Here is a 56,401-nt window from a genome sequence, read left to right as displayed (position 1 = left end):
CAAGATTAGCCGTATTGAGCATGTGCCGCAGGCTGGCGAGGCCGATGTGCAGGTCTTCGGCGTCCGTATCGGCCCGCGCGGCGGGCGCCGCGCCATGGGGAAGCCGTTCCGCCTCTTCCTGGGCGGCGGCTTCCGCCCGCTGCGCGGCCTGGCGCAGCGGCTCCGGATTGTCGGGCCAGCGCTGTTCCGGGGCGCGCATGGTTTTTTCCTCCGCCGCGGCCAGCGCCGCCAATTCTTCGGCGCCGACGGTGGCGGCCAGGCCCTTCAGGGTGTGCAAGGCCTGGACGGCCTTGTCCCGGCGCTGGCTGGCGCGGGCATCCTCCAGGTCGCGCAGCAGCGAATGGATTTCATCGCAGAAACTGAGCAGGGTATGGCGGTAGATCTGCAGATTGCCGCCGAAGCGCGGGATGGCGGACTGGCTGTTCAGCGTTTGCTTGCCGTCCGCGGGCCGCGGTTGCGGGGGAGGGGCCGGCGGCGGCGCGGCGGGCCTGCCGGTATGGCGCTGGATCACTTCCACCAGCTGCGCCAGATCGAAGGGCTTGCCGACGTGGTCGTTCATTCCGGCCTCTAGCGCGGCCTCGCGGTCGGCCGGCATCACATTGGCGGTCATGGCGATGATGGGCAGTTGGTCGGCGGGATGGTCGGCGCGTATGCGCCGGGTGACGGTGTAGCCGTCCATGTCCGGCATCTGGATGTCCATCAGCACCAGATCGTATAGCGGCGCGGCGTCATGCACTGCCTGCAGCGCCGCCTGGCCGCAATCTGCCACCGCCACTTCCGCGCCTTCGTGGCCCAGTAGTTCGCGGGCGACCTGCTGGTTGGTCGGGTTGTCCTCCACCAGCAGCAGGCGCAGCCCGCTCAGCCGGGGGGCTAGGTTCGCCGGGCGGATCGGCGTCGGCGCGGGCTCGCCATGGCTGGCCTGGGCGTCGGCGACGGCGTCGAACAGCATCGAGGCAGTGACCGGTTTCACCAGCATGCTGTCGAACAGGTCGGGATCGCGCTGTTGCCGCTGGGCGAACAGTTCGCGTCCGTAGGCGGTCACCATCATGATGACAGGGGTGTGCCGGCCGCTTTGCATCGCGCGCAGCCGGCTGCAGGTTTCCCAGCCATCCATGCCGGGCATCTTCCAGTCTATCAGGACGATGTTGTAGTCCCGCCCTTCGGCCACCATGGCCAGCGCTTCCTCGCCGCTGCCGGCGACATCCACCTGCCAGCCGAAGGAGCGCAGGATGGCGCTTTGCGTTTGCCTGGCGGTGTCGTTGTCCTCTATCACCAGGCAGCTCAGATTATGCAGCGAGACGATGCCGGCGGGCGGAGCCAGCGGGGGGGGCTGCGCCGTCTCGCATTCGATGGTGAAGCTGAAGGTGCTGCCCTGGCCTTGCTCGCTTGCCACGCTCAGCTGGCCGCCCATCAGGCTGACCAGGCGCTGGCTGATCGCCAGGCCCAGGCCGGAGCCGCCGTAGCGGCGGGCGGTGGAGGTTTCGGCTTGCGAAAAGCCTTCGAAGATGCGCTGGCATTGTTCGGCAGAAATCCCGATGCCGGTGTCGCGGATGGCGAAGGCGATGGTCAGCCGGTTCTCGTCCTGTTGTTGCAGCCGGGCCGACAGCACCACTTCCCCGCGCTCGGTGAACTTGATGGCGTTGCCGGACAGGTTGATCAGGATCTGTTGCAGACGCAGGGCGTCGGCGACGATTTCGTCCGGCAGCGCCGGATCGATGTCGAACAGGATCTCGACATCCTTGTCGCCGACATTGGCGGACAGGATCACGCCGATGTCGCGCAGCAGCTTGTCGATGCTGAAGGGGTGAGGGTCCAGCGTGAGCTTGCCGGCCTCGACCCGCGAGAAGTCCAGGATGTCGTTGAGGATGGCCAGCAAGGTGCGCGCCGCCGTGGCGGCCTTGTCGGTGTAGTCCGCCTGGCGGTTGTCCAGCCCGGTCTGCTGCAGCAGCTGCAGCATGCCGAGAATGGCGTTCATCGGCGTGCGGATTTCATGGCTCATATTGGCCAGGAATTCCGATTTGGCGCGGTTGGCGCTGTCGGCGGCGGCCTTGGCCTCCAGCAGCCAGTCCTCCTGCTCCCGCTGGCTGGTGATGTCGCGGTTGATGCCCAGCACGCGGCCGGGCTTGCCGTCGGCTTCGTATTCGATCAGCGCCGCGGCCTGCAGGTAGCGGATTTCGCCGTCCTGGCGGACGATGCGGAAGGTGGGGTTGTAGACGTCGCTGCCTTCCAGCGCGCCCTGCAGCTTGTGTTCGGCCATCGCGATATCGTCCGGGTGGACGCGCGAGCGCCAGTGGTTGTAGTACAGGCCGAACACCCTGAAGGATTTGGGGATGTCGTAAATCTCGAACATCCGGTCATTCCATTCCAGGGTGTCGCTGTTGATCTCCCAACGCCAGATGCCCAGTTCGGCCACCTCGGCGGCTTTTTCCAGTTGGTCGCGCGCCGACTCCAGCGCGCGCCGGTCCTGTTCGCGCTCGGTGATGTCGGCCGCGATGCCGAGATAGCCGCTGGCCTCGCCAGCCTCGTTTTCCAGCGTCGAGACGGTCAGCTGCACCGGGAACAGGCGGCCGTCGCGGCGAGCGTAGGTCCACTGGCTTTCATTGCTCAGGCCGTGGCGGGAGCGGGCGACGATGGCGTCGAAGCCGGCCTGGATGTCCTCGCTCAGTTCCTGCGACAAGCTGGCCGCCTGCGCGGCCAGCTCGCTCTGGCGGTGCAGCCGCGTCAGCGGCTGCCGGCCTATCATCTCGTCGGCGCGGTATCCCAACATGCGTTCCGCCGCTGGATTGAACAGCGTGATCATGCCGGAGAGATCGGTGGCGATGATGGCGTAGCCGGCATTGGCCAGGATGGCGTTCTGCAGCGCCGAGTAAATGCGGATTTGCGCGGTGCGCGCCTCCACCTGTTGCTCCAGCGAGGCGTTCAACTCGCGGATGCGCTTTTCAGTGGCTTTCTGGTCGGTGATGTCGCGGATGGTCAGCGCGAAGCCGCTTAGCCGGTTGTCGCGGCTTTGGATCGGCGACATGGTGATGGCGACGTCCAGCAGCAGGCCTTCGCGGGTGTGGAGCGAGCTGTTGAAGCTGTTCTGCACGCCATCCTGGCGCAGTTCCCGCAGCAGCGGTTCGATCTCGGGCGGCACGATCAGCTCGGTCAATTTGCGGGAAAGCGTTTCCGCGGCCGGGTAGAGGAACATTTTTTCGGCGCCGGCGTTCCAGCTGCTGACGGTGCCGTCGGGCGTGCAGCCGATGATGGCGTCGTGCGAGCTTTCCACGATGGCGGCCAGTTCGGCCTGCCGCGCGCTGGCCTGCCGGTATTTCCTCAGGTAGAGCGAGGCGACGGCGCCGATCAGCAGGAAGATGCCCAGCGAGGTGGCCAGCGTGGCGCGCCGGGTGGTGGCCACCATGCCGGCCACCGCCTCGTCAGGCAGCACCGCGTACACGGTGCAGTAGTGGTTGGGGAAGGCCGGGTTGAACGGGATGTTGATCGAGCGCACATAGGCGGTGCCGTGCGGCGACGAGTAGGCCTGCAGGCCTTCCGGCTGCCCCAGCAACGGGGTGGTCGGCTGGAAGTCGTCGCTCCAGCGCCATTGCAGGTTCTTTTCGAAGCCGAAGACGCGGCTGGGGTCGGGTTGGGCCAGGTAGTCGCCGCCCTGATTGGTGACGTAAAGCTTCAGTTCCACCGGGATGCTCTGGAACAGCGAGGCCAGCAGATTGCGGGCGTCGAAATTGATGATGACGATGCCGAAGGTTTTGCCGCCGGCGTCGCGTATCGGCGTGGCCACCCGGATGGTCGGCACCGCGGTGTTGCCGCCGGCGTCGCGGTGGCGGGAGCCTAGGTTGATGTCGGAGAAGTACACCTGCCCGGTTTCCAGGCGGATGGTTTCCTGCATGTAGTCGCGGTCGCCGTGCGCCTGCAGTTTCGCCGCGGGGGTGACTTCCACCTGGTCTTGGGCATTGCGCTCCACCCGCGCCAGTTCTTTGCCATCGTTGGCGATGCCGATGAAGCGGACAGAGGAAAATTCGGGATTGGCGGCGAGGAAGGCGCTGAAGATGGAGGCGAGGCGGCTGTGCCAGGCCGCCATCGTGGAGTTTTCCTGCGGGTCGACGCCGCCGTGCGCGCTGGCGCGGACGATGCCGGAGACCGGCGGGGTGGCGCTGAGGAAACGCACGTCGCGCGCCAGTTGGTCGAATTGGTTGCGCAGGATGGCGTCGCGGGTGTGGGTGACGTAGCCCAGGCGGATCTGGTAGGCGGACAGCAGCTGCTGGCGCTGGTGCAGGCCGGTCTGGAACACCACCGCCGCGGTGACCGCGATCATCGTGCAGACGAAAACGACGGCAACGCGCAGTTCGGGCCGCGACCAGATGCGGGAACGGAAGGTGGACAAGTTGCCGCTCCTGAAAAAAACCGGGGATGTTGGGGCCGGCAGCGGGCCTCATTGACCATTATAGGAAGCGGCGCGACTCATTCAAATTGCATTCGCCGGCCGGCGGCGCGGATGAAAAAAGCCCCGCCGGAGCGGGGCCTGGAGCGGATTCAGCGCAGTTGCTTCCACAAGAACGCGTATTCCATCGCGGCGATGCGCGCCTCTTCGTCGTGATTGGCGGCGGAGCCGTGGCCGCCCTCGGTGCGCTCGTAGTAGCGGACGTCGGCGCCGATCTGCTTCATCGCGGCGAACATCTTGCGGGCATGGCCGGGATGAACGCGGTCGTCCAGCGTGGAGGTGACGAACAGCGTGGCCGGGTAGCGGGTGCCGGGGCGAATGTTCTGGTACGGCGAGTAGCGCTTGATGTAGGCCCAGTCGGACGGCTGGTCCGGGTTGCCGTATTCGTCCATCCAGCTGGCGCCGGCCAGCAGCTTGTTGAAGCGCTTCATGTCCAAGAGCGGCACCTGGCAGACGATGGCGTGGAACAGTTGCGGATACTTGGTCAGCATCACGCCCATCAGCAGGCCGCCGTTGCTGCCGCCCTTGATGCCCAGGTGGCGCGCGTCGGCGATGCCGCGGCGCGACAGGTCTTTGGCGATGGACGAGAAATCGTCGTAGGCTTTCTGGCGCTTGTGTTTCAGCGCCGCCTCATGCCAGGCCGGGCCGTATTCGCCGCCGCCGCGGATGTTGCCCAGCACGTAGACGCCGCCTCGCTCCAGCCAGGCCTTGCCCAAGGTGCCGCTGTAATAGGGCGTCAGCGAAACCTCGAAGCCGCCGTAGCCGTATAGCAGCGTCGGGTTCTTGCCGTTGAGCTTCAAGTCTTTGCGCGCCACCACGAAGTAAGGCACCCGGGTGCCGTCGTTGGAGCGGGCGAAGAACTGCTGGATGCGGTAGGGCTTGGCGTCGAAGAAGGCCGGCTGCTGCTTCAGCGGCTCGCGCGCGTCGCTGCCGATGTGGGCCAGCGACAGCGAGGTCGGCGTCAGGAAGTCGGTGAAGGTGAAGAAGTAGTCATTGGAGCTGTCGCCGTCCACTGGGCTGACGTCTATGCTGCCGTAGCCGGGCGCGGCCACCGGGCGCGACCGCCACTTGCCGTCCGCCACCTTCCATTCCACCAGCCGGCTCTTGACGTTGTCGAGTACGGTCAGGATCAGCGCGTCGCGGGTGCCAGCGCTGCCGCCCAGCGAGGTGGTGGCGGTCGGCTGGAACAGCGCGGCGAAATCGCGCTTGCCTTGCAGGTAGTCGTCCACCTTCACCGCCAGCAGGCTGCCGGCCTTCCAGTCATGGCCGCCGACCTGCCAGTTCTGGCGCGGCCGCAACAGCAGCCAGGCGCCGTGGAAAGACGCCTCGACATGGCCGGGCTTGTCCAGCTTCAGCCATTTGCCGTCGCGCTTCAGATAGGTGTCGTTGGTGAAGAAGCTGGTGCCCTGGCTGATCACGTCGTAGTGCTGGCCGGCGGTGTCGATGCCGTCGGCGTTGACCGAGATGTCGGTCTGCCTGCCCTCGAACAGCGTGGCGGCGTCGGCCAGAGGCTGGCCGCGCTTCCACTCCTTGACGATGCGCGGGTAGCCGGAGTCGGTCAGCGTGCCCTTGCCGAAATCGGTGGCGACGTACAGCGTGTCGCGGTCGGCCCAGTTGACTTCGCTCTTGGCTTCCGGCACCACGAAGCCGTCGGCGAGGAAGCGCTTGGCCGGCAGGTCGAACTCGCGCACCACCGCGGCGTCGCCGCCGCCGCGGCTCAGGCGGATCAGGCAGCGGTCTTGCCTGGGCTTGACGCAGTCGGCGCCCTGCCATACCCAGTTTTCTTTTTCATCCTTGGCCAGCTGGTCCAGGTCCAGCACGGTTTCCCAGGCGGGGTCGGCCTTGCGGTATTCGTCCAGCGTGGCGCTGCGCCACAGTCCGCGCGGATGCTGGGCGTCGCGCCAGAAGTTGTAGTAGCGGCCGCCTATCTTTTCGATGGCGGGAATGCGGGCGCCGGAGTCGAGAACGGACAGGATGCCTTGCTTCAGCGCGGAGAAATCTTGCCAGTTCTCCACTTCCCGGCTGGTGTGCTCGTTCTGCTGCTTCACCCATTGCAGCGCATCCTTGCCCTGGATGTTCTCCAGCCATAGGTAGGGATCTGCCGCCGCGTGAGCCTGCGTGGCCAACAGCAGGGCCGCGGATGCGAGCAGTCTGGTCTTCATGATGTTCTCCTGGGGGCGGAGCCCTTGCCGCCGGCGGCGTGCAGGGCTTTCTGTTGTGGCGGCGCGCCGCTCGCGGCGGCGGCCAATCCCAGACTGTAGCGCGTTTCAAATCCTGTTGTCATCATGGCGGCAAGCGGGTTCCGCGCGTGGATCGCGGCCAGCCCAGATGGCGGGCTTGCGGTCCGCCCACGGCAGGCTGCGCTCCAGCTGGCCGGCCAGCCGGAACAGCCTGTCCTCGCGTCCGGCCGGCGCGACGAACTGCATGCCGACCGGCAACGCCGACGCCGCATCCTGGAACAAGGGCGCCGACATGGCCGGCACGCCTGCGGCGTTGAATGCCGGCGTGAACGGCGAACCGCCCATCACATGCGCGGTCCATTGATGGCCGTCCATGCTTGCCGTGTCGGCGGCATAACTGCCGATGGGCGGCGCCAGCTCGGGCAGCGTAGGCGTCAGCAGCAGATCGTAGCGCGTGAAGAAAGCCGCGACGCTGCGGGTGACGGCGTTGCGCAAGTCCAGCGCCCGCACGATCTCGACGCCGCGCATCCCATGTCCGGTCCGGTAGACGGCCAGCGTCTGCTGCTCCAGCGTGGACAGGTCGATCTGCCGTCCGGTGGCTGCCGCCATGTCGTCGATCCACACGGCGATGTTGGCGGCCCATAGCACGGAGCTGGCATGGACGAAGGCGTCCCAGCTGCAACCCAGGGGAAGCGCCGCTTCCTCTACGATGTGGCCGAGCGATTCGCACAGCCGCGTCGCTTCGGCCAGCCGCTCGAGGACGGCGGCGGCGGTGCGCTGGCCGCCCCAGGCTTGCGCCATCACGCCTATCCGCAGCCGGCCAGGCTCGGCGCCGACTTGCGCGAAATAACTGCCGGCGGGTTCCGCGATGGAGAAGGGCTGGCCGCCGTCCGCGCCGCGCGCGGCGTCGAGCAGCGCGGCGCTGTCGCGCACCGAGCGGCTGACGCCCAGCTGCGCGGCCAGGCCGTGGATGGCCTCGTCGAGAATCGGGCCGTTGGATACGCGGCCGCGCGTGGGCTTGAGGCCGAACACGCCGCTGGCGGCGGCCGGAATGCGGATGGAGCCGGCGGCGTCGGTCGCATGCGCGATCGGCACGATACCGGCGGCCACCGCCGCCGCGGCGCCGCCGCTGGAGCCGCCCGCGCCGCGCGCCGCGTTCCAGGGGTTGCGGGTCGGGCCGCTGAGCGCGGATTCGGTGGTGCCGCTCCAGGCGAATTCGGGCGTGGTGGTCCGCCCCAGCGTGGCCAGCCCCGCTTGGCGGAAGCGCCGCATCAGGATGGAGTCGGCGGCGGCGGTGAAGCCCTGCGCCAGCCGGCTGCCGAATTCTATCTTTCTGCCCGCCATGGCGACGCCGACGTCCTTTATCAGGAAGGGCACGCCGGCGAGCGGCGATCCGCGCTCCAGCGCCGCGGCGGCGTCGGCCAGCTCGGGCTGCCAGGTTTCGATGACCGCGTTGATGTGAGGATTGACCGCCGCGCACGCCCGCAGCGCCGTTTCCGCCAGTTCTTGCGGGCTGACTTCGCCCCGCGCGACAAGCTGGCCCAGGCCGATCGCGTCGTATTGCGCATATTCCGAAAGTTTCATCGCTGATTCCCATGGCGGATGCTCCGGCTCGACATGAGCCGGAGAGGGGTGATACCGTTCGGTATCACTGCATGGGAATGATGATACCGATCGGTATCATCGTCAAGACGGATGGCAAAATGAACAAGCGAAAAGCGGCCGATTCTTCGGTCCCGCCGCGGGAGCGTCTCCTCGAGGCGGCAGGCGAACTGTTTTACAACGATGGCATCCGCGCGACCGGCGTCGAGGCGATCGCCGCCCGGGCGAATACCACCAAGATGGCGCTGTATCGACACTTCCAGTCGAAAGACGCGCTGTTGGCGGAATGGCTGCGCCAGGTGATAGCCGGCTACTGGCGCGCGTTCGACGCCATAGCGGCCGAGCACGCCGGCGATCCGCGCGCGCAGATTCTGGGGTGGGCGGCCTTTTTCGCCGACGACGCCGGCGCCTGGTCGCACCGCGGCTGTCCGTTCATCAATTCGATCGCGGAGCTGCCGGACAGAGAGCACGTCGGCCGCAAGCTGATAGCGGAATACAAGCAAGGCCAGTGGCGGCGGCTGGCGGGCTTGTGCCGGGCCGCCGGCCTCGCGTCGCCGGAGGATACGGCGAGCGAACTGATGCTGGTGTTCGAAGGCGCGCAGGTCGCCGCGCAGAACCAGTCCATCGCCGATGCCGGCGCGCTGGCGCTGCGGATCGCCAGCGCCATCGTCGAACGCCAGGCGCAGGCGTCGATAGGCTGAGCAGCCGTGGAAAAGCCCCGCCGGCAGGCGGGGCTTGCTTGGGAGCTTACAGCGCGGGGTAGTCGGTATAGCCTTCCGCGCCGCCGCCGTAGAAGGTTTCCGCTTGCGGCGGGTTCAGCGGCGCGTTGCGTTTCAGCCGCTCCACCAGGTCCGGGTTGGCGATGTAGCTGCGGCCGAAGGCGGCGGCGTCGATATAACCTTGCTTGATCAGGGTTTCGGCTTTCTCCGCGGTGTAGCCGCCGGCGCCGACGATCACGCCCGGGTAGCGTTTGCGCAGCTCGGCGCGGAAAGTTTCGTCCAGCTTGGGGCCGCCGGCCCAGTCGGGTTCGGAGATGTGGAGGAAGGCGAGCTTGCGCTTGGCCAGCTGCTCGGCCAGGTACAGCGCCATCTCCAGTTGGTCGGTGTTGCTGACGCCATTGAAGATGCCCAGCGGCGAGATGCGGATGCCGACGTGGGCGGCGTCCCATTCGCCGACCACGGCGTCGACGACCTGCAACAGGAAGCGGGCGCGGTTTTCCACGCTGCCGCCGTACTGGTCGGCGCGGACATTGGCCTGCGGCGACAGGAACTGGTCCAGCAGATAGCCGTGGGCGCCGTGGATTTCCACCAGATCGAAGCCGGCGCGGCGCGCGTTGTCGGTGGCGCGGCGGTAGTCTTCGAGGATGTCGTCGATTTCCTCGATTTCCAGCGCGCGCGGCGTGTCGCATTGCTCGCGCACCAAGCTGCCGTCGGCGGCGCGGATATTGGTGCGGCTGTCGGCCTGGATGGCGGACGGGCCGACCGGCGCGTCGCCGTTAGGTTGCAGCGAGCGGTGCGAGATGCGGCCGGTGTGCCACAGCTGCAGCGCGATCTTGCCGCCGGCCTCGTGCACGGCGCCGGTCACTTCGCTCCAGGCTTTCACCTGCTCTTCGCTATAGATGCCGGGCGCGCCGGCGTAGCCCTTGGCGGTGGGCGAGATGTGGGTGCCTTCGGCCACGATCAGGCCGGCGCTGGCGCGCTGGCGGTAGTATTCCTTGGCCAGCGGGCCGGGCACGTCGCCCGGCTCGATGTTGCGCAGGCGGGTCAGCGGCGCCATCGCCACGCGGTTGGCCAGAGTGACGGCGCCCATGATCAGCGGGGTGAACAGTTTATCGGCTTGCATGTCGGGATCCTCGAGGATGAAAAAGCGGCTTATTGATCGAAGCCAAAACCCTGGCTGCGCGCGACGGGGGCAACCTTGGGGAAGTAAACGTTGCGGTAGTAGCCGGCGGTATTGCGGCTCCAGGGCTCGCCGTCGCCGCGGCCGATGTCTTGCCAGTACTGGCGCAGGGTTTCGTCGTAGGCGGCGATGTGGCCGGGCAGGGCTTCCGCCTGGTACTGGCCGTTGTGGACGAAGCTGTCGCGCGGCAGGCGCGGCTTCACGCTGCCTTCCTGATCGGGGTGGCCCAGCGCCAGGCCCACCAGCGGGAAGGTCAGTTCCGGCAATTGCAACAGTTCTATCATTGCCTGCGGATCGCGGCGGATGCCGCCGATCGGCACCACGCCGAGCCCGGCGGAGCGCGCGGCGGTCATCAGATTGCCCAGCGCGATGCCGGCATCCACCGCGCCCACGGCGAAGGCTTCCACGCTGTTGTGTATCGTCTGCTGGGCGCCGGCCATCTCCACGCCCAGCCGGGTTTTGTGGAAATCGATCACCACGGCGATGAAGACCGGCGCCTGGGCGATCCAGGGCTGGCCGCCGGCGATTTCGGCGATGCGCTGGCGCTGTTCGGCGTCCTGCACCACCACCAGCGAGACTTGCTGGCCGTTGATCGAGGTGGGGCCCTTCCAGGCGGCGTCCAGCACCGCGTCCAGCGTTTGCTGGGAAATGGGCTTGTCCTGATAGCTGCGCACGCTGCGGTGTTGCTGCATCAGTTGCAAGGTTTCGTTCATGACAACTCCATTTAATAGACCGGTCGTCTAGATTCTGTGTCAACAAAGCCCGCTGCAAGCAGCGGGCGGTTCAAGCGGCTCAGGCGCCGCAGTTGGCGGCGGAGGGAACCTTCAACATGGTTTCGGTCAGCTTCAGCGCATTGAGCATGGGCTGGGCGGAGCGTTGCACCTTGTACAAGAGCGCGCTTCCCACCCACAGGCTGTACAGGCTGGCGGCAAGTTCGTCCGCCGGCAGATGCACGCACAGGCTGCCTTCTTGCTGGCCGCGGCGGATGGCGTCGGCCAGGCGGGAAATCACCCGGCCCATGCCTTCCGCCAGCGCTTCGCGCATCGGCTCGGACAGATCGGACACTTCCGCCGCCAGCTTCACCGCCAGGCAGGTATGGCTTTGCGCATCGCAGCGGTGCTGGCTGACCCAGCCGTTGAAATACTTGAGCAGCGAGTCGCGGGCGGGGCCGGCTTCCGGCCGCAGCCGCAGCACCAGCTGCTCGTCGTAATTGAGGAAATAACGACGCAGCAACTCCACGCCATATCCTTCCTTGGACTGGAAGTAATGGTAGAACGACCCCTTGGGCACGCCGGCGCTGGACAGGATTTCCGCCAGGCCGACAGCGGCGAAGCCTTTGCCCAGGATGATTTTCTCTCCTGTGGCAAGCAGGTGTTCGCGGGTATCGGCGGTGTGGTTGGCTCGTGACATGGCTTGATACTACTAGACCAGTCGTCTAGTTTCAAGCCGGAGGCGAATTCTCCAGTCGTGGTTGTGGCGCGCAACAGACAGTCAGGCTGTCCGCGCGCGGCCATTTTCCGGCGCGAGGCCCGGTGTTATTGGGCTTGGCGATCCCGCAGGCGGCGGCCTTCGGCGCGGAAGCGCTCATGTTCGGCTTCCGGCACCAGCGAGCCGCCGGTAGACCAGATCACGTGAGTGGCGCTGCCCAGCCGGCCGGCCAGGCCGTGGAGGTCGAGATAGGCGCGGCCGGCCGCCGAGCGGCAGATCCAGTCCGGGCCGGGCAGGCCGGCGGCGGCGGATGGTTCCAGCGCGATGCCCTCGGTTTCGAACAACTGGAGCAGCCCGGTGAACAGCTGCGCGTCCTCCACGGTGAACACGCCGGACAGCAGCCTGGCCATCAGCGGGCTGGCCAGCGGCGATGCCAGGCCCACCGCCAGGCCGTCGGCCTCGGTGCGGTTGTCCAGGCCGATATCGTAAACCGATACCGGGGCGGCGGCGCCGGCGGCCAGTTGCACCAGCATGCAGGGCGAGGCGGCCGGTTCGGCGAAGAAGCAGTGGACATGCTCGCCGTACAGCGCCTTCAGGCCGAAGGCGATGCCGCCGGGCGCGCCGCCGACGCCGCAAGGTAGGTAGACGAACAGCGGGCGCTCGGCGTCCACCGCGCGGCCGGCGGCGCGCAATTGCTCCGCCAATTCGCGGGCGGCGGCGGCGTAGCCGAGAAACAGCGCCAGCGATTGCTCGTCGTCGACGAAATGCGTGGCCGGATCGGCCGCGGCGGCGGCGCGGCCGGCGGCGACGGCTTGCGCGTAATCGCCGGCGTGCTCGATTACCTGCACGCCGTGGCGGCGCAGCCTGTCCTTCTTCCAGGCTTTGGCTTCCACCGACATGTGGACCACGGCGCGGAATCCCAGCGCGGCGGCGATCAGCCCGATGCTCATGCCCAGATTGCCGGTGCTGCCGACCATCACGGTGTATTGGGAGAAGCAGGCGCGCGCAGCGGGTTCCGCCAGCGCGGCGCGGTCGCCGGCCGCATCCAGCAGGCCGTGGCGCAGGGCTAATTCCTCCGCCAGCGCCAGCACCTCGTGAAAACCGCCCCTGGCCTTGATCGAGCCGGCCACCGGCAGCGCATGGTCGGCTTTCAGCAGCCATGCGCCTTCCCGCGCGGCGTCGCCGCCTTGCGCTTGTTGCAGCTTGGCCAACGGCAGCAGCGGCGACGCGATGACGCCGCCGCAGGCGGACAAGTCGGGAAACAAGCGCGCCAGCAGGCCTTGGCAGCGCTGCAGCCGCGTTCGGGCGGATTCGATATCGGCGGCTTGCGGACGCGGCGGCATCGGCGCGACGCCGGCCTGATCGTTTAGCCATAGCATGGCGCGTTTCGACAGCAGCTGGGCTGATAGCGAGGCGGGGAGGGAAGGGGGCATGGCAAAGAGGCGGCGTGAAGTGATTGACCTGTCAATCGTAGCGAGACAAGCCGCGGGCCGGAAGCGATAATTGCTGTTTACATCATTAGCCAGGCTAATGCCGATGCTGGATTCATCCATGTTGGGCGCGCTCAGGAGTTTCGAGGCCGCCGGACGCCTGCTCAGTTTCACCCGGGCGGCGCAGGAATTGCATCTGACGCAAAGCGCGGTCAGTCAGCAGGTCCGCAAGCTGGAGGAGCGGCTGGGCTACCGGCTGTTCGCGCGCGGCAGCGCGTTGGGGCTGACCGACAAGGGCGGTGCGCTGCTGCGGACGGTTTCCGCCGCGCTGGGCGAAATCGAGCAGACCCTGGCGCGATTGGGTGCGGACGCGGCCCCGCTGCAACTGAGCTGCGTGCCTTCCTTCGCGCTGCGCTGGCTGATGCCGCGCTTGACCGAATTCCAACGCCTGGCGCCTGAGGTGCCGTTGCGGCTGCTGGCGGAGTTTCAGCCGCCGGATGGCGGCATGGCCGGGGCGGACATCGCCATCCGGTACGACGCCGCGAGCCATGTCCCGCCGCAGGCGGTACCGTTGCTGGACGAATACCTGCTGCCGGTCGCCACGCCGGCTTACCTGGCGCGCCATCCGGCCTTCGCCGCCGGCGAATCCATGGATGGCATCGCGATGCTGCATGACGCCTCACCCTGGGACGGGGCCGAAGCTTTCGCCGAATGGCGGCTATGGCTGCAGGCGGCGCGGCCCGATTGGCTGCCGCTGCTGGGCGGCGCGCAGTTCAACCTGTCCAGCCTGGCGCTGGGCATGGCGTTGAACCACGAGGGCGTGGCGATGGCCCGCACCGCGCTGGTGTGGGACGAGCTGCAAAGCGGCAGGCTGGTGGATGTGTTCGGCCGCTGGGTGGCGTCGCCGGCGCGCTATGCGCTGCTTGGCCGCGACCCATCGCGGCGGGAAACCCAGGCCTTCGCCGGCTGGATTTCGTCAGCCTGCGCGCGGTTCGATGCCGAGCGCGAGCGCGAGCGGGTCCGGGCTCAGGGGCCCGGACCCCGGCGGCGGCAGGCGGGCTAGGCCGGATCTGCTGCATCAGGCGCCCTGGCGGGGCGGCTCAATTCGGCCAGCGCGGTTTCTCCTATGCACAGGCCCAGCTTGCGATAGCTTTCGAATTGCGACTCGTCGAACCATTGGTTCAACGTGGATTGGTGCGGGAAGGACGGGTTCGCCGCCTTGTACTGCAGCACGTCCACCGGCTCGGCGCCGTGGCCGCGCAGGCAGGGTTTCAGGTACAGCAGCCGGCCGCGCTTGCCTGACGCGTAGAAGATGTCGCCCATTTGGCAGCACGACGGACTGTAGCCGGTGGTGGCATCGATGCGGATGCTGTCCACATCGATGCGGATTTCCGCGCCCAGGTCTATCCGGCATTTGCGTATCGCGTTGCCCAGGTCTTCGAAGGTCATGTTTTCGTCCTGGCCGGCGTCGCAGGCGATGATCAGCGCGCATTCGCGCCGCGCCAGTTCGTAGATGCCCAGGTTTTCAAAATGGCCGCCGTCGCTCAGGTAGACGAAGCCCGATTCGGCGTTGGTCCGGCCGAACAATTCGTCCAGCAGGTAGCGCCAGCTGACCGGCGGCGACATTTCCCGCAGTTGGGCGGCGCTGGCCCGGTTGGGGTTGGGGCACCAGCGGCCCAGCCTGACATTGAACACCGTCAGCAGGAAGCTCACCGCCGGCGAGCTGTGGTAGCCCTGGTTGGGGCTGACCGCCGCGCCGGAGGTGGCCACCAGCGAGCCCAGCATCGGGCCCGCCTCCAGCGCCGAGGGGTCGTCCTGCAGGTAGTCGGCGGTGCGGACAAACACGTCTACCGGGTGCGGAGCGGTGTCCGGGAATTTGTAGCCGCAATACAGCGGCGAGAAAGTGAAGGACGCGGCCTTGCGTTGCTGCCAAGCCAGGTCGGAGCCGGATACCAGGTTGAGAGCGGTGTTGATCAGGTGGTAGGGGCGCTGCACCGGATTCGCCCTGGCCAGCTCGGACATCGCCAGGTCGTCTTCGGCGCAAAAGCCGGTGAAGCGATTGACGCGCTCCGATCGCAGGCGGTTGCTGGCGCCCAGGTAGCAACGGGTCAGCCGGTTGCGGTAGAAGTTGTGCAAGGAGAAGACGTTGATGTCTATCCGCGACGAGGCGAAAATGCCGACCGCCAGGCTGGCCGCCAGCAGCAGCAGGTACAACAGGCCGCCGTGGCCGGCGTCGTGCGAGGCCTGGAAGTGCAGGCTGGCCCACTCGGTGAGGTCGCAGCGGTAGTCGGGACAGGGATTGTCGCTTAGCGCCCACTGGGCGCCGGTGGTCTTGAAATAGGTCAGCAGCCAGCTCAGCAGCGCGCTGACCAGCAGCAGCAGGCCGGCGATGAACACATAGGGCCCGATCTTGGCCACCCATTCGCGCCAATCCCCCTTTTCCTTGCCGCTGGTGGCGGCGGACTGGCCTTGCCATACCGCGGCCAGCGTGGACAGCAGCCAGGCCGGCAATACCGCGTTGCGTATCCAGTCGTCGGCCACCTCGACCAAGGGCAGCGCCAGCGCCACCATGGCGAAAACCAGCAGCAGCGCCAGGTCGCTCACCAGCAGCAGCGCGCCCAGCCGCGACCACCATTCGCGCTGCAGTTCCGAAAAGCTGCGTTTGACCAGGCCGATATGCGCGGTTGCGGTCATGATGAAGGCTGCCGGCAGCAGCACGAAGCCGAAGCCGATCACATGCCAGGCCAGGAACGGCTCTTGCCGCACCGGCAGCAGATAGTCCAGCGCCTGCAGCATCAGCCACAACCCGCCGCCGCCGATCAAGCCGGCCAGCAGCGCCCAGCACACGCTGCGCCGGTAGCCGCGATTGTTCAGCTGGGTGAAGCCGTGCGCCAGAATCGCCCAGTAGAGCGCGTAAGCCGGGCTGCAGATCAGCAGGAATGGCGTCAGGGACAGTTCATGCCACGCCAGATTGCCTTGCTTCAGCCGGGACAGCGCCAGGATGGACACCGCGTAGACGAAGATCAGCAGCAACGCCACGCTGGTGGACGCGGCGGCGGGTTTGGCGGCCTGCAAACCGTCGTTCACTGTGTCGCGGGCCTGCCGCGCGGAGAAAATGGCGGCCAGCACGGCCACCGCCAGCGACATCATGTCGCCGCCGGGGTAGGTGGCGGCGTAGCCGGCGAACGCCACCAGCATGTGAGGGCATAGCAACAGCGCGGTCAGGAAGCACAGCAGCACGAACTGGTTGAGAACCAGGTTGCGGCCGTAGGTGACGACCGCGGACAGGGTGTCCAGGCTGAACAGGCCGGTTTTCGGCGTCAGGTAGTTGCTGTACTCGCGCAGGAACTGAATGGCCGGCGCCCGGCCCTGCAGATCGGTCAGCGTCTGGTTTATGGTTTCCTTGGGCCGCAGCCGGCGCTTCAGCGCGGATAGCCAGCTGCCTATATAGCCGCCGCCGGACACGGTGGACAGATAGTCCATTTGCTGCAGCCAGCCGGTTTTGGCCAGCGCCTGCAGCACGCCCAGATTGAAGGTGGCGCTGCGTATGCCGCCGCCGGAGAAGGCCAGCCCTATCATGGCGTCCTGGGGGATGTCGGCGCCGTCGGGGCCGGCTGGGCGTGGTATGTCCTCGGCCTGCCTGGCCGCGGCGATGCTGGCCCGTTCTGCCCGCAATACGTCTTGCCATTTGGAGAGAGATGTCTCAGCTTGGGAGTCCATGCTTGCGCTTTCCGTTGACCTGGCTTGTCCGGGTTGGAGGAGTGGTCATCCGGCGTCGGCCAGGATGGCGTCCGCCGCCTTTTCCGCGATCATGTACACGGCGGAAACGATGAAGAAACCGGGGATGCGCGGAAACACCGAGGCGTCGACCACCCGCAGGCCGTGCACCCCGTATACCCTGAAATCGCTGTCCAGCACGCCGTTCTGTTCGCGCGGGCCTATCGCGCAGCTGCAGGAGGCATGGTGGCCCCAGGCGTTGTCGCGGACAAACTGACGCAGTTCATCGTCGGTTTGCACCGCATCCCCTGGCAGCTCTTCTTCCGCGATCAGCTTTTGTTTTTTCAGATCGGCGGTCAGGGTGCGCACGAACTTGATCCCGTCCACCACCGAGTCCAGGTCTTGTTCGCCGCCGGCGCTGCCCTCCTCGAAGTAGTGGAAGTCGATTTGCGGCGGGTCGTGCGGGTCGGCCGAGCGCAGCGTCACGGTGCCGGCGCGGTTGTTGGTGTGGGCCTTGAGAATCGCCCAGGTCAGGTAGTTCAGGTGTTCGGGAAACAGCCGGGAGTAACCGGGGAAGTAGCCTTTGAACAGGCCCAGCAGCGCGAAGCAGAACAGGTCGGGAAGCGGCCTTTCCTTGGCTGAGCGCTTGATCACGGCCAGCACCGCGCCATTGGTGGTGTAGACGCCCTTGCGGCCTTGCTCCCATTGCTGGTATTGCGGGTCGCCCTTGGCGAATTCCGCGCCTTTCAGCACTTCCCAGTGCTTGAAGTTCATCCGATTGACCACGCCTACTTCGTAGCGGTCCTGCAGGTTCTGCCCCACGCCGGGCAGGTCCACCCGCACCGGGATGCCGTGCTGTTGCAGGTGCGCGGCCGGGCCGATGCCGGACAGCATCAGCAATTGCGGGGTGTTGAACGCGCCGCCGCACAGGATGACTTCGCGGCTGGCGCGGGCTGCGCGTTTTTCGCCGCCGCTGCCCGGCTGGTGGAAGGCGCGATAGAGCTTTTCTCCCTTCAGGTATTCGACGCCGGTGGCGCGGTTGCGCTCGTCGAACAGCACCTGGGTGGCCAGCGCGTCCAGCTCTATGTGCAGGCGGTTAGGGAAGCGTTGCGCCACATCGATTACCCGCTCGCGGCTGCCGTTGCGCTGGTGGTTGCGGGTGGCCAGCGGCGGGTAGCAGACGCCGACGGCGTTGTCGCGCACCAGCCGCCAGTCGTTGGGATCGGCCTGCCCCTGCAGCAACCAGCGCCAGCTGCTGTGCGGCACGTCCACCTCGTTGAAGGCCTTGTCCAGCGAGACCAGCAGGGTGTCCACCAGGCCGGCGTCGCCCAGCGCGGACTCCGGTATCGCTTTTTCCGTCTGCAGCCAGCCTTTCCAGCCGTGGCGGGTGGGGTTGATGCAGAACTTGCCCAGCCAGCGGTACAGCGGGCGGTGGTGGCAGTTTTCCAGTTTTTGGAAATAGCGGCGCATCAGGCCGGACGCCCAACTGGCGTCGCCGGTCAGCTGGGCGATGTTGTCCCAGTCGGCGTTGTGCGGGTAGACGGTGATCATGGCGTTGTGGGCGGTGCAGCCGCCCAGCGTGCCGGAGCGCGGGTAGAGCACGCCGTCCACCCGCTGGCCATCCCACTCGGCCCGGTACTTGGGGTCGCGCCGCTGTTGTTCGTCGTTGCGATAGTGGCGGACGAAGTAATCCAGCTTCATCGCCTTGTTTTCCGACGCCAGCGCGTGGAACACCGGCACATTGTAGTCGTCCGGCAGCCGGTCGGCGTCCGGCTGCCAGGCATCCCCCCCTTGCAGCCGGTACGGGTCGCCGCCTGCTTCCAGCAGCAGCACGCTATGCCCTTCCTCGGCCAGCCGGGCGGCCAGGGTGCCGCCGCCCGCGCCGGAGCCGACGACGATGTATTCGTAATCGGTGGAACGATTGCTGTCCGCGCTCATGCCCGCCATCCTCAGAAGGTTTTCAGGAATTCGATCAGCGCCAGCTTGTCGCTATCGCTCAGCCCGGCTTCGCCCTTCATGTAGCGGGTGCCGAAATAATGGCCGCGGTTGACGACGAAGTCGGGGCAGGTGCTCAGCTCCAGCAGCGGCTGGGCCAGGTTGGCGAATACCTTGCGCGCTTCCTCGTCGCTGGCGTCCTTGGGCAGCGCCTTCAGGTCGTGGATCAGCTTGAGCAATACCGATACCAGCTTTTTGTCGTGTTTCAGCCGCTCGCCCAGGCTGGGGTTTTCCAGCACCAGCTCCAGGTTGGCGATCAGGTTGACCGGGGTGCCGGCCGGGATCGGGCCGATTTCCAGCGAGTCGTCGCCGAACAGCCAGGGCAGATAGCGTTGCAGCGGGCCTTGCAGTTCCTGCAGGGAGTCAGGCAGATAGCCTATCGGCACTCGCAGGTAGCTGCGCGCGGTGGTGCGGTCTATCACGCCCGGCACCTTGTCGCCCAGCACCGAATCCTTCTGCCGGGTTTCCGGCCACAGCATCTGGCGGATGGAGTCGTTGAACGAGTCCATGCGTCCGGCCACCGAGGGGCTGGGGTTGAACTTGCCCACGGTGTTGTTGAGCAGGAAGGGCGCGGTCGACCAGACGCTGATCAGCGAGGCGGGCCGGGTGTAGCCGCGTCCGCCGGCCGGCATCTTGTACTGCCAGGGCTGGCCGGTGAACGGGTTGTGGACGGTGATGCTGCCCACCGACGGCAGGTCCTTGTAGGTTTGCGACGAGAAGTTGTCCCAGATATTGTCCTTCAGCGCATTGCGGGCCAGCGGGCTGCAGGCGTTGGTTTCCAGCAGCGTCACCGGCACGCGCAGCTCGGTGGACAGGTAGTTGTCTTTCAGGAAGTCGTCGGCCAGCACGATTTTCCGCATCTCGGATTTGAAGCGCTCGGTCTTGGTCGACTCCCAGTACTTGTTGAAGCAGCTCAGGTAGTCGGGCCCGGCGCAACCCTGGGTCGGGTCCAGCGCCGGTACTTCGGGCGGCAGCTTGCTGGAGTGGCAGCGCGCGCAGTTTTCGGCGAACACCACCTTGCCGCGGGTCAGCTGGGCGGCGTCCTTGCTAAGGTATTGTTCGCCGCCGGGCGCGTCCTTGAGCTTGTGCGGGTCGGTGCTTTTCAGGAAGAACAGGGCCATGTCGGGCGTCTGGTTTTCCGTGGCCTGCCAGTAGACCGAGTTTTTGTTGGCGACCTTGATCTCTATCGGCGTGATGGTTTTGCCGCCGATCAGCGGACGGAAGTGCAATAGCCATTCTTCGCTGAACAGGCCGATGTTCAGATACACCCGGTTCAATGCGCCAAGCGCCCCGACCGAGTCCGAGCCATCCTTCAGCACGCGCGGCGTCCAGACGGTGTTTGGCGCTTTGTAGAACTGGGTCAGCGGCCCATCCTTGACGAAGTCGTTGAACTGTTTGTTGTCGAGGCCGCCGCCGGCCAGGGTTTCCTTGCCCCAGCGCTTGGCCAGCTCCAGCCGCGGGACCAGGTCGTAGACGGCGTTCATGGTGCGCGGGTTATTGATGGAGTCGGTCGAGATCAGCGAGGTGTCGAGCGTGCCCGGACGCGCGGTATGGAAAAGTTGGAAGGCGAAATTGCCGGGATCGGCCTGCCAGGAGAAGATCCGGTCCACCCAGAAGTACTGCGCGCCGACATTGGAGCTGAGGTTTTCCCACTTCGGATGCTCCGGATTAGCCGGCGGATTCACTGGATTGGGGCCGACGTGGCAGAACGCGCACGACATCCCCACCCGGTAGGGCCGGATCAGGTCCTTGTCGTTGTAATAGCTGGGGTCTTCGTAATAGCGCTTGGGGTCCCATTTTTTCGCCGCGGCTTCGTCGAAGGCGGGGTTGGGGAAAAGCCGCAGTCCCACCACCCCGGTGGCGTAGCCGTAGTAAGAGCCGGCAGGCAGGTTCTTGCCGCGGGCGCCCAGCGCCACGCCGGGATATTTCTGCTCGTTCTCGAAGGGGTCCTTCGGGCAGTTGGCGCTGCGGTGGTCCAGCCACAGGCCGAAACGCTGCGGGTCGGGGCCGGTGGCCTTTTCAAAACAGGGTTCGTTGACCAGGCCCAGGTAGTCCCAGCGGCTGTCCCGGCCGAATTTGAGGCCGGGATGGGAGGACAGGGTCTTGAGCAGGTCGAGGTTGCCGACGCTGACGGTGGCCAGGGTGTCCCACAGCCTATCGTTGCCGCCGGTCCAGACCAGCCAGGTGTTGCGGCCTTTCACTTCGTCGGCATCCAGCTTCACGCCGCTGTCCATCGCGTGGAAATAGTCCTCGTCGGCGGCGGGGAACGATTCCACGGTGCGTTTGGCCTGTTTGGCCTCATCCAGCACGGTGCCGGGCTTGGGCTGCGACTCCTTGCAGCCGGCCAGGCTCAGCAGCACTAGCAGCAGAGCGGGGTATCTTGTCGACATGGCCATCACCTTGGTTCCTGTTTTTATCGTCACAACGGGACATGCCTTTTGCATGGCTCCCGGCCTGTTCTTGCATATAGCACAGGGGGATGCGGCGAGGCGGCGGCGTCCGGAGCCGCTTGGCCAATGCGTATTGCTACGGGTGGCGATCCGGGCGGCGATGGCGGATATTCAGAAATTGCCGCGGCGCCAAGCGGCTGCGGCGGCGATGGCGATAGGTTGGCAGATGGCAGGATTTTTGCAGTTTTCTTTCAGGTATTCGATGCCATGCCGTCTGGCTTGACCACCGGCCTGCTGCTTGGGTGATGCATGATTGGTCTGCGATGGCTGGACCTGTCCTAAAGTACGAATGACTTCGATGCGGCCGCCGCGGTCGGGAACTTGTCCGCACGGCGTTGCGCATGCGAGTGCCAAAGCGGCTTGAGCCGACAGGCTGCCGGCAAGGCGGTTTGCTCTTGGCGCGGGGTATTTGAAATTTAAAAATGTGCAAACTATACATCTTTTAAAGGTGTATGTATCATGCATTTTTAATTTCATGTCCCGGCCCTGCGAAAGGGGGAGCGTATGCGATCGACACGGCGTTTATGGGGATGGCTGGCACTGGTGTGCCTGCTGTCGTTTTCGGCCCTGCTTTACATGGGCAGGGAGATTTACCAGGCTGCGCCGCCGATTCCCGCCATGGTGCGGGATGCCGGCGGCAAGGCTTTGTTCACCGGCGAGCAGATCCGCCGCGGCCAGCAAGCCTGGCTGGCGTCCGGCGGCCAGCAATTGGGCACGGTGTGGGGACATGGCAGCTATGTGGCGCCGGACTGGTCGGCCGACTGGCTGCACCGCGAGGCGCTGGCGCTGCGGGAGGATTGGGCGCGGCAGCGTTTCGGCATGGCTTACGCGCAGTTGGATATCGGCCGGCAAGGCATGCTGGACGCCGAACTGCGCCGCGAGATGCGCGCCAACGGCTATGACGCGGCCAGCGGCACGCTGACGCTAAGCGCGGCCCGCGCAGCCGCCGCGCGCGAAACGGCCCGGCATTACCAGGGCCTGTACAGCGCCGATCCGGCCTTCGACACGCTGCGCGAGCAGTACGCGATGACTGCCGACGCGCTGCCGTCGGCCGACGACCGCGTGGCGGTATCGGCGTTCTTCTTCTGGTCCGCCTGGTCCGCCGCCGCCGACCGTCCCGGCGAAGCTGGCGTGTCCTACACCAATAACTGGCCGCATGAGCCGCTGGTCGGCAACGCGCCCACCGCCGCCAACGGCATGTGGTCGATCGCCAGCGTGATCCTGATGCTGGCGGGCATCGCCGCGATGGTGTGGTACCACATGGCCGCCGGCGAAGGCGAGGAGCCCGCGCAGGTGCCGGATGCCGACCCGCTGGGCCGGCTCAAGGCCACGCCGTCGATGCGCGCCACCCGCAAGTATTTTTATGTGGTGATCGGCCTGTTGCTGACCCAGGTGGGCATGGGCGCCATCACCGCTCACTACGCGGTGGAAGGCCACAGCTTCTTCGGCATCCCGTTGGCCGAGGTGCTGCCCTGGGTGGTGAGCCGCACCATCCACACCCAGTTCGGCGTGCTGTGGATCGCCACCGCCTGGCTGGCCACCGGCCTCTACATCGCGCCGCTATTGTCCGGCCATGAGCCCAAGCATCAGAAGCTGGGCGTGGACGCGCTGTTCTGGGCTCTGGTCTTCATCGTCGTCGGTTCCACCGTCACCGGCTGGGTGGGTACCTTGCAGCGTCTGGGCACCGATTTCAGCTTCTGGATCGGCAACCAGGGGCTGGCCTACACCAGCATGGGGCGGGTGTGGCAAATCCTGCTGTTCGTCGGCTTGTTGTTCTGGCTGTTTCTGGTGGCGCGCGCGCTGCTGCCTGCGCTGCGCGATAAGGAAACCGAAGGCCGCAGCCTGATCGCGATGCTGCTGCTGTCCGCGGCCTGCATCGGCCTGTTTTACGCCACCTCGCTGGCCTGGGGCCAGCGCACCCATTATTCGATGATCGAGTACTGGCGCTGGTGGCTGGTGCACCTGTGGGTGGAGGGCTTCTTCGAGGTTTTCGCCACCGCGGTGGTGGCGCTGATCTTCGCGCGGCTGGGCCTGATCCGCATGAGCAGCGCCAACCGCGCCATCGTGCTGGAAACCATGGTTTTCCTGTTCGGCGGCATCCTGGGCACGCTGCACCACCTGTATTTCACCGGCGCTTCCACCGCGGTGATCTCCGTCGGCGCGGTATTCTCGGCGTTCGAGGTGGTGCCGCTGGCTCTGGTGGGTTTCGAGGGCTGGCAGACTTACCGCCGGGCCGGCGCCGCGCCATGGGTGGAGCGCTACAAGTGGGCGATCCTGTGCTTCGTCGCCGTCGGGGGGTGGAACACGGTGGGCGCGGGCCTGCTGGGCTTCGCCATCAATCCGCCGATCTCGCTGTACTACGTGCAGGGCCTGAACATGACGCCGGCCCACGGCCACGCGGCGCTGTTCGGCGTCTACGGCATGCTGGGCATAGGGCTGATGCTGTTTTGCCTGCGCGGGGTGTCTGATGCGCAGCGATGGGACAACCGCCTGCTGAAGCCGGCGTTCTGGCTGCTCAATATCGGCTTGTTCCTGATGGTGTTTCTGTCCATCCTGCCATCCGGCATCTACCAGGCCTGGGCCAGCGTCGAGCATGGCCTGTGGTACGCGCGTTCGCCGGAGGTGGTGCACTCGGCGCTGATGCAGAACCTGGTGTGGCTGCGGGTGCCGGGCGACATCGCGTTCGCGCTGGGCGTGCTGTATCTGGGATGCTTCGCTCTGCGCCTGCTGGGCTGGGGCGGCAAGAAAGCGCTGGCCGAGCAACGCGTGTGAGCGGAGGACTTTTACAAACAGCAAAAGCCGGGCTTGCCCGGCTTTTTCGCGTCTACAGCGTCTTGTACATCAGCGTGGTGGCCTGCAGTTTTTCGCCGCGGCCGTCCCAGGCGTAGCCGGGAATCCGTCCGGCCTCCTGATAGCCCAATGACAGATAGAGCGGTTCGGCATGGTCGCCGCTGGCGGTGTCCAGCGTCAGCAGGCTGCGCTTGCGCAGGCGCGCCTGCGCCTCCAGCTCTGCCATCAAGGCGCGGGCGACGCCCTGGCGGCGGTAGTCCGGATGCACCAAAAGCTTGCATACCTCGGCGCGGTGCGGCTGGTTGGGCGGGGTGCCGCAGTCCAGCTGCGCGCTGCCGGCCAGTTCTCCATCCACCAGCGCGGCCAGCAGCACGCGGCCGCCGCCGGCGACGCCGGGCAGGGTGCTGTCGCGCCAGAAGGCGGTGGCTTGCTCCAGAGTGAAAGGCTGCACGAAATGGATGCTGGCGCCGCCATGCACGCAGGCGTGCAGCAGTTCGGCCATTTCCGGCAGCCAGGCTTCGGTTTGCGCGGCGTCGAGCGCGAAGACTTCCCGGTGCGGCATCTTGATTCTCCTTGTGTCTTGATTTGACGATGGGGTTCGGTCGCGGGAACGACGCAGATCAAGCAAGAAAAAGGCCCGCCGGAGCGGGCCAGCGCCGGCGGGATCAAGGATCGGGCGGCCTGGGCAGAGGCTGCGCGTCCGGCATGTCCGGCGCGCCCCGCTGGACTTCCACCTTGGCCGCCACCGGCGCCGCCTCCGGCCGCCAGCTGTTGCCGCCTTTCTTCACCGGCGGCAGGGCCGGGCGCGCGGGCGGCCGCCAGGGCTGGGCCGGCGTGGCCTGATGGACGATGGGCCGGGTCGGCAAAATGGCGGCAGGCGGCTTGGCGACAGCCGGCGGCGGCGAGGGCGCCTGCGCCGGCCATAGCCGCCAGACCGCGCCGCCGGCCACCGCCGCGGTCAATAGCAGGGCGGCAGTCCAGGCGCGGCGCGGGGTCACCAGCTCACCTGGTCGTTCAGGCTGAGGCTGCCGCTGGCCGGCGTCTGCAGGCTGCGGTTGCCGGACAGGCTTTCCCAAGTCACGCTGCCGTCGGCGTTCTTGCGGTAGTACTTGTAGGCGATCTGCTGGCCGGCCGGCAGGTTGACGCCGTTTTGCCAAGCCGGGTAAGCGGCCGCGTCCAGCGGAATGCCCAGATCGGTGTTCCAGTTGCCCAAAGCGCGCGCGTTGCCGGTGACGTAGATCTGCTGGCCCCATTGGGTGCTGGCGGTCACGTTGATGTCAACCGGCACCTCGCCGGCCTTGGGCGCGGCGCGGCAGTTGTTGTAGCGCGCGCACACCACTTGCGGGATGTCGACCACCCGTCCGGCGTGGATAGAGGCCAGCAGGCTGATGTATTCGCCCATCGCCCAGTTCAGCGGCGCCATCGACTTGGTCGGCGCGCCAGGCAGATAGCCGGCCGGCGTGCTCACCGCCCAGCCGTCCGGCAACATGGCGCTGTTGGACCACACTTGTTCCGGCAGCATGCCTTCCGGCGTGGCCAGCAGCTTCAGCGTGGCGAAGTAGGGCTGGCCGGCGGCAGCGCTGCCTTGGCGGGCGATCTCGTACATGCCGCGCTCGGCGGTGAAGATCGGCCACAGGCGGCCGGCGCCCGTGCCGTTGAAATCGCTGCCGTCGTTGTGTTCGCCGTAGCCGTCGAAGTTGTAGCGGAACCAGGCGTTATACGGCAGGGCGGGCGCGCCGGGCAGCGCCAGATTCTGTCCCAGCACGCTGTCGAACACATTGATGGTGTTGACGATGGTGGGGTCGTTGGCGCGCTTGACGCCCATGCGCACCAGCTCCAGGAAGCCGCCGTCCACCACGCGGCGGGCGTCGTGGCTGCCGCCGCCGTTTTTCACCATCAGCGTTTGCGGCGTGTCCGGCCCGGCGGACGGGTTGAAGCTGGCGCGGTCGGCGCCGCTGCCGGCGCGCGCGGCCGGGTTGATGCGGAGATAGTAGCTGCCGTTGCCGAAGCTGCCGCTGGTGGTGTAGGTCCAGGCGGCGACGCTTTGCTGCCAATAGTCCGCCGCGGACAAATAGCGGCCGGCGCTGGCGTCGTCGCCATTGTTGCGGGCGATGTCGGCGGCGGCCACCAGGCCGGCGATCTCGGCGGCGAGGGTGGACGGCGAATAGCCGGAATTCTCTTCCCAGCGTTCCTGATAGCTCCACGGGCCGGTGGCGACGATGTAGTCGGCGGTCAGCTTGATTTTGGGCCATAGCGGATTGGACACGGCCGACCCTAGCCGCCAGGCCAGCAGGATGGGCATCGCCTGCTCGTCCATCTGGGTGCCTTGCCAGTAAGGCCAGCCGCTGATCCAGGCGTTTTGCGGGAAGCGGCCGACGCGGCTGTAGCCGGCCGCGCAGCCGGCGGCGTTGTATTCGGCCGCGCCGCAGTTGCTGGCCTGCTGCAGGGTGTTGAACAGGTAATTGACCACCGTGGTGGCGGTGGCGGTGTCGCCGGCGGTGGTCAAGGCGTTGGCGAACTTGAACAGGTCGCGCGGCCACACCAGGTGGTAGCCGCCCTGGTTGGCGTCGCCCTGGGTCTCGCCCCACGGCGTGCCGATGCCGGCGATCATCGCGCCGTTGCTCTTGTCCTGCATGGTTTTCAGCGTCATCGCCGCCTGGTAGTAGCGGTCGTCGGCCAGGCCGCCCTGGGTGGACAGGCCGGCGGTGTAGGCGTGCCAGGCCTTGTCGTACTGTTGCTGGGCGGCGGTGAGGTCGGAGCCCAGCGAGGCGGCGGCGCTGTTGACGGCGTCGCTCTGGCTGGCGCCGAAGCCCAGCGCCGCGTCGAAGGACACGCTGGTGGCGGTGGGATCGCCCAGGTCCAGCCAGCCGGTTTGGGCGACGTTGCCGTTGGTGGCCGAGCTATAAGTCCAGTCCATCTTGTTGTCGCCGCTGCCTATCAGATCGGTCCAGCCGTCGCTCTGGCCGACGAAGCCGTTGGACAGCATGGGCTGGCCGTTGACGACTTTCCACGGCTGGCTGGCCATCAGCGCGGAGGCGCGGCTGTTGTGGCTGGCTGCCAGCGCGTAGCCGCCGGCGGCCGCCACGGTCTGCGCGCTGTTGCCGCTGCCGGCGTTGTCGAGATAAGGCTTGAACAGGACGTAGAGATTGAAGTCGCCGACGGTGTGGCCGTTGAGCGCGGTGAAGGTCACGCGCTGGATCAGCGTGTCGTGATTGGGGTCGGCGAAGATGCGCTTGCTGATCTGCCAGTTGTGGCCGCCATTGCCGGTGCTGGCGATCCAGCTCATGGTGCGGGCGTCGGTTTGCCCGGCGGAGTAGGCCTGGCGCTTTTCCTCATCGACGAAAGTCTTGCCGGCGTCGCCCACCAGAAACTGCAAGTCCACCGATTCCGGCGTGTCCAGCACCGGGTAGTACACCTCGGACACCACGCCGCGATAGCCGGTGAAGTAAACCTTGGATGGACTGCCGACGGCGGTGCCGACAAAGGATTTGGCGGCGGGGCCGCGCACCGGCGTGTCGCCGGGGCTGCCGAAGGCTTCGGCGGCATGGGCGAGAGGACTGAACAGGCTGGCGATCAACAAGCCCAGCAGGGCGGGACGCGCAGGTAAGGGGTGGCGCATGAGGTAGTCTCCATTTGTAGTTTTGTCTGCCCTCGACTACAGGTTTTGCCTGATGTCAATGTAGTTTTACTACTAAATATATCAAATAAATCTCAAATGGCATGTTCCAATTAAAAGGCATGACTGGCGATGCTGGCGTGAGAGCGGCCGTGAATGGCGCAGCGGGGCCGGCAGAACGGTCAGCAGCAGCCGCTTGGCCCTGGCGCGCCAGTCAAAAAGGCCAGCCAGCAGTCGTGGCGGAATGGCTACGCTGCGGGCAGCCGCTTCGCCGCCGCTTGGCGGCGCCGGCTGTATTTCCTGACATTAACCAAGGGGATTTTCATGAGCCAAACCAAGATGGAATCGAAAGCCGGCATGCAACCCAGACATGGCCAGGTGTTCAAGCCGGAGTCGCGCGGCCAGCTCTGCGTGGACGGCGTCAACGCGCAGTGCCCGCTGCAAAGCTGGCACGTCAATGGCCTGGAAAGCGGCAAGTTTTTCCCGGCGGCGGTGGCCGGCCTGATGGATCCTCTGGCGCCGACCGATACCCCCAACGCGGCGCCGCCGGCCGATGGCAAGATCGCCAGCGCCGGCCAGGCGCACTCGGCGGTGCTGGACGAGCAAAGCGCCGAGCGCTGGGCCAAGCATCCGGCCAAGTCCGGCCAGGAGATGGAGTTTCAGTGGAGCTACCACGCCCGCCACCTGACCCGGCGCTGGAACTACTTCATCACCAAGGCGGACTGGAATCCGAACCAGCCGTTGAGCCGCGCGCAGTTCGAGTCCGAGCCTTTCTACAAGGTGGAGATGAGCGCCCAGCCCTATTGGGAGCACAGCGCCGAACTGATGCCGCCGGAGCCGACCATCCACATGATGCGGATGCCGCAACGGCAGGGCTATCACGTGGTGCTGGCGGTGTGGGAGGTGGCCGATACCGGCAACGCCTTCTATCAGGTGATCGACTTCGATTTCTCTTGAGCCGCGCCGAGTGAAAACCCGGCCGCAGCCTATAGCGGCCACTAAATCGCGATGGTGGTGCTGACAGGGATCAAAATAAGATGTATTATTTTTACATCTTAAATCGGAGGCCTCTCGCAGAGAGGCTTTTTCCGGCGATTAAAGATGTATTTAATATAAATCTTAAAGGAGTCAATATGCTGAGCGCATCCACTCGTGCCCTGGTCAAGGCTACCGTGCCGGTATTGCAACAACACGGCGTGGCGTTGACCAGCCATTTCTACCGCCGCATGTTCGAGCACAATCCGGAGCTGAAACACCTGTTCAACCAGGGTCATCAGCATTCCGGCCAGCAGCAGCAGGCGCTGGCGATGGCGGTGCTGGCCTACGCGCAGCATATCGATGATCCGTCGCCGCTGTTGCCGGTGCTGACCCGCGTCGCGCACAAGCATGTCAGCCTGGGCATCCGCGCCGAGCACTATCCTATCGTCGGCAAGCATTTGCTGGCTTCCATTCGCGAAGTGCTGGGCGATGCCGCCGGCGACGACCTGATCCAGGCTTGGGCCGAGGCCTATGGCCAGTTGGCGGCGTTGATGGCTGGGCTGGAAAACGATTTGTACCGGGACACGGTCAACGCCGATGGCGGCTGGAGCGGCTGGCGGCCGTTCCGGGTGGTGCGCAAGGAGGCGGAGAGCGAGGAAATCGCTTCGTTCTACCTGGAGCCGAGCGACGGCGGCGCCTTGCCCGGCTTCCGGCCCGGCCAGTACGTGTCGGTGAAGCGCTTCGTGCCGGAATGGGGACTGAGCCAGCCGCGCCAGTACAGCCTGTCCGATGCGCCCAACGGCGAGCACCTGCGCATTTCCGTCAAACGCGAGGATGCCGGCCCGGGCAAGCCGGCCGGGCGGATGTCCAATCTGCTGCACCGCGAAGTGGCGGTGGGCGACGTGCTGGAACTGAGCGCGCCGCAGGGCGATTTCTGCCTGAACGAAGACGGCGCCGGGCCGGTGGTGCTGATCAGCGCCGGCGTCGGCCAGACGCCGATGCTGGCGATGCTGGGCCAATTGCTGCGCCAGGGCGGCCAGCGCGAAATCCGTTTCCTGCACGCCGCGCGCCATGGCGGCGCGCATGCGATGAAGCACAAGCTGCGCCAATTGGCGGAGCGCCATGCGCGGCTCAAGCTGCACATCTGCTACGAGCAGCCGCGGGCGCAGGATCTGGCCGGGGTGGATTACCACGCGGCGGGGCGGCTACAACTGGACGCGCTGCGCGAATTGGCGCTGCTGCCGGATGCCGATTACTATCTGTGCGGCCCGCTCGGCTTCATGGATGTCCAGCGCGGCAGCCTGCTGCGGCAGGGCGTGGCGCCGGCGCGCATCCATTACGAGGTGTTCGGCTCCAACCCGTCGGCGGACTGAGCCGGGCCCGGGCCGATTGAGGCGGAGCGCCGATCCGGGGTATGCTGCCGGCCATTGATTCCTGTGAAAACCATCGATGCGGCACTCATCATGCAACTGACCCGTTTCACCGACCTCGGCCTGCGCGTGCTGATGTACCTGACCGGGCTGGAGCCCGGCCAACTGGCCACCATCCCGGAGATCGCCGAGCGCTTCGTCATTTCGCGCAACCACCTGGTTAAGGTGGTGCACTTCATGGCGCAGCAGGGCTGGCTGGCGACCAGCCGCGGCAAGGGCGGCGGCCTGGCGCTGGCGAAACCGCCGGAGCACTACCGGCTGGGCGAGGTGGTGCGCACGCTGGAAGGCTTGTCGCAGTTGATCGACTGCGCCGAGCCGCCGTGCGCGCTGTTCGGCGGTTGCCGGCTGAAAGGGGCGCTGGATGCAGCGCTGCAGGCCTTTTTCCAGACGCTGGACGGCTACACGCTGCGCGACATCATCGCCAGCCCCACCGGCGAGGCCATCATCCGCATGCACCGCGGCTTGTCCGGCGCTCAGGCAGAGGGCGGGCCTTTGAGCTCTATCACATTGCCGTCCGGATCGGGCAGATAGACCGACGGCCCGCGGCCTTCGGCGCCGAAGCGCTGCCTGGCCGGCTCCGCCTCGATGCCATGGCTGGCCAGATGCGCCAGGATGGCGATTTCGTCGAACGGTTCGACGCGCAGGCAGAAATGGTCGACATTGGCGGTGCCGCCGTCGGCCGCCTCGGCGTTCAACAGGTCGATCAACGCGCTGCCGGCGTCCAGATGCACCAGGCCCAGGCTTTCCTGCCGCTTCACCACCCCGCAGCCCAGCACTTCGCGGTAAAACCGCGCCGAGTCTTCCGGGTCGCGTACCCGCAGCACGATATGGTCTATCCCTCTGATAGCGAATGGCGTCATGGCTTGCTCCTTTGCATGTCATATGCGTAGCTGGATGTTAGGCCGGCGGGCGCCGCCTGGGAATTTGCCTTTTCAAATCGCGCCGATAGCGAAACGGTACAATGGCCGGCCGCCGGGAGGGCGGCGCAAAGAAGAAAGAGCGCGTGGAACTGATATCGAATTTATTGCGGATGGGCGGCTTGTTCGCCTTGACCGCGCTGGCGGAAATCGTCGGCTGCTATCTGCCCTGGCTGGTGTTGCGCCAAGGCAAGCCGGTTTGGCTGTTGGCGCCGGCGGCGGCATCGCTGGCGCTGTTCGCCTGGTTGCTGACGCTGCACCCGGCCGCCGCCGGCCGCGTCTACGCGGCTTACGGCGGGGTTTACATCACGGTGGCGCTGGGCTGGCTGTGGCTGGTGGACGGCATCCGGCCGGACCGCTGGGACGCGTTGGGCTGCGGGCTGGCGCTGGCCGGGATGGCGGTGATCATGCTGGCGCCGCGCGGCTGATGGACGGGTTTCAGGCCTGCCGCGCCGCTGTCGGCGGTTGGGAAGCCTGAGCCGCGGCGCGCCGGGACGCGAACAGGCCCAGCGCGATCAATGCGGCGCCGGCCAGCTGGATAGGCGCGGATTTGCCGCCGCCCGCAGCCAGGTGGTCGATCAGCACGCCAGCCAGCATCTGGCCGGCGATCACCAGCAGCGCGGTTTTCATCGTGCCCAGCCGCGGCAGCGCGAAGCTGTTGAGCGCGACGAACAGCGCGCCGATGACGCCGCCGCACCAGGCGTGCCAGGGGGCGTGCGCCGGCAGGCGCGGCATTGCCCCCGACGCGGCCAGCAGCAGGCTGAGAAACAGCAGGCCGCCCAGATGGTTCCAGAACGACGCGGCCAGCGCGCCGCGATGTTGGCCCAGTTTGCCGTTGACGGCGCGGCTGCCGCCTATGCACAGGCCGTTGGCGATGGCGGCGGCGATGACGATCAGCATGACTCAGGCTCCGAAAATCAGTATCGCGCAACCGGCCAACACCAGCAGCGCCGCCAGCGCATCGCTGCGGCCCAGCCGGCGCCGCGGCATGCCGAGCCAGCCGAAATGGTCCGCCAGCAGGCCGAAGAGCACCTGCCCGACCATGGCCAGAGCCAGCGTGCCGGCCAGGCCCAGCGGGCTGTTGACGGCGATGGCGGCCAGCGCCACCGTCAGCGCGCCAGGCACGCCGCCCAGATACGCCCAGCGCGGCGCCGGTCCGGCGGCAGGCCCGGGACGCCGCCAGGCCGCCCATAGCAGCCAGGCGGCGAAGGCGCCTGCGGCGTGGGCGATCCAGGAGGCGGTCAACGGATCGCTGGCGGCGGCCAGCCGGCTGTTGCAGTGGATCATCAGGGCCAGCAGCGCGCCGGCGGACAAGGCCAGCGCGGCCAGCGCGTAATCGCTGAGCGGCCGGGCGGGCAGGGGATGGGAGGGCATGGCGAAATCCTTTTTTTGAATCCGCGCGCCGCGCGGCCGGCTGGCTTGACGGTTGGAGAGGCGGGATGCCGGAACTGTACATTGTGTCCCATTGACTGATAATCCGTATTTGTGGAAACTAATTTCGGATAAAAAGTGGACAATTGAATGGAGCATTTCACCGCGATGCCGATCTTCGTCGCCGTGGTCGAGGCCGGCAGTTTCTCTGCCGCCGCCGAACGGCTGGGGCTGACCAAATCCGCGGTCAGCAAGCGCGTCCAGCAACTGGAGGCCGGGCTGAACGTGCGCCTGCTGCAGCGCACCACCCGCAGCCTGAGCCTGACCGAAGCCGGCGAGCGCTATTACGACCGCGCCCGCGCCGCCCTGGCGCTGGCGAATGAGGCGGAAGAGGCGGCCGCCGGCCTGCAGGGGCGGCCGCAAGGCTTGCTGCGCGTCGCCGCGCCGATGGCTTTCGGCCGCCTGCACCTGTCGCCGCTGGTGGCCGAATTCCTGCGCCGCTACCCGGACATCCAGCTGGATCTGGCGATGGACGACCGGATGGTGGACCTGGTGGAGGGCGGTTACGACCTGGCGGTGCGCATCGGCAATTTGCCGGATAACCGCATGGTGGCGCGCCGTCTGGCGCCGTGCCGGGTGGTGGTGTGCGCGTCGCCAGCCTATCTGGCCGCGCATGGCGCGCCGGCGCATCCGGCGGAGCTGGTCGGGCACAACTGCATCCATTATTCCTATTACCGCGGCGGCGCCAGCTGGGTTTTCAGCGGGCCGGACGGCGAAATCCGCGTGCCGCCGCGCGGCAATTACCAGGTCAACAACAGCGAGGCCAGGCGCGACGCGCTGCTGGCCGGACTGGGCATTTGCGAAATGCCCACTTTCATCGTCGGCGCGGACCTGGCGGCCGGCCGGCTGGTGGAGGTGCTGAGCGCTTACCCGCTGCCCGCGCACGCCGTCCACGCGGTGTATCCGCAGCGCGGCCTGCCGGCCAAGGCGCGCGCCTTCATCGATTTTCTGGACGAAAAACTGGGCGGCGACGCGCCGCCGTGGGATGCCGGCCTGACCGCGTCCCCATCCGCCGAAAGAGACCCAATATGAGCAAACGCTATCGGATGGCGCTGGTGTGGCTGCGCCGCGACTTGCGGCTGGACGACCACGCCGCCTTCTACCACGCGCTGAAGCTCAGCGAGGCGGCGGCGCCGGTGTTCGTGTTCGACGCCGCGATTCTGGACGCGCTGCCGCGCGACGACCGCCGCGTCGATTTCATCCACCAGAGCGTGGCGGCGCTGAAGGCGGAGCTGAACGCGCTGGGCGGCGATCTGCTGGTGCGCCATGGCCTGCCGGCCGACGAAATCCCGAAGTTGGCGGCGCAACTGGGCGCCGACGCGGTGTTCTGCAACCGCGACTACGAGCCGGCGGCGCGCGAACGCGACGCCGAGGTGGCGCGGCGCTTGTCCGAGCGCGGCATCGCTTTCCATGCGGCGAAGGACCAGGCGATCTTCGACACCGACGAGGTGCTGACCGGCGCCGGCAAGCCGTTCTCGGTGTTCACGCCGTACAAGAACGCCTGGCTGAAAACGCTGACGCCGTTTCATCTGCAGGCCTATCCGGTGCGGCGCTATCTGGACGCGCTCTTGCCGCGCCAGGCCGAGGCGATGCCGAGCCTGGCCGACATCGGCTTTCTGCCCAGCGATCTGTCCGCGCTGCCGGTGCGGGCGGGCGCGGACGGCGCGGAGGCCTTGTTCGCCGACTTCACCAGCCGGATCGGCCGATACAAGACGCAGCGCGACTTCCCCGGCGTCAAGGGCGTGTCCTATCTCAGCGTCCACCTGCGTTTCGGCACCATCTCCATCCGCCGGCTGGCGGCCTATGCCTGGCATGACGGCGGCGAGGGCGCGATGACCTGGCTGAGCGAGCTGATCTGGCGCGATTTCTACCAGCAGGTGCTGTGGCATCGGCCGGATGTGGTGGGCCACGCGTTCAAGCCGGAATACGACGCGCTGCCGTTTCCCAATGATGCGGATTGGTTCGCGGCCTGGCGGGAAGGGCGCACCGGCTATCCGCTGGTGGACGCGGCGATGCGGCAGCTGAACCGCAGCGGCTACATGCATAACCGGCTGCGCATGGTGGCGGCCAGCTTTCTGGTGAAAGACCTGTTGATAGACTGGCGCTGGGGCGAGCGCTATTTCGCCGAGAAACTGCTGGACTTCGACCTAGCGGCCAATAACGGCGGCTGGCAGTGGGCGGCCAGCACCGGCTGCGACGCCCAGCCTTATTTCCGCATTTTCAACCCGGTCAGCCAGAGCGAGAAGTTCGACCCCGACGGCCGCTTCATCCGCCGCTACGCGCCGGAGCTGGCGCGGCTGCCGGACAAGCTGATCCACGCGCCGTGGCAGGCGAAGCCGGAGCAGCTGCGCGACGCCGGCATCCAGTTGGGGCGCGACTACCCGCACCCCATCGTCGACCACGCCGCGCAGCGCGAGCTGGCGCTGGCCTTGTTCAAGCGCTGAGCTCGTCCCACTGGCCGCCTTCCAGCAGCTGCCGGCGATAGCGTTCCGGCGACGCGCCCAGCTGTTTCTGGAACATGGCGATGAAGGCCGACGGCGTGGCGTAGCCCAGCCGCGCCGAGATGTCCTGCACGCTGTCGCCCTGCTTCAGCCGCGACAGCGCCTCCAGCAGCCGCGCCCGGCCGCGCCACTGGCCGAAGCTCATGCCCAGCTCGCGCTGGAACAGCCGTGCCAGCGTGCGTTCGGTGCTGAACACCCGTTCCGCCCATGCTTTCAGCGGCGTCGCGTCGCTCGGGTCGTGGCGGATGGCGTCCAGTATCGGCCGCAGCAGTTTCTGGCCGCTGTCCGGCAGATAGCTGGCCTCGCGGCCCGATTCCAGCAGCCGCTGGCATAGCAGCTCGGCCTGGCGGATGTCCCATGGATCGACGGGAGAGACGATGCGGCGCTGGGCGAAATCGTCGAGCAGCGCGCGCACCAGCGGCGTCTGTTCGATCAGGCAGGTGTGGGCCGGCAGCCGCGCGGCGATGTCGCCGCTGACGTAGATCGAGATGTAGTGCATGGCTTGCCGCACATAAGCGGCGTGTGGCACTTCCGGCGGCGTCCACAGCAGGTATTGCGCCGGTGCCACCACCTTGCCGTCGTCCAGCAGCAGCTCCACCAGGCCCAGATTGATGCGGCTGAGCTGGCCCCAGCGGTGGCGGTGGCGGGCGAATTCGCTTTTCGGCGTGAAGCGGTGGTAGCGGAAGGTCAGCGGCGCGGGTTCCGGCAGCGCGGCGTCGCTGGCGAAGTAGTCGTCCTGGTCGGGGAGCATCTTGTCCGGTTTGCCTGAGCGGATTGTCTGTTTTGCATTATATCGTCCATAACGGACGACTTTAGAATGGATGGCATCGAATAGAAGGAGGCTGTGATGGCCATGCTGTTTCCCCTGCTGGCGGTGCTGATCTGGGCCGCCAACGTGATTGTCTCCAAAGCCGCCGCGAACGTGCTGGACCCGGCGGCGATCTCCATTTACCGCTGGCTGGTGGCGGCGTTGGTGCTGACGCCGTTCTGCCTGCCGACGGTGCGCCGCCGCGCGCGCGAGCTGAAGCCCTGGCTGGGCAAGTTTCTGGCGCTGTCGGCGTTGGGCATGGTGATGTTCCAGTGCCTGGCCTATTACGCGGCGCACAGCACCAGCGCCACCAATATGGGGGTGATCACCGCGATGGTGCCGCTGCTGGGCCTGCTGCTGAACGCCGCGGTGTTCCGCCAGAAGGTATCCGCGCCGGCCTGGCTGGGCGTGGCGGTGTCGCTGTCCGGCGTGGTGTATCTGCTGGGCAAGGGCGATCCGCTCGGCCTGTTGTCCAACGGCATCAATATCGGCGACGGGCTGATCCTGGCCGGCGCGGCGTCCTACGCGCTGTACGGCATTTTGCTGCGGCGCTGGGCGCCGCCGTTCGGCTCCTGGGTCAACCTCTATCTGCAGGCCAGCCTGGCGGTGCTGCTGTTGCTGCCGCTCACGCTGACCGCGCGCAGCATGGCCATTCCGGCCGAGGGCGCGGGGCTGGTGCTGTTCGCCGGCATCGGCTCCTCGCTGTTTGCCGCCTATCTGTGGATGCACGGCATCCAGAAGCTGGGCAGCGACCGCACCGCCATCTTCATGAACCTGTTGCCTTTGTTCACCGCCTTGATGGCCAGCGCGATGCTGGGCGAGACCATCCACCATTACCACTGGGTCGGCGGCGGCCTGATCCTGCTGGGCGTGGCGATGGGGCAGGGGGTTTTGCGGTTGCGGCCGGCGCGCAGGGAGGCTTTTGTAAATAAATAATACATTTTGTTCACAAAAATTTACCGTGGCGATTTGGCTTTTTATTGCGCGCATAGTGCAGTTGCGGGATGAAATTTTTTGCTGAGAGAGGCGGCGCGGCGGCTTGTGGCAGTTTGCTGCCGGCCGGCCTGTTGCGCCGCAAAATCGCGATGTCATCAGGTGGTTGACGTGTTTTCCGCCGCGGGATTAACATCGCGGCGTTTTCGTTACTGGGGGCTGATGCCTTGGAAAGTTGCAGTAGTAGTTGGTTAACGACAGGGTCGTGCCGACCGGCAAAGGCATAGCTTCCATTCTGAATGGCCGCTGTCTTGCCGCGAGGCGAGACGGTGCGCATCTTGGGCAGCCATACGGGCTGCCGCCGCGTATCTACCCATACCATTGTTGCTAGTTACTGCTTGATTACTGCGCTCCGCCATGCACGGAGCGCCGAGTCAGGTTTGCGCATGCCGCGTTTGCCGCGGACGGCGGCTGGTGCCCCGTTCCGATGGCGAGGCCGCGCCATGCCCGCATGCCTTCGTTTGCTTGCAAAACGACGGGCGGCCCTCCCTTGGCCGCCGGTCGGGAGATGACAATGACCAATCCAATCAAAAACGAAGCTGTACTGGATAGCGCCCACATCGGCGACATCCGCGGTGCGTTCGGCACCATCCGCCACGGCGATGTGGCGGCTCGCAAGGGCATCTGGCAGCGTCTGCGCACGCTGCTGGCCATCCTGGGCCCCGGCCTGATCGTGATGGTGGGCGACAACGACGCCGGCGCCTTCAGCACCTATTCGCAGGCCGGCCAGAACTACGGCACTTCCCTGCTGTGGACGCTGATCCTGCTGATCCCGGTGCTGTACGTGAACCAGGAAATGGTGCTGCGCCTGGGCGCGGTCACCGGCGTCGGCCACGCCCGGCTGATCCTGGAGCGCTTCGGCAAATTCTGGGGCGCTTTCAGCGCCATCGACCTGTTCCTGCTGAACGCGCTGACCATCGTCACCGAATTCATCGGCATCACGCTGGCGCTGCAGTACCTGGGCTTGCCCAAGGAGTGGGGGGTGGTGGCGGCCGCGCTGCTGGTGATGGCCGCGGCCAGTACCGGCGATTTCCGCCGTTTCGAGCGCTTCTCGATGATATTGGTGGTGTTCAGCCTGCTGCTGGTGCCGGTGTTCATGATGGTGCACCCGCCGATGGCGCAGATCGGCCATGACCTGTTCGTGCCCGGCATGCCGGCCGGCGGCAAGCTGTCCGACGTGATGTTGCTGATCATCGGCATCGTCGGCACCACCGTGGCGCCGTGGCAGCTGTTCTTTCAGCAAAGCTACGTGATCGACAAGCGCATCACGCCGCGCTTCATCAAGTACGAGCGCGCCGACCTGTGGCTGGGCATCGTGATGGTGCTGATCGGCGCCATCGCCATCATCGCCATGGCCGCCGCGCTGTTCGCCGGCAAGCCGGAATTCGGCAATTTCCAGGACGCCGGCGCCGTGGCCGCGGGCCTGGGCAAGTACCACAGCCATCTGGCCGGCGTGCTGTTCTCGGTGGCCTTGATCGACGCCAGCCTGATCGGCGCCAGCGCGGTATCGCTGTCCACCGCCTATGCGCTGGCCGACGTGCTGAACATGAAGCACTCGCTGCACCGCAAGCCGAGCGACGCGCGCGCTTTCTACCTGGTTTACTTCCTGCTGATCGCCGGCGCCGCCGCGCTGGTGCTGATTCCGGGCGTGCCGCTGGGCCTGCTGACCAACGCGGTGCAAACCCTGGCCGGCGTGCTGCTGCCGTCCGCATCGGTGTTCCTGCTGCTGCTGTGCAACGACAAGGAAGTGCTGGGCCCGTGGGTGAACGGCCGCTGGACCAATCTGTTCACCGGCGCCGTCGCCGCGGTGCTGGTGCTGCTGTCGGTGATCCTGACCGCTTCCGTGCTGTGGCCGGACATCAGCAGCCAGACCATCATCAACATCCTGGTGGGCGGCGGCATCGTCGGCGGCATCGTGGTGATCGCCGCGCACACCGTCAAGCTGCGCCGCGACGCCGAAACCGGCGCCGACCTGGCCGAAGAAGCCAAGCCGAGCAAGCTGTACATGCACAACTGGCGAATGCCGCCGCTGGCGCAACTGAAGCCCATGGTGCTGTCGCGCAGCAACCGTCTGTGGATGGGCGTGCTGCGCGGCTATCTGGTGGTGGCGGTCATCATGGTGGTGTACAAGGTGGCGGAGGTCGCCTTGCTCGCCCACTGACAGGCGGGTTAAGGTGTGGCCGGCGACGCGGATTCCGCGCGCCGGCGGTGCGAAGCCGCCCCTTATGGGCGGTTTTCGCATTAGGGCCTGGGCATGGTGGTTTTCATCGAATGCCACGATGCACGTACCTTAGACAACAACATTCAACAAGCAGGAGGGCGCATGCATTACAACCTGCACAATCTGTTCGATCTTGATCTGTTCGGCATGTTGCATACCTTGATCTGCCTGGCGACGGCCTTCGTCTCCGGCACCGTGATCGGCCTGGAGCGGCAATACCGCCAGCGCACCGCCGGCTTGCGCACCAACGCGCTGGTGGCGGTGAGCGCGGCGGCCTTCGTCAACATGGCCTTGCAACTGGATGGAGCCGGCAGCGCTTCCCGCGTGGTGGCCTACGTGGTGTCCGGGGTGGGCTTCCTCGGCGCCGGCACCATCATGAAGGAAGGGCTGAACGTGCGCGGCCTGAACACCGCCGCCACGCTGTGGGGCTCGGCCGCCACCGGCGCCTGCGCCGGGGCGGGCATGCTGGGCCAGGCGCTGCTCACCACGCTGTTCGTGCTGGCGGTGAATACGCTGCTGCGGCCGGTGGTGAATTCCATCAACCGCCGGCCGATCGACGATGAAACCAGCGAAGTCACCTATCAGTTGTGCGTGATCGCCAGCCGCGACGAGCAGAAGCGGGCGCTGGCGCAGGTGGGCGAGCTGCTGGAGCAGGCCAACTACCCGGTGGGCGACCTGGACGTGGAATCGTTCAGCGACGACGAGGTGGAGATGACGGCCACCTTGCTGGCGACATCGGTGGATTCCGACGAGCTGGACCGCATCGCCGCCGCGCTGGCCGCCCATCCCTACATCAGCCAGGCGTACTGGAACACCAGCACCAGCGAGTGAGCGCCGGCCTTCGCCAATATGCAGCCGCCGCGGCGAGAGCCGGGCGGCTTTTTTCATGGCGCGCCGCGCAGAATGGCCGGCGTCGCGCCTTGTCCGGGGTCAAAGTTCATGACGGAGAGTGTTACAATCAGAACCAGGTTTTTAGTTGCCGCTGGGCGCAGGCAGAGCGAGGCGCCGGCGGCGGGGTAATTCACGGGCGGCCGCCTCGGCGCCCGGTTTCTCGAGACAGCCTTATGACCATCATCCGGCAGGACGACTTCATCCAGAGCATCGCCGATGCCTTCCAGTACATCAGTTGCTACCACCCGAAAGACTATATCGACGCGCTGTACCAGGCCTACCTGAACGAGGAGAGCGCCGCCGCCAAGGACGCGATGGCGCAGATCCTGGTCAACAGCCGCATGTGCGCGGAAGGGCAGCGCCCGATCTGCCAGGATACCGGCATTGCCGTGGTGTTCCTGAAAGTGGGCATGAAAGTGCAGTGGGACGCCCAGCTCAGCGTGCAGGAGATGGTCAACGAAGGCGTGCGCCGCGCCTACAACCATCCGGACAACAAGCTGCGCGCCTCGGTGCTGCTGGACCCGGCCGGCAAGCGCCAGAACTCCAAGGACAACACCCCGGCGGTGGTGCACTTCGAGATCGTCGAAGGCGACCAGGTGGAGGTGATCTGCGCGGCCAAGGGCGGCGGTTCGGAAAACAAGTCGAAGATGGTGATGCTGAATCCGTCCGACTCCATCGTCGACTGGGTGCTGAAAACCGTGCCGACCATGGGCGCCGGCTGGTGTCCGCCGGGCATCCTCGGCCTGGGCATCGGCGGCACGCCGGAAAAGGCGATGCTGCTGGCGAAAGAGTCGTTGATGGACCACGTCGACATCCACGAACTGAAGGCCAAGGCCGCCGCCGGCGAGGAATTGTCCCGCGTCGAAGCGCTGCGCCTGGAGCTGTTCGAGAAGGTCAACGCGCTGGGCATCGGCGCGCAGGGCCTGGGCGGCCTGACCACGGTGCTGGACGTCAAGATCCTGGACTACCCGACTCATGCGGCGTCCTTGCCGGTGGCGATGATCCCGAACTGCGCCGCCACCCGCCACATCCATTTCCACCTGGACGGCAACGGCCCGGCGCATCTGGAGCCGCCTAGCCTGGAAGACTGGCCGGACATCACTTACGACCCGTCCAACGGCAAGCGCGTCGACTTGGACAAGATCACCCGCGAAGAAGTGGCCAGCTGGCAGCCGGGCGACGTGCTGCTCTTGAACGGCAAAATCCTGACCGGCCGCGATGCCGCCCACAAGCGCATGGTGGACATGCTGAACAAGGGCGAGAAGCTGCCGGTGGACTTCACCAACCGTTTCATCTACTACGTCGGCCCGGTGGATCCGGTGCGCGAGGAAGTCGTCGGCCCGGCCGGCCCGACCACCGCCACCCGCATGGACAAGTTCACCCGCCAGATGCTGGAGCAGACGGGGCTCTTGGGCATGATAGGCAAGGCCGAGCGCGGCCCGGCGGCGATCGAGGCGATCAAGGACAACAAGGCTGTGTACCTGATGGCCGTCGGCGGCTCCGCCTACCTGGTGTCCAAGGCGATCAAGGCGTCCAAGGTGGTGGGCTTCGCCGATCTGGGCATGGAGGCGATCTACGAATTCGAGGTCAAGGACATGCCGGTGACGGTGGCGGTGGATTCCTGTGGCACGTCTGTCCACAATACCGGTCCGGCGGAATGGCGGGTGAAGATCGGCAAGATTCCGGTGAGCGCGGCGTTGTGATTCGCATGCCGGGAAGACCATCCTGAGCCATGCGTCAGCATGGTATGGATGAAAAAAAGCCGCCTTGGAAAGGCGGCTTTTTTGTTGGGCTTAATCGGCCAGCCAGAATGATGCTGGCGATATGTAATTGTTGAAGCAGGGCGTGTCTCTTTCAGAGGGTTGCGAGCACCACGTCGTTCCATTCTTGCTGAGTTTCAGTGTTCCATCATATTGCGATGTTTTTCCTTTTCCCCCTTGAAGTCCCGCCATGGGAAAGTCCGGGACTGTCATCGCTAGCACTATCCAGTAATTCTTATTGGCTTTGAGTTGAACTCCGCTAGAGCCAAGACGATATTGAACCGAGTTGGGGATGAACTCTCTGACCGAGCCTCCGGTAATCAACTTCTTGTACAGGCTGGTTTTCTCATTCGAAGTGATCAATGCTTGGTCAGGGTTGTTATTGTTATCGGAGTAGATGCTGAGGTTGGAGACTACGGCGCCGCCTACGGCATTGACATCGACCCCCGAGTATTTGGCGATGAAATCCGCGCTTGGAGTAAATCGGAAGGCAATGAACTGGCTTTGGTGAAGAAATATATAGGCTTGCTCGACGCCGGGGGCGGGGAACAGGCCACCGTTCTGATCATCAATCCTGAGGTGGGTGGATGCGCTCTTTATTTTCCAAGTGGCGGTGCTGGAGCCTATTTGGACCGTATTGCTTTTTTCTTCGTTGAACGATGGCGCGGCATCTTTCAGTTGAATGACATCATTGTTTTTAACAAACGAGTCCGTCGTGACGGCCTTGTCATTCTTCAGAAGCGTGCCGGTTCCATTCAACCTCAGGATGGCAGCCTGGCCATCTTTCAAACCAGATATTTTCACTGCGTTGCTGGAGTAGATCTGCTCCGGATTGGCGTCGGCGCTGTCCTGGAAAGACAAGCCGCTAGTGGGAACAAGCCTGCGCGGAATGGTCTGGCTGTTGTCTTTGTCGATCCATTCTTCAAACTTGGGCGCGACCAGTTGGATACCCCGCTTGGTGTAATAGGTTTCGACGTTCCTCCTTACCGCGTCCAAGTCGATCTGGGTGGCGGCAACGGAGAGTTGATCTTGCAGCGATTGGGAGGACAGTTTGCCGTTATTGGCTAGGTCGCTGGCGATGGTGCTGATCAGGTGGGACAGTTCGGCAGTATCGGTATTGGCTTGCAAAGCCTGATTTTTCGCTGCCTGAGATAGAATGACAGAGGTTGCCAGCAAGATGGAGTCTTGATCCGCATTGCCGTTGATGCGCATATCGAACAATGAGCCGAGACTGTCGACTTTGGCGGGATCTATGCCGAATACCGCCAGCACTTCGTTGCGCGACTGGTTGTATGCGGTTTGATAGTCGCTGCCGCCAGCCATCAATGCCTTCAAGCGCGGCGCTTGCAAGGTGGTCAGCAGATTGATGGTCAGCGACTTGGACACGCTCAGGTCTGCCACCGCATTCAGAGTGACCGGCGCGGTGGATAGCGTGCCGGTCAACTCGTTCATGTAATAGCCGCTGCCGGTCAGCTCCACCAGTTTCGTGTTGACGGAGCCGGGAATGCCGAAATTGCCCAGGTCATCCTTGGTTTGCGTCATATAGACTTTGCCGGTCGGCGACAGCTTGTCGTCCAGCTCGGAAATCCAGATTTGCGAGCCGAAAATGAATGGCCCTTTTTGCACCTGGCCGGCGACATGGTAGCGAGCCGAGGCATTGTTGTTTTGGGAGGGCGCGCTGCCAGAGCTGCCGGAGCCGCCGCCGCCGCAGGCTGCGAGAACGCTGAGGGTCAAAAGGGGAAGAAGCTTGCGCGTAAAGGTCGGCATGCTGTGCACTTTCATTATCATGTTTCACGGAAGGCTCCAAACTTTGAATTTGGAGTAAAAAATCGTTTTAATTATGTGATTGTTCTTATTATGTCATTTGCGGTATTGGCTGTCAGCGCGTGCCGATATGCGGAAAAGAGAAAGTTGCGCGCTGAAAGCGAAGGCGCGGGCGCTCGAGGAGCGGGCCGCTGGGCAGGGGAAGCCGATTGGAGGGCTTGGTGTTGCTGCTTGGCTGCAACCACTTGCAGCCGGAGAGGAAATATTGATTTTTGTCTTGCAAATCTGACGCTTGCGTCATACATACTGAAAATGTTCACGGCATTGTTTCAGTGTTTTTACCTAACGAGTAATGAATATGTCTCCCGCCTCCGTCGCCACCTTCAGCCTGTACGCCGATCTGTACGCGCGTTATCGTCCTTCCTACCCGGAGGCGCTGTATGGCTGGCTGCTGCCGCTGTGCCCCGGCTATGCGCGGGCATGGGATTGCGCGACCGGCAGCGGCCAGACCGCGGTGCGCTTGGGGCAGAGTTTCGCCCGGGTGGACGCCACCGATATCAGCTCCAACCAGCTGTCTGCGGCCGAACCGCACACCCAGGTGTATTACCGCGAATGCCCGGCGGAGGTGACGCCGTTCGACGACGACTGCTTCGACCTGGTCTGCGTGTCGCAGGCCTTGCATTGGTTCCACCATCCTTCGTTCTGGCCGGAGGTGCGGCGGGTGTTGAAGCCGGGCGGCATCTTCGCCGCCTGGGGCTATCACCACTGCGTGGTGACGCCGGAGATAGACCGCGCCTGCAGCGTGCTGTGGTCGATCATCGAGCCGTTCTGGTCCAGCCGCTGCCAGCTGTTGTGGGATGATTTTCGCAGCAGCGGCTGTCCGCTGCCGCTATTGAAAGCGCCCAGCTTTTCCATCGTCAACGACTGGACGCTGGAGCATTTCCTCGGCTTTCTCAATACCACTTCGGCCAGCAAGCTGTGCAAGCAGGCGCTGGGGGAAAACATCCTGGACGACGCCAGCCTGCGCATCGCGCGCGCCTGGGGCTCGCCCAGCCAGACGCGGCGGGTGGAGCTGCCGCTGCACCTGATGGTGGCGCGCAAGGACGCGCCGCAGGATTTCCCCGGCTACGGCTGAGTCAGCGCCGGCGCTCGTATTCCGCCTGCAGGTCGGATAGCAGGATGTTGAGCGCGTCGGACGAGCGCACCAATTCCAGCAGCGACACCGCCAGCGAGCCTATCATGCATAGCAGGCTGACGCCGAAGGTGATCTCCCCCCATGCCTGCCAGCCGGTGTAGACCTGGAACATCGCCACCGTGCAGAGAAACAGGCTGCCGATGCCGAGAAACTGCATCCACTTGATCAGCGTGATGCGGGTGCGCAGATTGCCGATCTGGCGCAGGATTTTCGGGTCCTGGCTGTCGCGGTACTCTTCGTACAGGTTGCGGATGATGCCGGCCAGGCCCAGAAAGCGGTTGGTGTAGGCCAGCAGCAGCAGGGAAATGGCGGGGAACAGCAGCGCGGGGGTGCTCAGGGTCAGTGCGGAGTGCATCAGGCGTTCTCGTCTATCCATACATCGATGCCGGTCGGCGCGGCATCGAACAGTTCAATCACATCGTGGTTCTTCATGCGGACGCAGCCCAGCGAGCTGGGCCTGCCCCATGGTACATGATCGCCGGCGCCGTGGATGTAGATGGCGCGGTCGTAGCTGTCGACATCCCCGCCTTGGTTGATGCCGGGCTCCTGGCCGCACAGCCACAGGATGCGGGTCAGGATCCAGTCCTTGTTCGGATACTGGGCGTGCAGTTCCGGCGTGTACTTCCACGGCGTCACCTGGCGGCGGAAGATGATGGTGTTTTCCGCCGCGCCGGCGCCGATCTTGTCGCAGACCGTGTGCCAGCCGCGCGGCGTCTGGTAGCTGCCGCTCATTTCGCCGACGCCGTTTTTCGCGGTCGATACCGCGTATTCCTTTTCTACCCGGCCCCAGCCGTCCAGCAGCCGCAGCGTCTGCGATCGCACTCCTACCCAGATCCACGGCTCGCCGTAATGGCGGGCATTGGGGTGGGTGGCTTGCAGCGGCGCCGCCGTCTGCGCCTGCAGAATCAGCGCGGCGGCGTCGTCGGCCGCCAGGCACGAATGGGCGAGGCCGGCCAGCAGCAGGACGAGGAGGCAACGCATCTCAGCCTCCCGCCGCATCTTGGCGGCGCTGGCGGAAGAAGGCGGACAGCTGCTCGGCGCAGGCGTCGGCGTCCACGCCGCCGAACACTGCCGCGTGGTGGTTGAGCCGCGGATCGGCGAACAGGTCGACGGTGCTGCCGGCCGCGCCGGTCTTGGCGTCGCGCGCGCCGTAGACCACCCGCGCGATGCGCGCGTGCAGGATGGCGCCGCTGCACATCGGACAGGGCTCCAGCGTGACGTACAGGTCGCAGCCGTCCAGCCGGTAGTTGCCCAAGCGCGCCGCGGCGTCGCGCAGCGCCTGCATTTCGGCGTGGGCGGACGGGTCGTGGCGGCCGATAGGCTGGTTGTAGCCGCGGCCGATGATTTCCCCGTTCTTCACCACCAGCGCGCCGACCGGCACCTCGCCCTCGGCCGCGGCCTGCGCCGCCAGCTCTCGCGCCTGCCGCAGGTAGTCCAGGCTTGCCGCCAGCGGAGGGGGCAGGGACACCGGCGGGTGCTCGGCCAGGCGGCGCAGCAACGCCGCCTTGTCGCTTTCTTCCAGCTGCTGCCAGTGGATGCCGCGCGCCGCGGCCTCCAGCGCGAACAGCAGGCGGCGGGTCACGGTATGGCCGGCCGCCTTCAGCAGCAGGAAAGCGGTGACCGCGCCGCGCGCTTGCAGCTGCGGCTGGGAATGGATGTCCTGTTCGGCCAGCCAGGCGAGGGCCGAGGGAGGAAGCGGGGGGGAGGTCAGCGTCACGGGATCGGGCGGATGCGGTTGCGGGATCTTGCCATTATCGCCGGTTTGGCGGCGGCGACCAAGCCGGCGCGCCCGGCGGCCGAGCAGGCTGTTGCCGCCAACATGCCGATTGGCATCAAGAAAACCAAATTGTTGCCGATATGAGTTGAAAAATAGCAGAAAGCCGAATCATGTCCGTGATCACTCCCCAATCCTCCGTGTCCAGGCTGGATCTGTGGCAGAGGACGAGCATCGCCGCCAAGCCGTCCACCGATGCCGCGCCGTCGTCTTCCTCCGCCGACGCCCAGGCCCAGTCACAGGCCGCCCGGCTGTCCACTGCCCCCAACGATTTGCAGCAGGCGCTGAACCGCGGCTGGCAGGACTACATGCAAAAGCTGCGGGTGGACCTGAACCGCCCGGCCCAGCGCCAGAGCCCGCAGGCCGACGACATCCAGAAAAAAATGCTCAAGCAGCAGGCGGATGCGCTGCGCCAGATGATGATGGTCACCCGCGACAAGGCGAGTTTGCGGGCGCTTGCCACCCAGCTGGCGCGCCTGGCGCGCGAGTTGAAAGACCTGGTCAGCAGCATGACCCAGAACGCGGCCGACCAGCAGATGGCGGTCAATGTGGGCGGGGATCAGGCGTCCGGCGGGGCCGCGGCATCTTCCGCCGCCGAGGCTTCCGCAGGTTCGGATGCGGGCTCTGGAGGCGACTCGGACGCGGAGGCGGCAAGCGCGGAGGCGGCCGCCGCGGCTTCGTCGGCCCAGGCGGCGCCTGCCGCCGCTGACGGAGCCGACGCGCAGCAAGCCGCGTCCGGCCAGAACACCGCGCAGGAGGCGTCGGCGGCCGACGCGAATGCGAACGCGCAAGCCCCCGGGCAGACCGACGCGCAGGGAGATTCCGGCAATGTCGACCCGCAGGCGGCGCTGCGCAACATGCTGGCCAACGGCAACCCGGTGGCCGGCGATCCGGACATCGAGCAGATCCGACAGGTGCTGAAGATGGTGCAGGCCTTCATCAAGCAGATGGCGCAGCAGCTGCAAACTCAGAAAGACCCGAATTCGCGCGACCTGAAAGACGATATGAAGCGGGCGGACAAGGATCTGGAGGATGTCGACAAGATCCTGAAGGGCGGTCCGGAGGCGATGGCGGCGCTCAACGGCCAGATGGATGTGAATATCAATGTGTCGGCGGATGCCGGCACGGCGAACGCCTGATCGGGAGACGGGCCGCGCGCTCAGCGCTTGAGCCAGCGGCCGAACAGACGCCAGGCGGCCAGCAGCCGGCCGCCGCCTTTGAGCCAGCGGCCCAGCTTTTCGTTCGGCAGCAGCTTGCCCAGAATATCGAGCGCGGCGCCTAGCTGGCCAGGGGCGCGCCACAGCGCGAAACCCTCGCCGGCCCAGCGCAGCGGCTCCAGCAGTTTCTGTTTTTCCAGCTTCAGCTTGACGCGCAGGGCTTCGCCCTTCATCACCAGCAGCTGTTTTTTCAGCGCGCGGTCCTGCGGCGTCATGGCCGTTCTCCGCCGGGCCCCAGCGCCGCCCAATCCTTGCGGGCCTCTTCCAGGGTGACGGCGAACGGCGCCGGCTGCTCGCGCAGCTTGCGCCGCAGGCCAAGCAGCAGCGCGGCGCCGGCGCCGCCCAGCAGCAGGGCCAGGCAGGCCATCACCGCCAGCCGCCATTCGACCGGCGTCAGCGCCCACAGCGCCAGCACCGCGGCGATCAGGCCGCAGCCCAGCAACACCACCCCCAGCATGCCTTGCAGCAGATTGCCGACGATGTCGTCCTTCCATTCCTGCGCCTCCAGCGCCATCAGTTCGGCGCGGGTGAGCAGCAGCGCCGCCGCCCCGTTGGCGAAGGAGCGCAGGGTGCCGGGACGGGGCGGGCGGGTCGGTTCCGACATGCCGGTCAGCGGCGCGAGACCAGCATGCCCAGCAGGAAGCCCACGCCGGCGGCGATGCCTATGGATTTCCACGGGTTTTCGTGCACGTATTCGTCGGTGGCCTTGGCGGCTTCCTTGGCCCTGCCGACCACGGCGACTTCGGCGTCGCGCAGCTTGGCCTTGGCGGTGCCCAGCTTTTCGCTGAGGCGTTTGCGCAATTCCTTGCTGTGCGCGCTGCCGTCGTCGGCGGCGGCGTCGATCAGTTCTTCGGTGCTGGCCAAAACCTGGCGTACGTCATCCAGCAGCTGTTCTTTTTCCTTGGCGATGGCGGCATTCGACATGGCGACCTCCTGGCAATGATGAAAGAAGACAACTCAAAACGCAGACGCGGCGTGGACCGGCCGCGTCAAACCAAGCTAACAGGCTGGTGCGGCCGCGTCAAACCGCCTGGTCAAGCGGTTCATCCGCGTTGGTAGAGCGCTTCGTCCAGCGAAGGTTCCCGCGCAGGCCGCGCGGCGCGGGCGCAGGACATGCCCGCCAGCGCCACTGCCGCGCAATACGCGACGCAGATCCACGGACTCCAGGGCATGGCGGCGATCAACAGCAGCGGCGTGACGCTGGCCCAGATCGAATAGGCGATGTTGTAGGTGAAGGAAATGCCGGATACGCGCACCTTGGCCGGGAACATGGCCACCATGATGGATGGCACCACGCCGACGATGCCGCAACATAGCCCTGCGGCGGCGTAAGCCAGGCCCGGCCAGCCCCAGCCATCTATCAGGCAGGCGTAGAGCAGCCCCACGCCTAGCGGCAGCAACAGGCTGTACAGCAGCAGGCTGCGGCGGTGGCCGATGCGGTCGCAGGCGTGGCCGGCGACGATGCAGCCCAGGTTGAGAAATACGATGCCTATGCTGCTGAGGCCGAAGGCATGGTCGGCGCTCATGCCGAAGCGCTGCTGCAGCAATGTGGGCGTCACCACCACCAGCACCACCACGGCGGAGGTGAGCACGCAGGTTAGCAGCGCCGCAGGCAGCAGGGTAGCGCGGTGTTCCTTCAGGATCGTCAGCAAGGGGTAGCTGACCTGTTCCGCCTGGCGGCTGCGCATGGCCAGGAAGATAGGCGTTTCGGCCAGCCAGCGGCGCAGCCACACGCCGAGAAGGCCGAAGGGCCCGCCCAGGAGGAAGGGGATGCGCCAGCCGTATTCCAGCATTTCCTGCGGCGTGAACACGCGGGCGAGGATGGTGGCGGTGAGCGCGCCCAGCAGGTAGCCGAAGGTCAGGCCGGCCTGCAGCACCCCCAGCGCGTAGCCGCGGTGTTGTAGCGGCGCATGCTCGGCGACGAAGGACCAGGCGCTGGGCACCTCCCCGCCCACCGCCGCGCCCTGCAGGATGCGCAGGGCCAGTAGCAGCAGCGGGGCGGCGATGCCGATGTCGGTGTAGGTGGGCATCAGGCCGATGATCAGGCAAGGGCCGGCCATCAGCAGGATGGTCAGGCTGAAGATGCGCTTGCGGCCCAGCCGGTCGGCGAAATGGGCCATCAGGATGCCGCCCAGCGGCCGCGCCAGGTAGCCGGTGGCGAAGATGCCGAAGGTCTGCAGCAGGCGCAGCCATTCCGGCATGTGCGGCGGGAAGAACAGCTTGCTGAGGGTGGTGGCGAAGAAGGCGAAGATGATGAAATCGTAGATTTCCAGCGCGCCGCCCAGCGCCGCCAGGCCCAGGGTCTGGTAGTCGGCGCGGGTGAGGGTTGTCGAGCGGGAGTCAGTCATGGGCAATCACGGAGTGCTGGGGCCGCCGATATCGGCCGGCCGCTGTAAAAAGCCCCGTCGGCGCATCGCTGCGAAAGCGCGGCGCCGCGAGCCGGGGCGGTTGGTTTGCATGGCCGCCAGTTTAGCGCGGGAATCGCATCCCGCGGGAATAATAATATTCCCTTGGCATCGATAGGCGGCGCGGCGTCAGCCATGGACAATAGCCGCTCCGCCAGAAAATCGATGAGCACCTGGGATTTAGGCGGCAGATGGCGGCTGGCCGGCCGCCATCTGCTTCACCATCATGCCGGCCCTGTTCACGACGGCCTTGCCGCAGGGGCCGCAGCTGGGATGGCGCAGCCTGCCGGTGCAGGCGCTGCTGGCCGGAGCGCTGGCCTTGCTGTCGGCGCTGATGGTGTTGATCTTGCTGAGGCGCGGCGGCGAACAAGCCAGCCAAGCCTGGCGGAGCCGGCAATGAAAAACGCCCCGCGGGAGCGGGGCGGTGAGGTGGCGGAGCGAAGGGATGGATTCCCGTTTGATGATTGGTCTTGCGCGCGGCACCCGGATTTTCATTTGGACTCAGGCGGCGCGATGAAAGGCGGCCTGCATGAAGTCCAGGCTTGGGCGCTAGGAGCGCGACGCTCTGCGTCGCATGCGAACCCGAATCTCTTTCACGTTCAGCTCACGATATCCGGGGCTTCCGAGCAGACTCTGTTGCGCCCGCTCTTCTTGGCCTGATACAGGGCTTCATCTGCCCGCCTCACCAGATCGTCCGCAGTTTCTCCCTGGCGCAGAACCGCGACGCCGAAGCTGCTGGTCTTGCTGCCTATCCCGGCAAAGGCATGCGCCTGCACACTGGCGCGCATGTGCTCGGCCAGGCGCAAGGCCTGTTCCAGAGTGGTCTGAGGACAAAGAATCAGGAATTCTTCGCCGCCCCAGCGACCCACGGTGTCGGTCGCCCGCACCACGCGATTCAAGATGCCGGTGAATTCCTGAAGCAGGGCGTCTCCCGCCAGATGCCCGCGGCTGTCGTTGACGGACTTGAAGCTGTCGATGTCGGTCAGGATGATCGCAAGCGGACGGCTGTCAGGGTCGGCCAGCGCCATGGCGTTTTTGAACACCTCGTCCAGGCCCCGGCGGTTGACCGTGCCGGTCAGCTTGTCGGTTACGGCCAGCAGGGCCAGCTGCTGGTGGGCTTCGAGTAGTTCGGCCGTTCGCAGTTCGACTTGCTGGCTCAGGATCTCGTTGTGGCGCACCTGGAATTCGTGCGCTTTTTGGAGTCGGGCATAGGCATCGTTGAGTCCATCGACCAGCACGCTCAGCTCATCGCGCAGCCCTTGCGGGCGCCGGCGCAGCACAAAAGGCGTGAAACTCTTGCCCGGCTCGAAGGATCTGGCGAACTCCGCCATCTGGGTCAAATGCCGCGTGATCATCCAGGAAATCAGCAAGAGGATGCTGATCGAAGTCACCAGCGACTTGCCGCCCTGCGTCGCCAATACGATGCCAATGCGATCCAGGGTGCGGCTATAGAGCGTGTGCAGATTGGGCTCGATGTAGATCTTGCCAACGACCACCCCGTTGCGCCGCAAGACGTACTTGAAGAGCCTCCCCGCGTCAGCATCCAGCTGCCCGGTTGTCAGCGCGGCCGACTGGCTGGGGCCGTAGTGGATCGTGGCGCCGGCGACCCAGGGGGAATGGCCGATGCCGTCGAGCTGCACCTGCATGCCGGCGACGTTGAAGTTCCAGGCCGCGTCGGCCAGGCCAGGCAGCTGGCTCTGCTCGATGTAGCGCATGCCCTGCTCGAGTTCGGACACATCGCTGCGGTAGTCGAAGAACAATTGCACCGAGGTCGCGATCAGCGCCGCCGTCGTGCTGATGCAGATGATCCAGACCAGCATGCGCCGCGCGAGGCCGCGCTGCGGCATGAAAATCAAAGGGGAGTTGCGCGATTGGGCGTTATCCTTTGCCTGGCGATTGGCATCCATGTTTAGTCGGCCTGCCTGCGGAACGGAGAATAGCGGGCGTAGACCTCCTCGTAGCGTTTGGCCGCTTCCGGATCAAGCAAGCGGGCTTCGGCGTCGATCCACGGGGGACGTCTGCCGGCTTTGGCAACGATTTCATTGACCCGCTTGACGATCTTCCGTCCCCAAGCGCCCTTGGTGCAAGCCGCATAGCCGATCGTATATTTGGGGTGGCCGGCGATGGGAAAGTAAACAAACTTGATTGATGTCGGCAGTTTCAAGTGCCTGGCGAACCAATAGACCTCGTCCGGATAGGCGATGATGTAGTCCACCCATCCGCTGGCCAGCTGGCTGAAAGGCCCCACGTCGTCGGCGCTCGTCTGGAGGATGTTCTTCTGCCCGGCCGCCGCGGTGAAGGCTGACAGAACGACGGGCGGGTAGCCCCGCATCTCTTGGCGGACCGTGGTCAACGATAGGTCATGCATCAGCCGGGCGATGTCTATGGCGCCGTCGGCATCGCGGTAGGCCTTCAGGCGGGCCGTCCGATCCGATCGCATTACGATGTAATACGGCAGCACGAATTCGACCGGGTCGCTGAATTCCATATACGCTTCGCGCTCTACTGTCTTGAGCAGGCTGGGCTGGCAAACGTGCTCTCCCTGCTTCATCAGGCCGGAGACGCGCGCCAGGCTGGCGCGTTCTATCACGCTGTTGTACTCGGGCGCGCGCTCAATGAAATATCGCAGGAACACGTCAGCGTAGCCCTGGCCCTTGTCGGGGCCATCGGTGATGGTGACCGGCGGATTGCCCGGCATTTGCCATCTGATGGTGTTGTCGTCGGCCCGAGCGTTGGCGCTCATCGTCAGATGGCACAGCGCCATCCCTACGCCGATGAACGTCCGGAAAGAAGCGGTTCGCTTCTTTCCGACGGTGGCATTCAACATTCCCGTATTCCTTTAAACACACTAGCGATCATGCCTCGCGACATTGACCCGCAAACCCTGATGGCGGACGCCTCAAGGCGCCAGCAAATTTGGGCAGTGCCCCGGCTGAGCGGGCGCATCGCCGATGGTGCCGCCGCGAGCGACGCATTGGCCGGGCGGTAGCGGCGTTTTCTGTTCGACAAAGCGGACCAGCAAGTCGAAGGCGCGCTGCGCGTGCGGCTCGACCAGCTCAAGCTGCGGGAACAGGCTCGCGTAGCGCTCGACGTGATTGCCGTTCTGGATCTCGTAGAGGCGATAGGTTTGGGCGTGCTCGCCGCCCTCCGCGGCAACCTGCCGCGCATAGGCACGCGCATGGAGGTCGATGGGCAGCAACGCATCCATCGTGCCGGCGACCGTGATCAGCGGACGCTTGATCTTGCCGTCGGTGGCGATGGCCGCCACATTGGCGCCCACCTTCGAGGCGGACAGCCGCGCCAAGTAGTTGTACCTGTCCGGCCCGGCGCCATAGGTGTTGTAGCCAGGATCCAGGCGCTTTTGCCATTGGCATTGCGTGGGCTCCCAGAATGAGTCATGGTGATTGCCCCATAGCGAGACCCGGCCATTTGCTGTATCGGCTACGAGATCGGGCGGATAGCCGGCCGCCAGGATGTTCAAGGCGGCGGTGCTGGTGGGCGAGCGGCCGGAGGCGAGATAGTCGGGGTAGTTGAGGAGGGCCGGAGGCAGGCCAGTCAGCAGATTCGGCCCGCGGGGATCGACGAAGGTGCCGGCCCACTCCACGCCGCCGTCGAAGGATTCCGGCGCGGTTTCGATCGCGCGGCGCACCTGATAGCCGCCGTTCGACGCGCCGACCGCATAGGTATAGCGCGGCTTGCGGCCATACTGCGCCTCTACGCCGCGGCGCGCCAAGTCGGAAGCCATCACCATGAAGTCGCGCCAGCGGGTGAATTCCTGGCCTGGATCATCGTCGTAGTAGTGGACATAGTGGGGATTGTCCGGCGTCCCGGTGCGGCAGGCCAGCGGATCCGCCGCCGTGCTCGCATGCGCGCTGAGCACCCCCTTGTTCTGCGAAGCATAGGCATAGCCCTGCTGCAGCACGTAATCGCTCCAGACGAAGTCGCCGTTGAATTCGCTGCGGGCGCCGGAGGCGCCGGCAACCACGAGTCGGCCATTCCAGTCCTTGGGCAGCCGCAGCAGGAAGCGCGCCTGCCCCAGAGGATCCTTGGCGAAGCGGGCCTGAATCTGCAAGCCGGGGACCGCCTTCTTGATGGAGGGCCTGTGGGCGGGATCCGCCACGAGTATGTCGCGGTCGGCTTGCGGCATGAACGCCGAAGGCGGCAGGCCGGGCAGCGAGTCGTTGGCTGGCGTGGTGTTGGGGTTGCGGGTCGTCAGGTCGGGGCTTTCGACGCAACTGGCGTCGGCGAGTTGCGGGCCCAATTTCCGCAGCAGGCGATCGCAGGCGCTCTGTTCGCCAGCGCTGGCAGCGCCAGCGAGGATCAGCAGGGCAAGGGCGGCGGCCGTCGATTTCCACATGACTCGTTTCCTTGGTTTGATGTTTCAGTAGCCCGCTCAGCGGCAATCGCCCAGGCCCGACAGGCGCGCAACGCCGATGTCATGAAGTCGCTACAGGCGCTCTTGGTGGTGTTGGCCAGTCAAGCGGCAGCGCCTCCAGCCAATACCATGAAAATACCATTGGTGGTGGAGAATAACTGAATCGCTTGTCCTTTCCTAGACACCCCAAGCTCCTCATTGGGCTGCCCGAGGGCTGGAGATTTCTCCGCAGCAATGTGTTTCTTGCGTGGCCGGTTTGGCCTGGCATGGCATTAACGACGGACGTGGCGTCACGAAACAAGCATGCCGACTGCGATGCCACGACAAGCAAGCGCTTGGCATTGCCAATTCTTGCCAGTCATTGCCAGACGAAGGCATGAAAAAACCCGCACGAATGCGGGTTTCAGGGGGGGGGCTTGGCGCTAGTCCGCGCTAGCGATTGCGAGACGCGGAATCACTCCCACTCGATGGTCGCCGGCGGCTTGCCGGACACGTCGTAGACCACGCGGTTGATGCCGCGCACTTCGTTGATGATGCGGTTGGACGCGCGGCCCAGCAGGCTGTACGGCAGCTCGGCCCAGTGCGCGGTCATGAAGTCGCTGGTCACCACGGCGCGCAATGCGACGACGTAGTCGTAGGTCCGGCCGTCGCCCATCACGCCGACCGACTTCACCGGCAGGAACACGGCGAAGGCCTGGCTGGTCAGCTCGTACCAGTTCTTGCCGGTCTTCTCGTCGACGGTGTTGCGCAGCTCTTCGATGAAGATGGCGTCGGCCTGGCGCAACAGGTCGGCGTATTCCTTCTTCACTTCGCCGAGGATGCGCACGCCCAGGCCTGGGCCCGGGAAGGGGTGGCGGTAGACCATGTCGTGCGGCAGGCCCAAGGCTACGCCCAGCTGGCGCACTTCGTCCTTGAACAGCTCGCGCAGCGGCTCCAGCAGCTTCAGGTTCATGTCTTCCGGCAGGCCGCCCACATTGTGGTGGCTCTTGATGGTGTGCGCCTTTTTGGTCTTGGCGCCGGCCGATTCGATCACGTCCGGGTAGATGGTGCCCTGGGCCAGCCACTTGGCGTTGGTCAGCTTGCCGGATTCGCGGTCGAACACTTCGATGAATTCCGCGCCGATGATCTTGCGCTTCTTCTCCGGGTCGCTTTCGCCGGCCAGCTTGGCCATGAAGTCGGCTTCGGCCTGCACATGGACCACCTTGACGCCCAGGTTCTGCGCGAACATTTCCATCACCATCTTGCCTTCGTTCAGACGCAGCAGGCCGTGGTCGACGAAGACGCAGGTCAGTTGGTCGCCGATGGCGCGGTGTATCAGCGCGGCGGCCACCGAGGAGTCCACGCCGCCGGACAGGCCGAGGATGACTTCTTCATCGCCGACTTGGTCGCGGATCTTCTTCACCGCTTCGTCGATGTAGTTGGGCATGGTCCAACTGGGTTTGCAGCCGGCCACGTGCAGCACGAAGCGGTGGATCATCTCGGTGCCGCGCTTGGTGTGGGTGACTTCCGGGTGGAACTGCACGCCGTAGAAGCCGCGGGTCTCGTCGGCCATCGCCGCGTACGGGCAGGACGGGGTTTCGGCGATCACCTGGAAGCCGGCCGGCAGCGAGGTGACTTTGTCGCCGTGGCTCATCCACACGTCGAGGAAGCCGTTGCCGGCGTCATCGATCTGGTCTTGCAGGCCTTCCAGCAGCTTGGAGTGATGGCGGGCCTTGATCTGGGCGTAGCCGAACTCGCGCTTGTCGCCGCCTTCCACCTTGCCGCCCAGGGTCTGGGCCATGAACTGCATGCCGTAGCAGATGCCCAGCACCGGCACGCCCAGCTCGAACAGCTTGGGGTCGGCCTGGTAGTCGGATTCGTACACCGAGTTGGGGCCGCCGGACAGGATGATGGCCTTGGGCGCGAAGGCCTTGATCTCTTCGATGGGCATGTCGAAAGAATGAAGCTCACAGTAAACGTGAGCTTCGCGTACGCGGCGGGCGATCAGCTGGGTGACCTGGGAGCCGAAGTCGAGAATGAGGATCTTGTCCATGCCTATCCTTGAAAAGTAATGCAGGCCGTTACAGCCATTATCGTCAATGCTTGAAAAAAAACTTGTCTTTCAGACTGGCGGCGGCGTGCGCTCAGTCGTCGCCCGGCGGTAGCCGGCGCGGCGGTTCGCGGCGTTCCGGTATGCCGTCGCTGCGCGCCACCAGC

The 56,401-nt window shown here is 65.7% G+C and carries 49 protein-coding genes (2 of these 49 cut by a window edge); 17 read left to right on the top strand and 32 right to left on the bottom strand.

Features of this window, described 5'->3' with window-relative positions:
• The 3 genes from MY55_RS02120 to MY55_RS02110 form a co-directional block, all read right to left on the bottom strand.
• Positions 1-4,381: the 5' portion of a response regulator gene (locus MY55_RS02120; protein ID WP_081284609.1), read on the bottom strand. 158 nt of this gene lie to the left of the window's left edge; the window shows 4,381 of its 4,539 coding nt (coding positions 1-4,381); its start codon is at positions 4,379-4,381; its stop codon lies beyond the left edge, outside the window.
• A gap of 149 nt (positions 4,382-4,530) precedes the next feature.
• Positions 4,531-6,600: a prolyl oligopeptidase family serine peptidase gene (locus MY55_RS02115; RefSeq protein ID WP_065201893.1), complete on the bottom strand. Its 2,070-nt coding sequence runs from the start codon at positions 6,598-6,600 to the stop codon at positions 4,531-4,533.
• Positions 6,601-6,705: 105 nt separating this feature from the next.
• The gene (locus MY55_RS02110; RefSeq protein ID WP_065201892.1) at positions 6,706-8,202 is read right to left on the bottom strand and encodes an amidase; all 1,497 of its coding nucleotides are present in this window, start codon (positions 8,200-8,202) and stop codon (positions 6,706-6,708) included.
• A 119-nt stretch (positions 8,203-8,321) separates the two neighbouring features.
• Between MY55_RS02110 and MY55_RS02105 the strand changes: the two genes are divergently transcribed.
• Entirely contained in the window at positions 8,322-8,921 is a 600-nt protein-coding gene (locus MY55_RS02105; RefSeq protein WP_043580814.1) for a TetR/AcrR family transcriptional regulator, read from the top strand.
• A gap of 46 nt (positions 8,922-8,967) precedes the next feature.
• Here MY55_RS02105 and nemA read toward each other — a convergent pair whose 3' ends face one another.
• From nemA to MY55_RS02085, 4 genes are all read right to left on the bottom strand, one after another.
• The gene (nemA, locus tag MY55_RS02100; protein WP_043580754.1) at positions 8,968-10,062 is read right to left on the bottom strand and encodes an alkene reductase; all 1,095 of its coding nucleotides are present in this window, start codon (positions 10,060-10,062) and stop codon (positions 8,968-8,970) included.
• A 29-nt stretch (positions 10,063-10,091) separates the two neighbouring features.
• Entirely contained in the window at positions 10,092-10,832 is a 741-nt protein-coding gene (locus MY55_RS02095; protein ID WP_043580751.1) for an NADPH-dependent oxidoreductase, read from the bottom strand.
• A gap of 79 nt (positions 10,833-10,911) precedes the next feature.
• Positions 10,912-11,529 carry a TetR/AcrR family transcriptional regulator gene (locus MY55_RS02090; protein ID WP_065201891.1) on the bottom strand — a complete coding sequence of 206 codons (618 nt, stop codon included), beginning with the start codon at positions 11,527-11,529 and terminating at the stop codon, positions 10,912-10,914.
• 125 nt (positions 11,530-11,654) lie between these two features.
• Complete coding sequence (locus tag MY55_RS02085) at positions 11,655-12,980, bottom strand: D-serine ammonia-lyase (RefSeq protein WP_047237375.1); 1,326 nt, start codon at positions 12,978-12,980, stop codon at positions 11,655-11,657.
• Positions 12,981-13,083: 103 nt separating this feature from the next.
• On the opposite strand from MY55_RS02085, the gene MY55_RS02080 reads away from it, so the two are divergent.
• Positions 13,084-14,040, top strand: coding sequence for a LysR family transcriptional regulator (locus tag MY55_RS02080; RefSeq protein ID WP_099049596.1), 957 nt, complete (start codon positions 13,084-13,086; stop codon positions 14,038-14,040).
• Here MY55_RS02080 and MY55_RS02075 read toward each other — a convergent pair.
• The 4 genes from MY55_RS02075 to MY55_RS23240 form a co-directional block, all read right to left on the bottom strand.
• Positions 14,037-16,697: a patatin-like phospholipase family protein gene (locus MY55_RS02075; protein WP_081284608.1), complete on the bottom strand. Its 2,661-nt coding sequence runs from the start codon at positions 16,695-16,697 to the stop codon at positions 14,037-14,039. The two genes, MY55_RS02080 and MY55_RS02075, sit on opposite strands and share 4 nt — an antisense overlap.
• A 45-nt stretch (positions 16,698-16,742) precedes the next feature.
• Positions 16,743-18,632 carry a GMC family oxidoreductase gene (locus MY55_RS02070; RefSeq protein WP_065201909.1) on the bottom strand — a complete coding sequence of 630 codons (1,890 nt, stop codon included), beginning with the start codon at positions 18,630-18,632 and terminating at the stop codon, positions 16,743-16,745.
• Positions 18,633-18,643: 11 nt separating this feature from the next.
• Complete coding sequence (locus MY55_RS02065) at positions 18,644-21,079, bottom strand: hypothetical protein (protein ID WP_208856011.1); 2,436 nt, start codon at positions 21,077-21,079, stop codon at positions 18,644-18,646.
• A 171-nt stretch (positions 21,080-21,250) separates the two neighbouring features.
• Positions 21,251-21,616, bottom strand: a complete 366-nt coding sequence (locus tag MY55_RS23240; RefSeq protein ID WP_146008360.1) for a hypothetical protein — start codon at positions 21,614-21,616, stop codon at positions 21,251-21,253.
• A 27-nt stretch (positions 21,617-21,643) separates the two neighbouring features.
• Here MY55_RS23240 and MY55_RS02060 point away from each other — a divergent pair, with 27 nt between their 5' ends.
• On the top strand, positions 21,644-23,911 hold the full coding sequence (locus tag MY55_RS02060; RefSeq protein ID WP_065201887.1) for a nitric-oxide reductase large subunit: 2,268 nt from the start codon (positions 21,644-21,646) through the stop codon (positions 23,909-23,911).
• Positions 23,912-23,963: 52 nt separating this feature from the next.
• On the opposite strand, the gene MY55_RS02055 is transcribed toward MY55_RS02060, so the two are convergent.
• The 3 genes from MY55_RS02055 to MY55_RS02045 all read right to left on the bottom strand — a co-directional run bounded on the left by MY55_RS02055 (position 23,964) and on the right by MY55_RS02045 (position 27,548).
• Positions 23,964-24,491 carry a GNAT family N-acetyltransferase gene (locus MY55_RS02055; protein WP_065201886.1) on the bottom strand — a complete coding sequence of 176 codons (528 nt, stop codon included), beginning with the start codon at positions 24,489-24,491 and terminating at the stop codon, positions 23,964-23,966.
• Positions 24,492-24,594: 103 nt separating this feature from the next.
• Positions 24,595-24,927, bottom strand: a complete 333-nt coding sequence (locus MY55_RS02050; RefSeq protein ID WP_208856010.1) for a hypothetical protein — start codon at positions 24,925-24,927, stop codon at positions 24,595-24,597.
• Positions 24,924-27,548, bottom strand: a complete 2,625-nt coding sequence (locus MY55_RS02045) for a glycoside hydrolase family 15 protein (RefSeq protein ID WP_065201885.1) — start codon at positions 27,546-27,548, stop codon at positions 24,924-24,926. Before MY55_RS02045 ends, MY55_RS02050 begins: the two co-directional genes overlap by 4 nt.
• A gap of 321 nt (positions 27,549-27,869) precedes the next feature.
• Here MY55_RS02045 and MY55_RS02040 point away from each other — a divergent pair, with 321 nt between their 5' ends.
• From MY55_RS02040 to MY55_RS02030, 3 genes are all read left to right on the top strand, one after another.
• Positions 27,870-28,502 carry a lytic polysaccharide monooxygenase auxiliary activity family 9 protein gene (locus MY55_RS02040; RefSeq protein ID WP_052258429.1) on the top strand — a complete coding sequence of 211 codons (633 nt, stop codon included), beginning with the start codon at positions 27,870-27,872 and terminating at the stop codon, positions 28,500-28,502.
• A gap of 176 nt (positions 28,503-28,678) precedes the next feature.
• A complete protein-coding gene (hmpA, locus tag MY55_RS02035; protein WP_043580735.1) occupies positions 28,679-29,896 on the top strand; it encodes an NO-inducible flavohemoprotein in 1,218 nt (405 codons plus the stop codon).
• 90 nt (positions 29,897-29,986) lie between these two features.
• Positions 29,987-30,484: an Rrf2 family transcriptional regulator gene (locus tag MY55_RS02030; protein WP_080509483.1), complete on the top strand. Its 498-nt coding sequence runs from the start codon at positions 29,987-29,989 to the stop codon at positions 30,482-30,484.
• Here MY55_RS02030 and MY55_RS02025 read toward each other — a convergent pair.
• A complete protein-coding gene (locus MY55_RS02025; protein ID WP_065201884.1) occupies positions 30,427-30,813 on the bottom strand; it encodes a VOC family protein in 387 nt (128 codons plus the stop codon). The genes MY55_RS02030 and MY55_RS02025 overlap by 58 nt on opposite strands.
• Positions 30,814-30,983: 170 nt before the next feature.
• On the opposite strand from MY55_RS02025, the gene MY55_RS02020 reads away from it, so the two are divergent.
• Complete coding sequence (locus MY55_RS02020; protein ID WP_230623453.1) at positions 30,984-31,298, top strand: YnfA family protein; 315 nt, start codon at positions 30,984-30,986, stop codon at positions 31,296-31,298.
• Positions 31,299-31,308: 10 nt separating this feature from the next.
• Here the strand turns inward: MY55_RS02020 and MY55_RS02015 are convergent, their stop codons facing one another.
• Entirely contained in the window at positions 31,309-31,770 is a 462-nt protein-coding gene (locus MY55_RS02015) for a DMT family transporter (RefSeq protein WP_047243413.1), read from the bottom strand.
• Between the two features lie 3 nt (positions 31,771-31,773).
• Positions 31,774-32,244, bottom strand: a complete 471-nt coding sequence (locus MY55_RS02010) for a DMT family transporter (protein ID WP_065201883.1) — start codon at positions 32,242-32,244, stop codon at positions 31,774-31,776.
• Positions 32,245-32,391: 147 nt separating this feature from the next.
• Here MY55_RS02010 and MY55_RS02005 point away from each other — a divergent pair, with 147 nt between their 5' ends.
• The gene (locus MY55_RS02005) at positions 32,392-33,333 is read left to right on the top strand and encodes a LysR family transcriptional regulator (RefSeq protein ID WP_047237571.1); all 942 of its coding nucleotides are present in this window, start codon (positions 32,392-32,394) and stop codon (positions 33,331-33,333) included.
• On the top strand, positions 33,330-34,745 hold the full coding sequence (locus MY55_RS02000; protein WP_065201882.1) for a cryptochrome/photolyase family protein: 1,416 nt from the start codon (positions 33,330-33,332) through the stop codon (positions 34,743-34,745). The genes MY55_RS02005 and MY55_RS02000 overlap by 4 nt, the downstream gene beginning before the upstream one ends.
• Here the strand turns inward: MY55_RS02000 and MY55_RS01995 are convergent.
• Complete coding sequence (locus tag MY55_RS01995) at positions 34,735-35,553, bottom strand: AraC family transcriptional regulator (RefSeq protein ID WP_065201881.1); 819 nt, start codon at positions 35,551-35,553, stop codon at positions 34,735-34,737. The genes MY55_RS02000 and MY55_RS01995 overlap by 11 nt on opposite strands.
• Positions 35,554-35,649: 96 nt before the next feature.
• Between MY55_RS01995 and MY55_RS01990 the strand changes: the two genes are divergently transcribed.
• Positions 35,650-36,546: a DMT family transporter gene (locus tag MY55_RS01990; RefSeq protein ID WP_043574192.1), complete on the top strand. Its 897-nt coding sequence runs from the start codon at positions 35,650-35,652 to the stop codon at positions 36,544-36,546.
• 10 nt (positions 36,547-36,556) lie between these two features.
• Here MY55_RS01990 and MY55_RS23235 read toward each other — a convergent pair whose 3' ends face one another.
• Positions 36,557-36,880 carry a hypothetical protein gene (locus tag MY55_RS23235; protein WP_152681915.1) on the bottom strand — a complete coding sequence of 108 codons (324 nt, stop codon included), beginning with the start codon at positions 36,878-36,880 and terminating at the stop codon, positions 36,557-36,559.
• A 237-nt stretch (positions 36,881-37,117) separates the two neighbouring features.
• On the opposite strand from MY55_RS23235, the gene MY55_RS01985 reads away from it, so the two are divergent.
• The 3 genes from MY55_RS01985 to MY55_RS01975 all read left to right on the top strand — a co-directional run bounded on the left by MY55_RS01985 (position 37,118) and on the right by MY55_RS01975 (position 41,418).
• The gene (locus MY55_RS01985; RefSeq protein ID WP_043574194.1) at positions 37,118-38,764 is read left to right on the top strand and encodes an Nramp family divalent metal transporter; all 1,647 of its coding nucleotides are present in this window, start codon (positions 37,118-37,120) and stop codon (positions 38,762-38,764) included.
• A 162-nt stretch (positions 38,765-38,926) separates the two neighbouring features.
• Entirely contained in the window at positions 38,927-39,655 is a 729-nt protein-coding gene (locus MY55_RS01980; RefSeq protein ID WP_047237568.1) for an MgtC/SapB family protein, read from the top strand.
• A 233-nt stretch (positions 39,656-39,888) separates the two neighbouring features.
• Entirely contained in the window at positions 39,889-41,418 is a 1,530-nt protein-coding gene (locus tag MY55_RS01975; protein WP_043574196.1) for a fumarate hydratase, read from the top strand.
• A gap of 90 nt (positions 41,419-41,508) precedes the next feature.
• Here the strand turns inward: MY55_RS01975 and MY55_RS01970 are convergent, their stop codons facing one another.
• Positions 41,509-43,257, bottom strand: coding sequence for a hypothetical protein (locus MY55_RS01970; protein WP_065201880.1), 1,749 nt, complete (start codon positions 43,255-43,257; stop codon positions 41,509-41,511).
• Between the two features lie 340 nt (positions 43,258-43,597).
• Here MY55_RS01970 and MY55_RS01965 point away from each other — a divergent pair, with 340 nt between their 5' ends.
• Complete coding sequence (locus MY55_RS01965; RefSeq protein ID WP_065201879.1) at positions 43,598-44,374, top strand: class I SAM-dependent methyltransferase; 777 nt, start codon at positions 43,598-43,600, stop codon at positions 44,372-44,374.
• Position 44,375: 1 nt separating this feature from the next.
• Here the strand turns inward: MY55_RS01965 and MY55_RS01960 are convergent, their stop codons facing one another.
• From MY55_RS01960 to tadA, 3 genes are read right to left on the bottom strand one after another with little or no spacing between them, the layout of a single operon-like run.
• Positions 44,376-44,789 carry a DUF2721 domain-containing protein gene (locus MY55_RS01960; protein WP_043574200.1) on the bottom strand — a complete coding sequence of 138 codons (414 nt, stop codon included), beginning with the start codon at positions 44,787-44,789 and terminating at the stop codon, positions 44,376-44,378.
• A complete protein-coding gene (locus MY55_RS01955) occupies positions 44,789-45,415 on the bottom strand; it encodes a L,D-transpeptidase (RefSeq protein ID WP_043574202.1) in 627 nt (208 codons plus the stop codon). The genes MY55_RS01960 and MY55_RS01955 overlap by 1 nt, the downstream gene beginning before the upstream one ends.
• A gap of 1 nt (position 45,416) precedes the next feature.
• Positions 45,417-46,151 carry a tRNA adenosine(34) deaminase TadA gene (tadA, locus tag MY55_RS01950; protein WP_052877964.1) on the bottom strand — a complete coding sequence of 245 codons (735 nt, stop codon included), beginning with the start codon at positions 46,149-46,151 and terminating at the stop codon, positions 45,417-45,419.
• 12 nt (positions 46,152-46,163) lie between these two features.
• On the opposite strand from tadA, the gene MY55_RS24385 reads away from it, so the two are divergent.
• Together MY55_RS24385 and MY55_RS01945 are read left to right on the top strand one after the other, a co-directional pair.
• Entirely contained in the window at positions 46,164-46,295 is a 132-nt protein-coding gene (locus MY55_RS24385) for a hypothetical protein (RefSeq protein WP_255361840.1), read from the top strand.
• A 26-nt stretch (positions 46,296-46,321) separates the two neighbouring features.
• Positions 46,322-47,347, top strand: a complete 1,026-nt coding sequence (locus tag MY55_RS01945) for a hypothetical protein (protein ID WP_065201878.1) — start codon at positions 46,322-46,324, stop codon at positions 47,345-47,347.
• A 20-nt stretch (positions 47,348-47,367) separates the two neighbouring features.
• On the opposite strand, the gene MY55_RS01940 is transcribed toward MY55_RS01945, so the two are convergent.
• From MY55_RS01940 to MY55_RS01925, 4 genes are all read right to left on the bottom strand, one after another.
• Positions 47,368-47,640, bottom strand: a complete 273-nt coding sequence (locus tag MY55_RS01940; RefSeq protein WP_043574208.1) for a hypothetical protein — start codon at positions 47,638-47,640, stop codon at positions 47,368-47,370.
• Positions 47,637-48,029 carry a phage holin family protein gene (locus MY55_RS01935; RefSeq protein ID WP_047257812.1) on the bottom strand — a complete coding sequence of 131 codons (393 nt, stop codon included), beginning with the start codon at positions 48,027-48,029 and terminating at the stop codon, positions 47,637-47,639. Before MY55_RS01935 ends, MY55_RS01940 begins: the two co-directional genes overlap by 4 nt.
• 5 nt (positions 48,030-48,034) lie before the next feature.
• A complete protein-coding gene (locus MY55_RS01930; protein ID WP_043574214.1) occupies positions 48,035-48,349 on the bottom strand; it encodes an ElaB/YgaM/YqjD family protein in 315 nt (104 codons plus the stop codon).
• Positions 48,350-48,468: 119 nt separating this feature from the next.
• Positions 48,469-49,773, bottom strand: coding sequence for an MFS transporter (locus MY55_RS01925; RefSeq protein WP_065201877.1), 1,305 nt, complete (start codon positions 49,771-49,773; stop codon positions 48,469-48,471).
• A gap of 283 nt (positions 49,774-50,056) precedes the next feature.
• Between MY55_RS01925 and MY55_RS23230 the strand changes: the two genes are divergently transcribed.
• On the top strand, positions 50,057-50,230 hold the full coding sequence (locus MY55_RS23230; RefSeq protein WP_157889251.1) for a hypothetical protein: 174 nt from the start codon (positions 50,057-50,059) through the stop codon (positions 50,228-50,230).
• Between the two features lie 199 nt (positions 50,231-50,429).
• Here the strand turns inward: MY55_RS23230 and MY55_RS01920 are convergent, their stop codons facing one another.
• The 5 genes from MY55_RS01920 to MY55_RS01900 all read right to left on the bottom strand — a co-directional run.
• Positions 50,430-51,737, bottom strand: coding sequence for a sensor domain-containing diguanylate cyclase (locus tag MY55_RS01920; RefSeq protein ID WP_052258007.1), 1,308 nt, complete (start codon positions 51,735-51,737; stop codon positions 50,430-50,432).
• Between the two features lie 2 nt (positions 51,738-51,739).
• A complete protein-coding gene (locus MY55_RS01915) occupies positions 51,740-52,657 on the bottom strand; it encodes a hypothetical protein (RefSeq protein ID WP_065201876.1) in 918 nt (305 codons plus the stop codon).
• Between the two features lie 72 nt (positions 52,658-52,729).
• Positions 52,730-54,187 carry a 3-hydroxybutyrate oligomer hydrolase family protein gene (locus MY55_RS01910; RefSeq protein WP_065201875.1) on the bottom strand — a complete coding sequence of 486 codons (1,458 nt, stop codon included), beginning with the start codon at positions 54,185-54,187 and terminating at the stop codon, positions 52,730-52,732.
• 472 nt (positions 54,188-54,659) lie between these two features.
• A complete protein-coding gene (gene guaA / locus MY55_RS01905) occupies positions 54,660-56,243 on the bottom strand; it encodes a glutamine-hydrolyzing GMP synthase (RefSeq protein WP_099049589.1) in 1,584 nt (527 codons plus the stop codon).
• An 85-nt stretch (positions 56,244-56,328) separates the two neighbouring features.
• Positions 56,329-56,401, bottom strand: the end of a protein-coding gene (locus MY55_RS01900; RefSeq protein WP_047236852.1) for a hypothetical protein. It continues 278 nt past the right edge of the window; only the last 73 of its 351 coding nucleotides appear in the window; its start codon lies beyond the right edge, outside the window; its stop codon occupies positions 56,329-56,331.

Source organism: Chromobacterium subtsugae (assembly GCF_001676875.1).
GTDB lineage: Bacteria > Pseudomonadota > Gammaproteobacteria > Burkholderiales > Chromobacteriaceae > Chromobacterium > Chromobacterium subtsugae.
The sequence above is the reverse complement of the archived record's forward strand: the minus strand, read 5'-3'. Positions and strand labels throughout refer to the sequence as shown.

Coding starts and splice junctions, on each gene's coding strand:
- MY55_RS02115 (WP_065201893.1), bottom strand. CDS start 6,600: ATGAAGACCAGACTGCTCGCATCCGCGGCCCTGCTGTTGGCCACGCAG.
- MY55_RS02110 (WP_065201892.1), bottom strand. CDS start 8,202: ATGAAACTTTCGGAATATGCGCAATACGACGCGATCGGCCTGGGCCAG.
- MY55_RS02105 (WP_043580814.1), top strand. CDS start 8,322: ATGAACAAGCGAAAAGCGGCCGATTCTTCGGTCCCGCCGCGGGAGCGT.
- nemA (WP_043580754.1), bottom strand. CDS start 10,062: ATGCAAGCCGATAAACTGTTCACCCCGCTGATCATGGGCGCCGTCACT.
- MY55_RS02095 (WP_043580751.1), bottom strand. CDS start 10,832: ATGAACGAAACCTTGCAACTGATGCAGCAACACCGCAGCGTGCGCAGC.
- MY55_RS02090 (WP_065201891.1), bottom strand. CDS start 11,529: ATGTCACGAGCCAACCACACCGCCGATACCCGCGAACACCTGCTTGCC.
- MY55_RS02085 (WP_047237375.1), bottom strand. CDS start 12,980: ATGCCCCCTTCCCTCCCCGCCTCGCTATCAGCCCAGCTGCTGTCGAAA.
- MY55_RS02080 (WP_099049596.1), top strand. CDS start 13,084: ATGCTGGATTCATCCATGTTGGGCGCGCTCAGGAGTTTCGAGGCCGCC.
- MY55_RS02075 (WP_081284608.1), bottom strand. CDS start 16,697: ATGGACTCCCAAGCTGAGACATCTCTCTCCAAATGGCAAGACGTATTG.
- MY55_RS02070 (WP_065201909.1), bottom strand. CDS start 18,632: ATGAGCGCGGACAGCAATCGTTCCACCGATTACGAATACATCGTCGTC.
- MY55_RS02065 (WP_208856011.1), bottom strand. CDS start 21,079: ATGTCGACAAGATACCCCGCTCTGCTGCTAGTGCTGCTGAGCCTGGCC.
- MY55_RS23240 (WP_146008360.1), bottom strand. CDS start 21,616: ATGAAATTAAAAATGCATGATACATACACCTTTAAAAGATGTATAGTT.
- MY55_RS02060 (WP_065201887.1), top strand. CDS start 21,644: ATGCGATCGACACGGCGTTTATGGGGATGGCTGGCACTGGTGTGCCTG.
- MY55_RS02055 (WP_065201886.1), bottom strand. CDS start 24,491: ATGCCGCACCGGGAAGTCTTCGCGCTCGACGCCGCGCAAACCGAAGCC.
- MY55_RS02045 (WP_065201885.1), bottom strand. CDS start 27,548: ATGCGCCACCCCTTACCTGCGCGTCCCGCCCTGCTGGGCTTGTTGATC.
- MY55_RS02040 (WP_052258429.1), top strand. CDS start 27,870: ATGAGCCAAACCAAGATGGAATCGAAAGCCGGCATGCAACCCAGACAT.
- hmpA (WP_043580735.1), top strand. CDS start 28,679: ATGCTGAGCGCATCCACTCGTGCCCTGGTCAAGGCTACCGTGCCGGTA.
- MY55_RS02030 (WP_080509483.1), top strand. CDS start 29,987: ATGCAACTGACCCGTTTCACCGACCTCGGCCTGCGCGTGCTGATGTAC.
- MY55_RS02025 (WP_065201884.1), bottom strand. CDS start 30,813: ATGACGCCATTCGCTATCAGAGGGATAGACCATATCGTGCTGCGGGTA.
- MY55_RS02020 (WP_230623453.1), top strand. CDS start 30,984: ATGGGCGGCTTGTTCGCCTTGACCGCGCTGGCGGAAATCGTCGGCTGC.
- MY55_RS02015 (WP_047243413.1), bottom strand. CDS start 31,770: ATGCTGATCGTCATCGCCGCCGCCATCGCCAACGGCCTGTGCATAGGC.
- MY55_RS02010 (WP_065201883.1), bottom strand. CDS start 32,244: ATGCCCTCCCATCCCCTGCCCGCCCGGCCGCTCAGCGATTACGCGCTG.
- MY55_RS02005 (WP_047237571.1), top strand. CDS start 32,392: ATGGAGCATTTCACCGCGATGCCGATCTTCGTCGCCGTGGTCGAGGCC.
- MY55_RS02000 (WP_065201882.1), top strand. CDS start 33,330: ATGAGCAAACGCTATCGGATGGCGCTGGTGTGGCTGCGCCGCGACTTG.
- MY55_RS01995 (WP_065201881.1), bottom strand. CDS start 35,553: ATGCTCCCCGACCAGGACGACTACTTCGCCAGCGACGCCGCGCTGCCG.
- MY55_RS01990 (WP_043574192.1), top strand. CDS start 35,650: ATGGCCATGCTGTTTCCCCTGCTGGCGGTGCTGATCTGGGCCGCCAAC.
- MY55_RS23235 (WP_152681915.1), bottom strand. CDS start 36,880: ATGCGCACCGTCTCGCCTCGCGGCAAGACAGCGGCCATTCAGAATGGA.
- MY55_RS01985 (WP_043574194.1), top strand. CDS start 37,118: ATGACCAATCCAATCAAAAACGAAGCTGTACTGGATAGCGCCCACATC.
- MY55_RS01980 (WP_047237568.1), top strand. CDS start 38,927: ATGCATTACAACCTGCACAATCTGTTCGATCTTGATCTGTTCGGCATG.
- MY55_RS01975 (WP_043574196.1), top strand. CDS start 39,889: ATGACCATCATCCGGCAGGACGACTTCATCCAGAGCATCGCCGATGCC.
- MY55_RS01970 (WP_065201880.1), bottom strand. CDS start 43,257: ATGAAAGTGCACAGCATGCCGACCTTTACGCGCAAGCTTCTTCCCCTT.
- MY55_RS01965 (WP_065201879.1), top strand. CDS start 43,598: ATGTCTCCCGCCTCCGTCGCCACCTTCAGCCTGTACGCCGATCTGTAC.
- MY55_RS01960 (WP_043574200.1), bottom strand. CDS start 44,789: ATGCACTCCGCACTGACCCTGAGCACCCCCGCGCTGCTGTTCCCCGCC.
- MY55_RS01955 (WP_043574202.1), bottom strand. CDS start 45,415: ATGCGTTGCCTCCTCGTCCTGCTGCTGGCCGGCCTCGCCCATTCGTGC.
- MY55_RS24385 (WP_255361840.1), top strand. CDS start 46,164: ATGCGGTTGCGGGATCTTGCCATTATCGCCGGTTTGGCGGCGGCGACC.
- MY55_RS01945 (WP_065201878.1), top strand. CDS start 46,322: ATGTCCGTGATCACTCCCCAATCCTCCGTGTCCAGGCTGGATCTGTGG.
- MY55_RS01940 (WP_043574208.1), bottom strand. CDS start 47,640: ATGACGCCGCAGGACCGCGCGCTGAAAAAACAGCTGCTGGTGATGAAG.
- MY55_RS01935 (WP_047257812.1), bottom strand. CDS start 48,029: ATGTCGGAACCGACCCGCCCGCCCCGTCCCGGCACCCTGCGCTCCTTC.
- MY55_RS01930 (WP_043574214.1), bottom strand. CDS start 48,349: ATGTCGAATGCCGCCATCGCCAAGGAAAAAGAACAGCTGCTGGATGAC.
- MY55_RS01925 (WP_065201877.1), bottom strand. CDS start 49,773: ATGACTGACTCCCGCTCGACAACCCTCACCCGCGCCGACTACCAGACC.
- MY55_RS23230 (WP_157889251.1), top strand. CDS start 50,057: ATGCCGGCCCTGTTCACGACGGCCTTGCCGCAGGGGCCGCAGCTGGGA.
- MY55_RS01920 (WP_052258007.1), bottom strand. CDS start 51,737: ATGGATGCCAATCGCCAGGCAAAGGATAACGCCCAATCGCGCAACTCC.
- MY55_RS01915 (WP_065201876.1), bottom strand. CDS start 52,657: ATGTTGAATGCCACCGTCGGAAAGAAGCGAACCGCTTCTTTCCGGACG.
- MY55_RS01910 (WP_065201875.1), bottom strand. CDS start 54,187: ATGTGGAAATCGACGGCCGCCGCCCTTGCCCTGCTGATCCTCGCTGGC.